General features: G+C 71.5%; 48 protein-coding genes. 29 read left to right on the forward strand and 19 right to left on the reverse strand.

Going from position 1 to position 45792, the window contains the following annotated elements:
* The 8 genes from ACFYUS_RS26660 to ACFYUS_RS26695 form a co-directional block, all read right to left on the reverse strand.
* Positions 1–184, reverse strand: a 184-nt coding sequence (locus ACFYUS_RS26660; RefSeq protein WP_388857028.1) for a DUF3099 domain-containing protein, incomplete at its 3' end; no start/stop codon positions are given.
* Positions 185–319: 135 nt separating this feature from the next.
* Complete coding sequence (locus tag ACFYUS_RS26665) at positions 320–610, reverse strand: DUF1416 domain-containing protein (protein WP_030693674.1); 291 nt, start codon at positions 608–610, stop codon at positions 320–322.
* Positions 611–643: 33 nt separating this feature from the next.
* Positions 644–1489 carry a sulfurtransferase gene (locus ACFYUS_RS26670; protein ID WP_388857031.1) on the reverse strand — a complete coding sequence of 282 codons (846 nt, stop codon included), beginning with the start codon at positions 1487–1489 and terminating at the stop codon, positions 644–646.
* A 183-nt stretch (positions 1490–1672) separates the two neighbouring features.
* Positions 1673–1777 carry a putative leader peptide gene (locus ACFYUS_RS26675; protein WP_359096586.1) on the reverse strand — a complete coding sequence of 35 codons (105 nt, stop codon included), beginning with the start codon at positions 1775–1777 and terminating at the stop codon, positions 1673–1675.
* Positions 1778–1981: 204 nt separating this feature from the next.
* A complete protein-coding gene (locus tag ACFYUS_RS26680) occupies positions 1982–2668 on the reverse strand; it encodes a DUF2993 domain-containing protein (RefSeq protein ID WP_388857034.1) in 687 nt (228 codons plus the stop codon).
* A 105-nt stretch (positions 2669–2773) separates the two neighbouring features.
* Complete coding sequence (locus ACFYUS_RS26685; protein ID WP_388857037.1) at positions 2774–3904, reverse strand: hypothetical protein; 1131 nt, start codon at positions 3902–3904, stop codon at positions 2774–2776.
* 10 nt (positions 3905–3914) lie between these two features.
* Positions 3915–4169, reverse strand: coding sequence for a MoaD/ThiS family protein (locus ACFYUS_RS26690; RefSeq protein WP_388857040.1), 255 nt, complete (start codon positions 4167–4169; stop codon positions 3915–3917).
* 97 nt (positions 4170–4266) lie between these two features.
* Positions 4267–5085, reverse strand: a complete 819-nt coding sequence (locus tag ACFYUS_RS26695) for an alpha/beta hydrolase (RefSeq protein WP_388857043.1) — start codon at positions 5083–5085, stop codon at positions 4267–4269.
* A 236-nt stretch (positions 5086–5321) separates the two neighbouring features.
* Here ACFYUS_RS26695 and ACFYUS_RS26700 point away from each other — a divergent pair, with 236 nt between their 5' ends.
* The 6 genes from ACFYUS_RS26700 (at position 5322) to ACFYUS_RS26725 (ending at position 11363) form a co-directional block, all read left to right on the forward strand.
* The gene (locus ACFYUS_RS26700; protein WP_388857046.1) at positions 5322–6086 is read left to right on the forward strand and encodes a response regulator transcription factor; all 765 of its coding nucleotides are present in this window, start codon (positions 5322–5324) and stop codon (positions 6084–6086) included.
* A gap of 130 nt (positions 6087–6216) precedes the next feature.
* On the forward strand, positions 6217–7242 hold the full coding sequence (locus ACFYUS_RS26705; RefSeq protein WP_388857049.1) for a LacI family DNA-binding transcriptional regulator: 1026 nt from the start codon (positions 6217–6219) through the stop codon (positions 7240–7242).
* 96 nt (positions 7243–7338) lie between these two features.
* The gene (locus ACFYUS_RS26710; RefSeq protein ID WP_388857053.1) at positions 7339–8424 is read left to right on the forward strand and encodes a S1C family serine protease; all 1086 of its coding nucleotides are present in this window, start codon (positions 7339–7341) and stop codon (positions 8422–8424) included.
* A gap of 35 nt (positions 8425–8459) precedes the next feature.
* A complete protein-coding gene (locus tag ACFYUS_RS26715) occupies positions 8460–9185 on the forward strand; it encodes a response regulator transcription factor (protein WP_388857180.1) in 726 nt (241 codons plus the stop codon).
* Positions 9182–10573 (forward strand): sensor histidine kinase, encoded by a 1392-nt coding sequence (locus tag ACFYUS_RS26720; RefSeq protein ID WP_388857056.1) that lies wholly within the window; start codon positions 9182–9184, stop codon positions 10571–10573. Before ACFYUS_RS26715 ends, ACFYUS_RS26720 begins: the two co-directional genes overlap by 4 nt.
* A 4-nt stretch (positions 10574–10577) precedes the next feature.
* The gene (locus tag ACFYUS_RS26725; RefSeq protein WP_388857059.1) at positions 10578–11363 is read left to right on the forward strand and encodes a nucleotidyltransferase; all 786 of its coding nucleotides are present in this window, start codon (positions 10578–10580) and stop codon (positions 11361–11363) included.
* On the opposite strand, the gene ACFYUS_RS26730 is transcribed toward ACFYUS_RS26725, so the two are convergent.
* From ACFYUS_RS26730 to ACFYUS_RS26745, 4 genes are all read right to left on the reverse strand, one after another.
* On the reverse strand, positions 11360–12211 hold the full coding sequence (locus tag ACFYUS_RS26730; RefSeq protein WP_388857062.1) for a phosphatidylinositol-specific phospholipase C: 852 nt from the start codon (positions 12209–12211) through the stop codon (positions 11360–11362). The genes ACFYUS_RS26725 and ACFYUS_RS26730 overlap by 4 nt on opposite strands.
* Positions 12212–12320: 109 nt before the next feature.
* Positions 12321–12800 (reverse strand): hypothetical protein, encoded by a 480-nt coding sequence (locus ACFYUS_RS26735; protein WP_388857065.1) that lies wholly within the window; start codon positions 12798–12800, stop codon positions 12321–12323.
* Positions 12801–12822: 22 nt separating this feature from the next.
* The gene (locus tag ACFYUS_RS26740; protein ID WP_388857068.1) at positions 12823–14448 is read right to left on the reverse strand and encodes a vanadium-dependent haloperoxidase; all 1626 of its coding nucleotides are present in this window, start codon (positions 14446–14448) and stop codon (positions 12823–12825) included.
* Between the two features lie 222 nt (positions 14449–14670).
* Positions 14671–16512: a bifunctional metallophosphatase/5'-nucleotidase gene (locus ACFYUS_RS26745; RefSeq protein WP_388857071.1), complete on the reverse strand. Its 1842-nt coding sequence runs from the start codon at positions 16510–16512 to the stop codon at positions 14671–14673.
* Between the two features lie 152 nt (positions 16513–16664).
* Here ACFYUS_RS26745 and mshD point away from each other — a divergent pair, with 152 nt between their 5' ends.
* From mshD to pstB, 11 genes are all read left to right on the forward strand, one after another.
* Positions 16665–17591: a mycothiol synthase gene (gene mshD / locus ACFYUS_RS26750; RefSeq protein ID WP_388857074.1), complete on the forward strand. Its 927-nt coding sequence runs from the start codon at positions 16665–16667 to the stop codon at positions 17589–17591.
* An 89-nt stretch (positions 17592–17680) separates the two neighbouring features.
* Complete coding sequence (locus tag ACFYUS_RS26755; protein ID WP_388857077.1) at positions 17681–18064, forward strand: GntR family transcriptional regulator; 384 nt, start codon at positions 17681–17683, stop codon at positions 18062–18064.
* Positions 18061–18894 carry an ATP-binding cassette domain-containing protein gene (locus ACFYUS_RS26760; protein ID WP_388857080.1) on the forward strand — a complete coding sequence of 278 codons (834 nt, stop codon included), beginning with the start codon at positions 18061–18063 and terminating at the stop codon, positions 18892–18894. The genes ACFYUS_RS26755 and ACFYUS_RS26760 overlap by 4 nt, the downstream gene beginning before the upstream one ends.
* Complete coding sequence (locus ACFYUS_RS26765; protein ID WP_388857083.1) at positions 18891–19859, forward strand: hypothetical protein; 969 nt, start codon at positions 18891–18893, stop codon at positions 19857–19859. Before ACFYUS_RS26760 ends, ACFYUS_RS26765 begins: the two co-directional genes overlap by 4 nt.
* A 378-nt stretch (positions 19860–20237) precedes the next feature.
* Positions 20238–22409: an RNA degradosome polyphosphate kinase gene (locus ACFYUS_RS26770; protein WP_388857182.1), complete on the forward strand. Its 2172-nt coding sequence runs from the start codon at positions 20238–20240 to the stop codon at positions 22407–22409.
* Positions 22396–23382 (forward strand): CHAD domain-containing protein, encoded by a 987-nt coding sequence (locus tag ACFYUS_RS26775; RefSeq protein WP_388857086.1) that lies wholly within the window; start codon positions 22396–22398, stop codon positions 23380–23382. The genes ACFYUS_RS26770 and ACFYUS_RS26775 overlap by 14 nt, the downstream gene beginning before the upstream one ends.
* A complete protein-coding gene (locus ACFYUS_RS26780; RefSeq protein ID WP_388857089.1) occupies positions 23379–23792 on the forward strand; it encodes an NUDIX hydrolase in 414 nt (137 codons plus the stop codon). Before ACFYUS_RS26775 ends, ACFYUS_RS26780 begins: the two co-directional genes overlap by 4 nt.
* Positions 23793–24065: 273 nt before the next feature.
* Complete coding sequence (gene pstS, locus ACFYUS_RS26785; RefSeq protein WP_388857092.1) at positions 24066–25214, forward strand: phosphate ABC transporter substrate-binding protein PstS; 1149 nt, start codon at positions 24066–24068, stop codon at positions 25212–25214.
* 124 nt (positions 25215–25338) lie between these two features.
* The gene (pstC, locus tag ACFYUS_RS26790; RefSeq protein WP_388857095.1) at positions 25339–26313 is read left to right on the forward strand and encodes a phosphate ABC transporter permease subunit PstC; all 975 of its coding nucleotides are present in this window, start codon (positions 25339–25341) and stop codon (positions 26311–26313) included.
* Entirely contained in the window at positions 26310–27386 is a 1077-nt protein-coding gene (gene pstA / locus ACFYUS_RS26795; RefSeq protein ID WP_388857098.1) for a phosphate ABC transporter permease PstA, read from the forward strand. The genes pstC and pstA overlap by 4 nt, the downstream gene beginning before the upstream one ends.
* Positions 27387–27411: 25 nt before the next feature.
* Complete coding sequence (gene pstB / locus ACFYUS_RS26800) at positions 27412–28188, forward strand: phosphate ABC transporter ATP-binding protein PstB (RefSeq protein ID WP_086831974.1); 777 nt, start codon at positions 27412–27414, stop codon at positions 28186–28188.
* Between the two features lie 248 nt (positions 28189–28436).
* Here the strand turns inward: pstB and ACFYUS_RS26805 are convergent, their stop codons facing one another.
* Both ACFYUS_RS26805 and ACFYUS_RS26810 read right to left on the reverse strand, forming a co-directional pair.
* Positions 28437–29435 carry an anion permease gene (locus ACFYUS_RS26805; protein ID WP_388857102.1) on the reverse strand — a complete coding sequence of 333 codons (999 nt, stop codon included), beginning with the start codon at positions 29433–29435 and terminating at the stop codon, positions 28437–28439.
* Between the two features lie 5 nt (positions 29436–29440).
* Positions 29441–30061: a DUF47 domain-containing protein gene (locus ACFYUS_RS26810; RefSeq protein WP_116159771.1), complete on the reverse strand. Its 621-nt coding sequence runs from the start codon at positions 30059–30061 to the stop codon at positions 29441–29443.
* 192 nt (positions 30062–30253) lie between these two features.
* On the opposite strand from ACFYUS_RS26810, the gene ACFYUS_RS26815 reads away from it, so the two are divergent.
* Positions 30254–30607, forward strand: a complete 354-nt coding sequence (locus ACFYUS_RS26815) for a metal-sensitive transcriptional regulator (protein ID WP_388857105.1) — start codon at positions 30254–30256, stop codon at positions 30605–30607.
* Between the two features lie 24 nt (positions 30608–30631).
* Here the strand turns inward: ACFYUS_RS26815 and ACFYUS_RS26820 are convergent, their stop codons facing one another.
* Positions 30632–30817 (reverse strand): hypothetical protein, encoded by a 186-nt coding sequence (locus tag ACFYUS_RS26820; RefSeq protein ID WP_388857108.1) that lies wholly within the window; start codon positions 30815–30817, stop codon positions 30632–30634.
* 118 nt (positions 30818–30935) lie between these two features.
* On the reverse strand, positions 30936–31778 hold the full coding sequence (locus tag ACFYUS_RS26825) for a hypothetical protein (protein WP_388857111.1): 843 nt from the start codon (positions 31776–31778) through the stop codon (positions 30936–30938).
* A gap of 129 nt (positions 31779–31907) precedes the next feature.
* Here ACFYUS_RS26825 and ACFYUS_RS26830 point away from each other — a divergent pair, with 129 nt between their 5' ends.
* Positions 31908–32063 (forward strand): hypothetical protein, encoded by a 156-nt coding sequence (locus ACFYUS_RS26830; RefSeq protein WP_388857114.1) that lies wholly within the window; start codon positions 31908–31910, stop codon positions 32061–32063.
* Position 32064: 1 nt separating this feature from the next.
* On the opposite strand, the gene ACFYUS_RS26835 is transcribed toward ACFYUS_RS26830, so the two are convergent.
* Both ACFYUS_RS26835 and ACFYUS_RS26840 read right to left on the reverse strand, forming a co-directional pair.
* The gene (locus tag ACFYUS_RS26835; RefSeq protein ID WP_388857116.1) at positions 32065–32787 is read right to left on the reverse strand and encodes a phosphatase PAP2 family protein; all 723 of its coding nucleotides are present in this window, start codon (positions 32785–32787) and stop codon (positions 32065–32067) included.
* Between the two features lie 224 nt (positions 32788–33011).
* Complete coding sequence (locus tag ACFYUS_RS26840) at positions 33012–34043, reverse strand: NlpC/P60 family protein (RefSeq protein ID WP_388857119.1); 1032 nt, start codon at positions 34041–34043, stop codon at positions 33012–33014.
* Positions 34044–34355: 312 nt separating this feature from the next.
* On the opposite strand from ACFYUS_RS26840, the gene ACFYUS_RS26845 reads away from it, so the two are divergent.
* From ACFYUS_RS26845 to ACFYUS_RS26870, 6 genes are all read left to right on the forward strand, one after another.
* The gene (locus ACFYUS_RS26845) at positions 34356–34664 is read left to right on the forward strand and encodes a hypothetical protein (RefSeq protein ID WP_388857185.1); all 309 of its coding nucleotides are present in this window, start codon (positions 34356–34358) and stop codon (positions 34662–34664) included.
* Between the two features lie 102 nt (positions 34665–34766).
* Positions 34767–35612 (forward strand): hypothetical protein, encoded by an 846-nt coding sequence (locus ACFYUS_RS26850; protein WP_388857122.1) that lies wholly within the window; start codon positions 34767–34769, stop codon positions 35610–35612.
* Complete coding sequence (locus ACFYUS_RS26855; RefSeq protein ID WP_388857125.1) at positions 35602–36918, forward strand: hypothetical protein; 1317 nt, start codon at positions 35602–35604, stop codon at positions 36916–36918. Before ACFYUS_RS26850 ends, ACFYUS_RS26855 begins: the two co-directional genes overlap by 11 nt.
* Positions 36915–38468, forward strand: a complete 1554-nt coding sequence (locus tag ACFYUS_RS26860; RefSeq protein ID WP_388857128.1) for an SCO6880 family protein — start codon at positions 36915–36917, stop codon at positions 38466–38468. Before ACFYUS_RS26855 ends, ACFYUS_RS26860 begins: the two co-directional genes overlap by 4 nt.
* 20 nt (positions 38469–38488) lie before the next feature.
* Positions 38489–39883 (forward strand): ATP-binding protein, encoded by a 1395-nt coding sequence (locus ACFYUS_RS26865; RefSeq protein ID WP_388857131.1) that lies wholly within the window; start codon positions 38489–38491, stop codon positions 39881–39883.
* Complete coding sequence (locus ACFYUS_RS26870; RefSeq protein WP_388857135.1) at positions 39884–41380, forward strand: type VI secretion protein; 1497 nt, start codon at positions 39884–39886, stop codon at positions 41378–41380.
* A gap of 10 nt (positions 41381–41390) precedes the next feature.
* Here the strand turns inward: ACFYUS_RS26870 and ACFYUS_RS26875 are convergent, their stop codons facing one another.
* A complete protein-coding gene (locus tag ACFYUS_RS26875; RefSeq protein WP_388857138.1) occupies positions 41391–41957 on the reverse strand; it encodes a GNAT family N-acetyltransferase in 567 nt (188 codons plus the stop codon).
* A gap of 130 nt (positions 41958–42087) precedes the next feature.
* Between ACFYUS_RS26875 and ACFYUS_RS26880 the strand changes: the two genes are divergently transcribed.
* From ACFYUS_RS26880 to ACFYUS_RS26895, 4 genes are read left to right on the forward strand one after another with little or no spacing between them, the layout of a single operon-like run.
* Entirely contained in the window at positions 42088–42990 is a 903-nt protein-coding gene (locus tag ACFYUS_RS26880; protein WP_388857141.1) for an ABC transporter ATP-binding protein, read from the forward strand.
* Complete coding sequence (locus ACFYUS_RS26885) at positions 42987–43760, forward strand: ABC transporter permease (RefSeq protein WP_388857144.1); 774 nt, start codon at positions 42987–42989, stop codon at positions 43758–43760. The genes ACFYUS_RS26880 and ACFYUS_RS26885 overlap by 4 nt, the downstream gene beginning before the upstream one ends.
* A 13-nt stretch (positions 43761–43773) precedes the next feature.
* Entirely contained in the window at positions 43774–44958 is a 1185-nt protein-coding gene (locus ACFYUS_RS26890; RefSeq protein ID WP_388857147.1) for a sensor histidine kinase, read from the forward strand.
* On the forward strand, positions 44955–45626 hold the full coding sequence (locus tag ACFYUS_RS26895; protein WP_388857150.1) for a response regulator: 672 nt from the start codon (positions 44955–44957) through the stop codon (positions 45624–45626). The genes ACFYUS_RS26890 and ACFYUS_RS26895 overlap by 4 nt, the downstream gene beginning before the upstream one ends.
* Positions 45627–45792: the final 166 nt, after the last annotated feature.

Below are 45792 nucleotides of genomic sequence, written 5' to 3' on the forward strand. Positions count from 1 at the left end.
ACCGGTCCTCCGGGCCCCGGCGGTTGGCGACCATCGCGGCGATCGGGGGGATGACCATGGCGACGACGCACATGCCGATGGCGACCGGCATCGAGAAGAGCCGCACGACGGCCCAGGCGCCCACGAAAAGCACCAGGCAGACGCCCATCATCCAGAAGTAGACGTGCCGACGTCGCGCGTACACACCTTCAGCGTACGACCGGGCCCCGGATGCGGACAGACCGGAGGGCCGTGCCTCAGGTCCTGGATTAGGCGTCCAACCCCCCAGGAGGCACGGCCCTCCGGCCGTTCGGGTGCGGTGTGTCACCGCGCTCGCGGATCAGACCGCGATGGCCACGTCCGTCAGGCTGCCGGCCTCGGTGACGACGACCTTGCGGTCGGCCTGGGCGCCCGGAACCAGGGCGCGCAGGGTCCACTCGCCGGTCGCCGCGTAGAAGCGGAACTGGCCGGTGGCCGAGGTCGGGACCTCGGCGGTGAACTCGCCGGAGCCGTCGAGGAGGCGGACGTAACCGGTGACGGGCTCGCCGTCCTTGGTCACCTGGCCCTGGATGGCCGTCTCACCGGGCTTGAGCGTGCTGACGTCGGGACCGCCGACCTGAGCTCCACACATGTTCTCTGTCCTGTCCTGAAGAAGAAGTGGGGGTTACTTGTTGGCGCCGAGCTCGATCGGCACGCCGACGAGGGAGCCGTACTCGGTCCACGAGCCGTCGTAGTTCTTGACGTTCGTGACCTCGAGGAGCTCGTGCAGGACGAACCAGGTCAGCGCGGAGCGCTCGCCGATGCGGCAGTAGGCGATGGTGTCCTTCGCGAGGTCGACCTGCTCGGCCTCGTAGAGGGCCTTGAGCTCGTCGTCCGACTTGAAGGTGCCGTCGTCGTTGGCGTTCTTCGACCAGGGGATGTTGCGGGCGCTCGGCACGTGGCCGGGGCGCTGGGACTGCTCCTGCGGGAGGTGGGCCGGGGCGAGGAGCTTGCCGGAGAACTCGTCGGGCGAGCGCACGTCGACGAGGTTCTGGGAGCCGATCGCGGCCACGACGTCGTCGCGGAAGGCGCGGATCGAGGCGTCCTGGGCCTTGGCCTTGTACTCGGTGGCCGGGCGGGCCGGGACCTCGGAGCCGTCGACCAGGTCGCGGGAGTCGAGCTCCCACTTCTTGCGGCCGCCGTCGAGGAGCTTGACGTCCTGGTGGCCGTAGAGCTTGAAGTACCAGTAGGCGTAGGAGGCGAACCAGTTGTTGTTGCCGCCGTAGAGGACGACCGTGGTGTCGTTGCCGATGCCCTTGGCCGAGAGGAGCTTCTCGAAGCCCTCCTGGTCGATGAAGTCGCGGCGGACCGGGTCCTGCAGGTCCTTCGTCCAGTCGATCCGGATGGCGTTGCGGATGTGGTTCTTCTCGTAGGCCGAGGTGTCCTCGTCGACCTCGACGAGCGCGACCTGCGGGTTGTCGAGGTTGGCCTCGACCCAGTCCGCGTCGACCAGAACGTCGCTGCGAGCCATGCTGTTCTCCTCCGGGGCAGTGTGCGGGGGTGTGCTGCGGTGGTGCGGGGTGTGGCGCGGTACGCGTCGTCGTGTGCGTGCGGACATGCGGATGTACGGACATACGGACGTGCGTACGGCTCTGCACAGGGCGGCCCCGACGTCAGTCGACGGGCCTGAGGGATACGGGAGTCGGCGTCCCGCTCAGACTGAGCGACAGAGCATGGCGGCGACGCGGCACAGGTCTACTGCCCGCCGCTTCGTGAGATCCGCCTGTCGCTTCATGCCCTCGATCGTAGGGACGGACATGCGGCCGTGTCACCGGTGTGTCGTATTTTGAGACGCGATCGTCCGAGATGCGAGACGTGATCGCGGTTCGCGTCGGCTCCGGACGCCTCCGCGCCCAGGTGTCCGCTTCGTCTTCTGCGGATCGGACGGCCGTGTCTCAGCATGTGAAAAACCGGCCCCCGGACGGCCCCCTGGGCGGCCCTCGAAGGCCCCCGCGCGGCCCCGTCAGCCCGCCAGGACGACGTCCTTGCCGGTCACCATGACCGCCAGGCCGTCCGGGCGCGGCTCGACCTTCTCCACCCTCATGCCGGCGATGAGGCCGATCGGGCGCTCGAAGTCGGTGCGCGCGCGGACCAGTTCCTCCACGCCCGGGATGCCGGCGCCCGGCACCTCGTCGGCGCGGACCTTGAGGGTGTCGCCGTGCACGACGGTGACCGTGGAGAGGACCGAACGGGTCAGGCTGCGGCCCAGGATCTTCACGCTGCCGGTGACCTTGACCTTGCCGTTCCCGCCGTAGGCGACGGTGGCCTCGTGGTCGGAGGCGGCGGTGAGGTCCGCGTACGAGATGAGGGCCGTGCCGCTCGCGGAACCGGCCTTCGCGCCCGCCCAGTCGCCGGTCACGGTCACGTCCCGCAGGGCCACGGTCAGCTCGCCGACCCGGACGTCCTTGTCGCCCGCCGTCGCCGTGACGCCGGTCGCCTTCACGTCGACCTCGTCGAACCGCTTGTCCGCGACCTGCGTGAGGAACGGGAAGCCCTTGATGTCGACCTCGATGGAGTCGCTCTTCGCGGCCGAGAGCTTCACCCGGCTCGACGCCTCCGACTCGGCGTACGACACGGCCAGCCGGTCGATCCCGACGAGGATCCCGCCCAGCACGACGGCCACGACCAACAGAATCCGCAGTGCTCGCATGGGCTGAGCATCCCCCCGCATAGTCCCGACATACTTCCGGCCCCCCGACACGAAGATCGACGTGTCGGAGGGCCGGTTGGTTCCCCTGGTGGAAAGGACCGCAGGTCAGACCAGGGCGCGTCCGAGCAGGTAGACGGCGGGCGCGGCGGCGGCGAGCGGCAGCGCGACGCCCGCGGTCATGTGGACGAAGCGCGAGGGGTAGTCGTAGCTGGCGACCCGCAGGCCGATCAGCGCGCAGACCCCGACGCCGAGGCCGAGCAGCGCCCCGGAGGTGCCCAGGTCCGTGAGGCCGCCGGCCGCGATCCCGGCGCCGGCCGAGGCGAGCAGGGCGGCGACCAGGGAGACCGGTCCGGGCAGCGGCAGCGCCCGGGCGAGGACGGCCGCGGCGACCGCGATCCCGCCGACGACCACCGCGTCCGGTTCGGCGCCGAGGTGTCCGGTGGCGACGACGGTGAGGGCGGCGGAGGCGACGGTGGCCATCAGGCCGTACATGCGCTCGTCGGGGTCGGCGTGGCTGCGCAGCTGGAGGACGAGGCAGAGCAGCACCCAGACGCCGAGCGTGCCCAGGATCGCCGGGGCGGCGTGCTCCCGGCCGGTGGCGAGCAGGGCGGCGTCGGCGACGAGGCCGCCGAGGAACGCGAGGGCGATGCCCTGCCGGGCGGGCCACATGCCGTTGAGCCGGAACCAGCCGGCGGCCGTGAGGCCCTGGAGCAGGACGAGCGGGACGAGGAGCCCGTACGAGCCGAGGGAGGCGCCGCCCGCGAGCAGCAGGCCGAGGAGGGCGGTGAGGGCGGCGGGCTGCATGCCGGGCTCGATCACGGGCGAGCGCCCCTCGGCGCGGGCGCGCTGGGCGTCGGTGACGCGGGCGTTCCCGGAGGTGGTGGGCGAGGAGTACGCGGGCCCGTCGTCGACCACCGGGGCCGGCGGGGCCACGGGGGCCGACGGCGCGGGCTCGGCCACGGGCGCGGGCTCCGCGTAGTACGCCGCGGGGGTCCCGTGCGAGGCGTACTGCTGCTCGTACGGCTGCTGCCGGTACGCCTCCTGCGCCCCGTGGCTCACGGAGGGCTGGGCCTGCGCGGCCCGGATCTGCTCGTACGAGACGGCCGGCTGGTACGAGGTGTCCCAGGTCTGGCCCTCCCAGGTCTGGGTGACCTCGGCGGGGTTCTGCGGCCCGTGCGCGTCGGCGGCGGCGTACGGGTCGTGCTGCTGCCCGCCGTAGTACTGGTCGTTGCTCATGCTCTGGGGTTCACCCTCCTGCGAACGGGGGGAGCACCTCGACCGTGCCGCCCTCGGCAAGCCGTACCGTCTCATGGCTCCGGGTCCCGACGGGGTCGCCGTCGACCAGGAACGAGCACCGCCTGAGGACCTGGGCGAGCTCGCCCGGGTGCTTCGCGCGGGCGGCGTCGAGGGCCTCGGACAGGGTCCCGGCGTCGTACGGCTCCTCGGCGACACCGGCGGCGGCCTTGGCCGCGGCCCAGTAGCGGATGGTTCCCGCTGCCATAGCGGCGCTCCCTTCATTCGTGTGCGCGCCGCCCCCCATCATGGGCTATGCGCGCGTGGCCCCCGGACAGGCCCCGCGCGCGCGTGGGCCGGTCCGGCTACGCGCGCGTGAGCCAGTCCCCGAGCCGGGCGAGCAGGTCCTCGTCGGCGGCGTTCTCGGCGTGGCCCATGCCCCGTTCCAGCCAGAGTTCCGCATCGCCCGCGGCGGCCAGCATGCGCGGGTGGTCGAGCGGGAAGTAGGCGTCGCGGTCGCCGTGCACGATCAGGAGCGGCGTCGGGGCGATCAGCGGGACCGCCTCCACGGGGGACAGCGGCACGGGGTCCCAGGCCCTGCTGTCGATCCGGGTGCCGAGCCCGTACCGCCCGACGAGGCGGCCCGCCGGACGGGTGACGACCCAGTGGACGCGGCGCATCGGGGCCGTCCCCCGGTAGTACCAGCGGGCGGGCGCGGAGACGGCCGCGACGGCGTCCGTGCCGGCCTGCGTCCCGCGTTCCAGGGCCGCGTGGCGCAGGACGACGGAGCCGCCCATGGAGAAGCCGACCGTCGCCACGCGCGCGTGGCCGAGCTCACGGGCCCAGCGGACGGCGGCGGACAGGTCGAGGACCTCCCGGTCGCCGACGGTGGAGCGGCCGCCGGAGCGGCCGTGCCCGCGGAAGGAGAAGGTGACGACGGCCGCGCCGCGCTCCGCGAGGGCCAGCGCGGCGCGCCGGACGGCGGGCCGGTCGGCCGACCCGGTGAAGCCGTGGGCGAGGACGACCGCCGTATCGGTGACACTTGCCCGTGAGGGTTCGTAAACCGCCTCGATCCGGACACCGTCATCGGTACGCAGCGTGGACCGCGACGTGTACCGCAAAGGGCGGGAAGTGAGCGAGGAAACATCCAGGATGTGAAATCGGCCCTCTGCCTCGGAACTCATGTGGGCTATTCTGCTTGCCAGAGGATCCGGGCGACGCAGCCCCCGGGTCCTTTTGTGTTTTCCGACCGTTGTTACGGACGGATGAACAAAAGCTCTCAGGGCGCGAGAGCCAACGTGAGCACACATAGACGTCCTCGCAGGGACCGAGGAGGAACCGACGTCATGGACGAGCGAACGACGACGCACGACGGATCGACTACGCACGGCGTACCGACGACCGAAGAAGGTGCGGCGCGATGAGTTCTCTGCTGCTCCTGACCAACGCCCTCCAGCCGTCGACCGAGGTGCTCCCCGCCCTCGGCCTGCTGCTGCACAACGTCCGGGTCGCCCCGGCCGAGGGCCCCGCCCTCGTGGACACCCCCGGCGCGGACGTGATCCTCGTCGACGGCCGGCGCGACCTCCCGCAGGTGCGCTCGCTCTGTCAGCTGCTGCGCTCCACGGGGCCCGGCTGTCCGCTGATCCTCGTCGTCACGGAGGGCGGTCTCGCGGCCGTCACCGCCGACTGGGGCATCGACGACGTCCTCCTCGACACGGCGGGCCCCGCCGAGGTCGAGGCGCGGCTCCGGCTCGCGATGGGCCGGCAGCAGATCGTCTCCGACGACTCCCCGATGGAGATCCGCAACGGCGACCTGTCGGTCGACGAGGCGACGTACAGCGCGAAGCTCAAGGGCCGGGTCCTGGACCTGACCTTCAAGGAGTTCGAGCTGCTCAAGTACCTGGCCCAGCATCCGGGCCGGGTCTTCACGCGCGCGCAGCTCCTCCAGGAGGTGTGGGGGTACGACTACTTCGGCGGCACCCGTACGGTCGACGTCCACGTACGGCGGCTGCGGGCCAAGCTCGGCGTCGAGCACGAGTCGCTCATCGGCACCGTCCGGAACGTCGGCTACCGCTTCGTCACGCCCGAGAAGGTCGAACGGGCGGCGGAGGAGGCCCGCACCAAGGCCGAGGAGGCCCGTGCCAAGGCGGACGACGCCCGTGCCAAGGACGAGGCCCGCGCCTGAGGAGGAGGCCCTCGTGAGCGCCCGCGTCAAGGGAGCCACGAGGGGCATCACCCCCTCGGAGGACAGGAACGTGGCGGATGCCACAGTGCGACCTGCCGGTAGGTAGGTCCCCCCGCGTAGACTTCCGCGCGTGGCCAAGGTGACGCGGGATGACGTAGCGCGACTTGCGGGTACTTCTACCGCCGTCGTGAGCTACGTCATCAACAACGGACCCCGGCCGGTCGCCCCGGCCACGCGCGAGCGTGTCCTCGCCGCCATCAAGGAGCTGGGCTACCGGCCCGACCGGGTGGCCCAGGCGATGGCCTCGCGGCGCACCGACCTCATAGGCATGATCGTCCCCGACGCGCGGCAGCCGTTCTTCGGGGAGATGGCGCACGCGGTCGAGCAGGCCGCCGCCGAGCGCGGAAAGATGGTCCTCGTCGGCAATTCCGACTACCGGACCGAGCGCGAGGTCCACTACCTGCGCGCCTTCCTCGGCATGCGGGTCTCCGGGCTGATCCTGGTCAGCCAGGGCATGAGCGAGCAGGCCGCGAGCGAGATCGAGGCCTGGGACGCGCGCGTGGTCCTGCTGCACGAGCGGCCCGAGGCGATCGACGACGTGGCCGTCGTGACCGACGACATCGGCGGCGCCCAGCTCGCCACCCGGCACCTCCTGGAGCACGGCCACCCGTACGTGGCCTGCCTCGGCGGCGTCCCGAACACCCCGGCCGTCGGCGACCCGGTCGCCGACCACGTCGAGGGCTGGCGCCGCGCCATGCTGGAGGCCGGCCGCTCGACCGAGGGCCGGCTCTTCGAGGCCCCGTACAACCGGTACGACGCCTACCAGGTCGCCCTCAAGCTGCTCGCGGGCCCGGACAGGCCGCCGGCCATCTTCTGCTCCACCGACGACCAGGCCTTCGGCGTCCTGCGGGCCGCCCGCGAGCTGCGCATCGAGGTGCCGACGGAGCTGGCGGTCGCGGGCTTCGACGACGTGAAGGAGGCGGCGCTCACCGATCCGCCGCTGACCACGATCTCCTCGGACCGCCCCGCGATGGCCCGGGCGGCCGTGGACCTGGTCCTCGACGACTCGATCCGGGTGGCGGGCTCCCGCCGCGAGCGGGTGAAGCTCTTCCCGTCGGCGCTGATCGTCCGCCGCTCCTGCGGCTGCCACGCGTAGGACCGCACGCGCCTTTATATAGGGCATACAGGCTTCTGTCGGGCTTCTCAGCCGCTCCTCAGACGACTCTCATGTACGGCACCGAGAGTCATAGCCATGACGGACTTCCAGGAGCAGCAGCCTCAGCAGCCGTACTACCCGCCGCAGCCGCCGAGGCCGCCGTACGAGCCGACGCAGCCGATCAGCACCGAGCCGGGCACCACCATCTGGCCCTCGGGCGGTCACGTGCCGCCGCCGGTGGACCCGCCGCTCGTCGCCTCCGTCCCCGCCCCGGCCCCCTCGCCGCGCCGCCGCGCCAAGCGCGGGGTCGGGCTCATGGCGGCCGTGGCCATCGCGGCCGCGGCGGTCGGCGGCGGCACGGCGACGCTGGTCCAGCAGCTCACCTCCGACAACGCCTCCGTGAGCGCCTCCGCCCCCGTCGTGAGCGGCACCAACGTCTCCGCCGGCAGCAAGGGCACGGTCGCCGGGGTCGCCGAGGCGGTCTCCCCCTCCATCGTGGAGATCTCCGCGACCTCGAACTCCGGCAAGTCCACCGGCTCGGGCGTGATCATCACCTCCGACGGCGAGATCGTCACCAACAACCACGTGATCTCCGGCGCCTCCTCGATCACGGTGCAGCTCAGCGACGGCAAGACGTACGGGGCCCGGGTCGTCGGCACGGACCCCGACAAGGACCTCGCCCTGATCAAGCTCCAGGGCGCCTCCGGGCTCAAGGCCGCCGCCCTCGGCGACTCCTCGAAGCTGCGGGTCGGCGACGAGGTCGTGGCGATCGGCTCCCCCGAGGGCCTGACCGGCACCGTCACCAGCGGCATCGTCTCCGCGCTCGACCGGGACGTGACCGTCGCCAAGGACGAGGGCGGCCAGGACCAGCAGCAGGGCCAGCAGCAGTGGGACCCGCGGCAGGGCTGGCCGTTCGAGTTCGGCGGGCAGCAGTTCAACGGCGACACGGGCTCGTCGAAGACCACGTACAAGGCGATCCAGACCGACGCCTCGCTCAATCCGGGGAATTCCGGCGGCGCGTTGATCAATATGAACGGCGAGATCATCGGAATCAATTCGGCCATGTATTCGCCCAGTTCTTCCGGCGGCTCCACCGCCGGAAGCGTCGGCCTCGGATTCGCGATCCCGGTCGACACCGTGAAGGCCGACCTGGACGCCCTCCGCTCGGGCGGCGCGAACTGAGCACGTGCGAGGCTGAGCCCATGACGGGACAGCCCATGACCGGACAGCACAGCGAAGCCGAGCGCATCCTCGTCGTCGACGACGAACCCGCCGTCCGCGAGGCCCTGCGCCGCAGCCTCGCCTTCGAGGGGTACGGGACCGAGGTCGCCGTCGACGGCCTCGACGCGCTCGCGCGGATGGAGTCGTACGCCCCCGATCTCGTCGTCCTCGACATCCAGATGCCCCGCATGGACGGGCTGACGGCGGCCCGCCGGATCCGGGCCGCCGGCTCGACCGTGCCGATCCTGATGCTCACCGCCCGCGACACCGTCGGCGACCGGGTCACCGGCCTCGACGCCGGCGCGGACGACTACCTGGTGAAGCCCTTCGAGCTGGACGAGCTGTTCGCCCGCATCCGGGCCCTGCTCCGCCGCAGCTCCTACGCCTCCGCGTCCGCCGCCCCCGCCGAGGAGGACGTCCTGGCCTTCGAGGACCTGCGGATGAACCTGGCCACGCGCGAGGTGACCCGGGGCGGGCGGACCGTGGAGCTGACGCGGACCGAGTTCACGCTCCTGGAGCTGTTCCTCGCGCACCCGCGCCAGGTCCTGACCCGGGAGCAGATCCTCAAGGCCGTGTGGGGCTTCGACTTCGAGCCCAGTTCGAACTCGCTGGACGTGTACGTGATGTATCTGCGGCGCAAGACCGAGGCCGGCGGCGAGCCGCGCCTCGTCCACACCGTACGGGGCGTGGGCTACGCGCTGCGCGGAGGAGGCGGCGAATGACGGGACCCGTGGCCTGGTTCCGCTCCCGCCCGCTGCGGTCGCGGCTCGCGCTGCTCACCGCGTTCGCCGTGGCGGTGGCGGTGGCGGCGGTGTCGGCGGCCTGCTGGTTCGTGACGCGGGTGCAGCTGGAGGCGGAGCTGGACTCCTCGCTGCGCAACACGCGCCTGGACCCGAACGGAGTGGAGCAACTGCTCACGATGTGCCGCCAGGGCACGACGCCGCCGCCGGTGGCGGGCTCGTACACGGTGCAGGTCGTCCTCGGCGACGGCAGCGCCTGCACCTCGGGAGAGGCCGCGATCCCGGTCGGCGCCACCGACCTCGCGGTGGCCCGGAAGCAGCTGGACGACACCCTGCACACGGTGAAGGACGGCGCCGGCCGCGAGATGCGGGTCTACACGTACCAGCAGGACAGCCCGCTCCAGATCGCCGTCTCCGTCGCCCGCCCCCTCTCCGAGATCGACAACTCGATGTCCACGCTCCGCTGGGTGCTGCTCCTGGTCTCCGGGATCGGCGTCGTCGGCGCGGGCGCGGCCGGCCTGTGGGTCGCGCGGACCGGTCTGGAGCCGGTGAACCGGCTGACCGACGCGGTCGAGCACGTCGCCGCGACCGAGGACCTGACCGTCCGCATCCCGGTGGAGGGCGAGGACGAGATCGCCCGGCTGTCCCGCTCCTTCAACGCGATGACGGCGGCGCTGGCCAGCTCCCGGGACCGGCAGGCGCAGCTCATCGCGGACGCGGGCCACGAGCTCCGCACGCCGCTGACCTCCCTCCGCACGAACGTCGAACTGCTCGCGCGCAGCGAGGAGACCGGCCGGGCGATCCCGCCGGACGACCGGCGGGCCCTGATGGCCTCGGTGAAGGCGCAGATGACGGAGCTGGCCGCGCTGATCGGCGACCTCCAGGAGCTGGCCCGCCCGGACGCGGTCCAGCCGGGCCGGCTCGAAGTGGTCCCGCTGCACGCGGTCCTGCGGACGGCCCTGGACCGGGCACGCCTTCGCGGCCCCGAGCTGACCTTCGTCACGGACCTCGCGCCCTGGTACGTGCGGGCGGAGCCGCCGGCGCTCGAACGGGCCCTGGTGAACGTCCTGGACAACGCGGTGAAGTTCTCGCCGCCCCGGGGCACGGTCGAGGTGACCCTGATGCGGGGCGAGCTGACCGTCCGCGACCAGGGCCCCGGCATCGCCCCGGACGAACTCCCGCACGTCTTCGACCGCTTCTGGCGCTCCCCGTCGGCCCGCAGCCTGCCGGGCTCGGGCCTGGGCCTGTCGATCGTGGCGCGGACGGTGCAGCAGGCGGGCGGCACGGTGGCACTGGCCCCGGCGGAGGGCGGCGGCACGGTGGCGACGCTCCGGCTGCCGGGTGCGCCGACGCCGCCGCCGGAGCTCTGAGCGCATGGACGGCGCCCACGGCCTGAACCCCGACGGGACGATCGCGCGCGAGGGCTCCCTGGACCGCGTGGCGGCGGAGTTCGCGCCGGTCGTGGAGGCGGCGCGCGCCCGGATCCCGGAGGCGTTCGGCCCGGACCGGCTGCACAGCGCGTACCTGTACGGGAGCGTGCCCCGGGGCACGGCGGTCGTCGGCGTCTCCGACCTGGACGTGCAGCTGGCCCTGCACGGGGAGGTCACGGAGGCGGACCGCGCCGCCGCCCGGGAGCTGGAGGCGGCCCTCGACCGGGAGCTGCCGCAGATCGACGGCGCCGGGATCCTGCTGAGCGGCACCGGAACGCTCCTCAGCGAGCTGGAACGCCACGACCTGGGCTTCTTCGTCGCCTGCCTGTGCACCCCGCTCCTGGGCCCGGACCTGGCCGCCGAGCTGCCCCCGTACCGCCCCACGTCCCTCCTCGCGCGCGAGACGAACGGCGACCTGGCGCTGCTCCTGCCGGGCTGGCGCGCCCAGCCCGCCGGCCGCGCCCTGGGCCGCCGGGTCGGCCGCCGTCTCGTCCGTACGGGCTTCACGCTGGTCATGCCGAGGTGGGGCGGCTGGACCAGCGACCTGGACCGGCAGGCGGCGGTCTTCGGCGCGTACCACCCGGAGCGCGCGGAACAGATGCGCCTGGCGGTGGACGCGGGCAGGTCGCCGTCCCCGGATCCGTCGGTCCTGCGGCTGCTGATCGGGGACCTGGCCCCGTGGCTCGCGGCCGAGTACACGGCGGTCCACGGGGCGAAGACCCCGCGCTAGTTGTGCCTCAGCAGGGCCTCGACGAGCCCGGCCCGCGTGTTGGGGAAGTCCATGGGCACGATCCCGAGCCCGACCTGCCCGGCGAGCTCGGCGCTGTCCAGGAAGCCGTGCACCCACGGGTTGAGCCGGTCGGAGTTCCAGCGGGGCGGCAGGTAGGCGGAGGTGCTGACGAAGTTCACGTACAGCCGGCCGGGCTGGGCGACGGCGGCGCGGAACTGGGCCTGGATCTTCGGGTACTTGGCGTCGGGCAGGGCGTTCCAGTCGTCCTGGATCGCGAAGGCCGAGCCGCCCCACCTCAGCCCGGGAAGCCCCCCGTTGTCGGCGAGCAGCACGACCCGCCCGCGCGCCTCGCCGAGCAGCGGCAGCGTGTCCCCGATCAGGAAGAGGGACCGCCACCCCCGCCGGTCGAGGTAGTCGTCGAAGACGGCGCGGAAGGTGGCGTCGGACTCCTCGGAGTACTCCTGCTTGACCCGCATGAGAACGGTCTCGGAGGGGTGTGCGGCGAGGAAGTCCCGGCAGGCGACGAGCACGTCCCCGAACATCATGTTCTGGTACGAGGCCCCGTGGTGGATGGCGAACGACCCCCCGGTCACCCGGCACCGCACGTCCAGGAACCGGACCCCGCTGTCCAGCTGCTGGGCGACGGTCGTGTTCTGGCACTCGCTCCACGCCCCGCCGAACCGCGCCCCGGAGTCATGCGTCCCGGGGATCGTGAGCCGCTGCAACGGCGTCCCGTCCCCCTTCTCCCCCATCCACGCGCGCACGTCCACGGCCGAGGCGGCGGGGGCACCCACGAGCAGGGCCGCCCCGGCGGCCGCGGCCCCCACGAGGAATCGTCGTCGGTCCATGGACCGGGACTATGGCAGGTCCACAACAACACCACCAGAGTGCGTCCCGAACGGAGACGGAGGGGAAGGCCGGTTCCCGACGGGGAACCGGCCTCCCTGATCCTTCAGGTCACTTGGTGACGGTGAACGCGCACCAGGACGTCCAGTCCGAGGCCTGGTTGCCGCCGATCGTGCGCAGCCGGAACCGGTATCCACCCGGCTTCAGCTCGCCGGCGCCGAGGGCGAGGTTGAAGACCATGCCGTTCGGCCAGATCTTCTCGGTCCTGGTGAGGAGCGCGGCCCCGCCCGGCTCGGCCACCTCGAAGGTGGCCTTCAGGGCGTGGTAGCTCCTGTTCTTGCCCGCGTCCTTGCCGAACTTCACGGGCGAGGCGGCGAGCGCGCCGCCGTTCGCTCCGGAGATCACCGGGGTCGGGCCGCCCTCGCAGAACTGCGCCTGCTCGTACGGTCCGGCGAAGACCCGGAGGGTTCCCGGCACGGTGGGCTCGACCTGCGATCCCGTCGCGTTCGTCGCGCTGACGACCGCGACGGTGACGAGCGCGGCGGCCGCGACGGCGGTCGCGCCGATGCGTCGGAGATGCTTTCTGTTCACGGGAGGACCATCCTTTCCGGGACTAGCGCGGGGTGTAGTAGAGGTGCGTGAGGCCGTCGTAGCCGTTCGCGCAGCCGTAGGAGTTCCAGATGAGCTGGTTGTAGACGTTGTCCGCCCCGTAGTCGTCGCAGTAGTACCAGGACGCGTGGGCGCCGTCGTAGAAGTTCCCGACGGACGTGGCACCCATGGGCTTGATCAGCCATCCCTTGCCCACGGTGGCGAGATAGGGGCTGCCGTACACGGGGGTCTTGTCACTGGCACTCGTCGGGCCGTACCCGTTGTTGAGGATCTGGCCGGCGGCCTTCCGGCCCGTCGCGACGCCGAGGTCGCCGTCCCACTGGTAGTGCACCCCGAGGTAGACCCGGCTCCGGGCGTCCTCGGTGGCCGCCGCGCTGAAGCTGGTGAAGGTGCGGGTGACCCCGACCGCGTGCGGATCCTCGGTGGTGCCGGTGAAGGTGACGTTGTCCGTGCCGAAGAACTGCTTCATCGACTCGGCCCAGGCTCCGGCGAAGGTCGCGTGTCCGGAGACGTACGCGGGGAACGGCGGGCTGAAGTGGTTCCCGGCCGCGTCGGCCGAGAGCGGCTGCCAGGAGCTGTTCTGCACGGTGTCCGGGTTGCCGTCCGAATCGGCCAGCTTGATGGCGCTCTCGGGCCGCCACAGATCGATGGAGGTCTGGTACTTCTGGTCCCAGGCGGAGATGCCCGCGTCCGCCATCGAGCCCGCGACCAGCGCGAAGAGCTGGACGTTGGCGATCTCGTCGAGTCCGCGCTGCGTGGAGACGATCCGGGTGTGGGTGAAGAGCTGGCCCGGCGGCTTGTAGGTGCCGTTCAGGTCGTTGGCCCAGAACCAGGCGATCTGGGTCTGCTCGGGGGTCCGCGTCGTGCTGTTGGCCGCGCCGAGCTCGGCGACCTCCTTGAACTGGGCGGTGTAGGCCGGGCTCTTCAGCAGCTCGGGCATCGTCGCGATCCCGGCGGGCGGCTGCGGACGCAGGTCGGCCGCCGTGGTCTTGCTGTGCGTCCACGGGTAGTCGCCGTAGTCGACGAACTTCTTGACCTTGCCCCAGTTCGGGTCCGCCGCCGGACCGGAGCCCGTCGGCCGCCACTGGCCGGGTGCGGTGCTCGGGGTGTACGGCGTGGTGTCCTGCGATCCGTCGTTGGTACGACGGGCGATCATCGCCGCGGCGGCCTTCTCGCCGACGCTCTTGCCCTCCGTGGTGGTGGCGTCGACAGGCTCGCCCGTGCGGGCCGCCGTGAGGTAGGGGGCGAAGTCGAGCGCGGGGAAGGTGGACTTGAGGACGTTGTAGGCGGCGTGGTCGATCGCCGCGTCGACGTTGGGAGCGACGCCGGCCTTCACGCCGATGCCGGGGGTGTAGAGCGCCCCGATGCAGTTCTCCGGCTTGAAAGCGCCGCTGCTGTGGCAGCGACTGGCGTTCGCGGCGTCGTACATGGCCAGATGCATCATGGCCCCGGCCCGTGCCAGGGGGCCCGGAGAGCCCCCCACCGCCACGTAGGCGTCGAGCAGCGCGTCGTTCCAGTAGAGGGCTCTGTCGCCCACGGTCGAGCTGGCGTGCGCGGGCGCCGATGTGCCCGCACAGGCCAGTAACAGCGCCAGGACGACGGTGATGGAGCGTCTGACGGGATGTTTCACGGTCCTGCCCCTCCAGAGATCGCAGAAGTTGATCGTGCACTGACAAGATCACGAGCAGCATAGGGGCGCCCTCCGCCCGGGTCCCGGGTTCGGAATGAAATGCGCGTGAACCGTGCGACCTGCACCGGGATCCGGATTCCGCGCAGAACGCAGCAGGACGCACGGGACCCCGCCGGGCCGTGACGGCCCGGCGGGGTCCCTGTGTTGTGCTCCGGAGGCCGGTTACGGCTTCGGGGGGTACACCACGTTGATGCGGTTCGCGGCCGGGACCGGCAGCGGGTTGGCCGCCGAGGTGCGGGACGCCAGGTAGGCGTTGAAGACGTCGAGGTCCGAGGCGCCGACCAGCTTGTTGGTGCCGGTGGCCAGGGCGCCGAAGCCGTCGCCGCCGCCCGCGAGGAACTCGTTCATCGCGACGCGGTAGGTCTTGGCCGGGTCGATCGCCTCGCCGTTCAGCTTGATCGTGCCGTCGACGACGCGGTCCGCGCCGGTCTTGGTCATGTCGAGCGTGTAGGTGAGGCCCTTCGAGACCTGGAGGATCTTGATGGAGTTCAGGTTCGAGCCGCTGACCTGCTGCTTCAGCGCGGTGATGAGGTTCGCGCCGGTCAGGTCGACCACGTTCATCATGTTGGTGAAGGGCTGCACGTTGAAGGCCTCGCCGTACGTCACCACGCCGTCGCCCTCGGCGCCGGACGCCTTGTAGACGAGGTCGGAGCGGATGCCGCCCGGGTTCATCAGGGCCAGCTGCGCGCCGCCCTTGTCCGCCGGGGCCAGGCCCTCCAGCTGCGCGTCGGCGATCACGTCGCCGAGCGGCTTCTCGTACGCCGTGGAGCCGCGGCCGTCGATGGTGGCGGCGATGAAGCCCTGCGGCCGGTTGGAGATCGGGGCGGCGAGCGGGCGCCAGTCCTCGATCAGCTTCGTCATGTCCGCGTCCTTCGGCACGTCGCGGGTGACGATGTGGTTGGCGGAGGCGACGGCCGTGCGCACGATGTCCTTGGTGGCGCGGTCGTACGTCAGCGTCGTGTCCGTGTACACCTTGCCGAACGAGGACGCCGAGGTAACCAGGCGCGGGTTGCCCGCCGGGTCCGGGATGGAGCACACGTACGCCTGGTGCGTGTGGCCGGTGACCAGCGCGTCGACCTGCGGCGAGACGTTCTTGGCGATGTCGACGATCGCGCCGGAGACACCCTCGCCCTCGCCGTCGCCGTCGCCGTCGCAGTTGTAGTTCACCGACGCCGAGGCCGGCATGCCGCCCTCGTGGACCAGGGCGACGATGGACTTGACGCCCTTGCGCTCCAGGATCTTCGTGTACTTGTTGATCGTCTCGACCTCGTCGCCGAACTTGAGGCCCTTGACGCCCTCGGCGGTGACGACGTTCGGGGTGCCCTCCAGGGTCACGCCGATGAAGCCGATCTTGATGCCGTCCTTCTCCCAGATGTAGTACGGGTCGAGGATCGGCTTGCCGGTCTTCTCGTCCGTCACGTTGGCCGCGAGGTACGGGAAGTCGGCACCCTGGAAGGTCTTGCCCTCGACGAAGCAGCCGGCGGTCGGGTGACAGCCGCCGTTCTGCATGCGGGCCAGCTCGCGCGCGCCCTCGTCGAACTCGTGGTTGCCGACCGAGGTGACGTCCAGGTCCAGCTGGTTCATGGCCTCGACGGTCGGCTCGTCGTGGAAGAGCGCCGACAGCAGCGGGGAAGCGCCGATCAGGTCACCGGCCGCGGCCGTGATGGAGTAACGGTTCCCCTCACGGGCCTGGCGCAGGTGCGTCGCCAGGTACTCGACACCACCGGCGTCGATCTTCTCCGTCGCCCCGTCCGGCTTGGTCCGGATGACCTGCCCGGACGTACCGGCCGGCGGCTCCAGGTTGCCGTGCAGGTCGTTGAAGGACAGCAGCTGGACGTCGACCATCCGGCCCCAGCCCTTGCCGTTCGTCCCGCCCGCGGCGTACTCGTCCCCGGCCGCACCGGCCGACGGCATCGCGGCGAAGAGCGCCCCGACCGTCGCAAGCCCCGCACCGGCGGCGAGAATTCGCCGCCCCGTCTTGTTCTTCCTTGGCGTCGCTGCCATCTCTCCCCTAGTCCCCTTGCCCCGATTCGCGGCCTTGATCTACTCCCCCGTTGCGCGTGAAGCCTAGAGTCAACGCGCGTAGCGCAACAGGGGGGAGTGGGTTACAAGACAGTTGCCGATGGCTGACGGGGTGTCGCCGTAGGCTCGTAGCCATGACTTCCGACGCGGCACCGGCCCTCGAACCGGGACGGCAGATCCACACGTATGACGAGCTCACGCCCGAGCAGATCCAGGACGTACTGGACCTCCTCGCGGCCGCCGACCACGCCGACGGCCTGCACGCCGTGTCCGAGCAGGGGCGGCTCTACCTGCGGCACGGCAGGCGCGAGGGCGTGCGCCACTTCCTCCTCACCGTCGGCTCCCACCTGTACGGATACGCCCAGCTGGAGGAGACCGACCCGATCGAGGCCCCGGCCGCCGAGCTGGTCGTCCACCCCTCCCACCGGGGCCGCGGCCACGGCCGGGCGCTCGGCACCGCCCTGCTCAACGCCTCCGGCAAGCGGCTGCGGGTCTGGGCGCACGGCGGCAAGTCGGCGGCCCGGCACCTCGCCCAGGTCCTCGGCCTGACGCTCTTCCGCGAGCTGCGCCAGCTGCGCCGCCCCCTCGTGCCGCTCGACATCCCGGAGCCGGTCCTGCCCGAGGGCGTCACCGTGCGGACCTTCACGCCCGGCGTCGACGACGCGGCCTGGCTCGCCGTCAACGCCGCCGCCTTCGCCCACCACCCGGAGCAGGGCTCGCTCACCCAGCGGGACCTGGACGACCGGATGGCCGAGCCGTGGTTCGACCCGAAGGGCTTCTTCCTCGCGGAGAAGGACGGGAAGCCGATCGGCTTCCACTGGACGAAGACGCACGCCGAGGAGCAGCTCGGCGAGGTGTACGTGGTCGGCATCCTGCCGGAGGCCCAGGGCGGCGGCCTCGGCAAGGCGCTGACCGCGATCGGCCTGCGGCACCTGGCGGCGCAGGGGCTGCCGACGGCGATGCTGTACGTGGACGCGGACAACACGGCGGCGGTGCGGGTCTACGAGGGGATCGGCTTCACCACGCACGAGGTGGACCTGATGTACCGCACCGAGTCGTAACACCCGTTGCCCAGGGGGCGGTTGACACCGCCCCCTTCTTTCCACCACCCTTTCACTACTTGATTAGTGAAAGGGTGGTGGAAGGGACCGTGCTCGAGTACCGCATCGACCGGCGCAGCGGCGTCGCCACCTACCTCCAGATCGTCCAGCAGACGAAGCAGGCCCTCCGCATGGGCCTCCTGGAGCCGGGCGACCGGCTGCCCACCGCACGCGAGGTCGTCGAAGCGACGGCCATCAACCCCAACACGGTCCTCAAGGCCTACCGCGAACTCGAACGCGAAGGCCTCGTCGAGGCCCGCCGCGGCCTCGGCACCTTCGTCCGCGCCACCCTCGGCACCGGCCCCGCCGACTCGCCGCTGCGCGGCGAACTCACCGACTGGGCCCGCCGGGCACGCGCCGCGGGACTCGATCGGGAGGACGTGGCCGCGCTCTTCACCGCCGCACTGAAGGAACACTTCGAGGGGGACGAATGACCGATCCAGTCATCGAGGCCGACGGCCTCGGCATGCGGTACCGACGGCGCGGCGGGGGCTGGGCCCTGAAGGACTGCACCTTAGCCCTGCCGGTCGGCCGCGTCGTCGCCGTCGTCGGCCCCAACGGGGCGGGGAAGTCGACCCTCCTCGGCCTGGCCGCGGGCCTGCTGCGCCCCACGGAGGGCAGGATCACGGCCCCCGCGCGGGACCGCCTCGCGTACGTCGCCCAGGACAAGCCCCTGTACGGGCAGCTCACCGTCACCGAGACGCTGCGCCTGGGCCGCGAGCTCAACCCGGACCGCTGGGACCCGGCCGCCGCCGAGCGCATCGCCGGCCCGCTGCCCGGGAACGCCCGGGTCCGCGCCCTCTCCGGCGGACAGCGCACCCGGCTCGCGCTCGCCCTCGCCCTCGGCAAGCGGCCCGAACTGCTGCTCCTGGACGAGCCGATGGCGGACCTCGACCCGCTCGCCCGGCGCGAACTCATGGGCGCGCTCCTGGCCGACGCCGCGGAACGCGGCACGACCGTCGTCATGTCCTCGCACATCCTCACCGAGCTGGAGGGCTCCTGCGACCACCTGCTCCTCGTGCAGGGCGGCCGCATCCGTCTCGACGGCGCCATCGACGACCTGCTCGCCGCGCACACCCTGCTGACCGGTCCGGTCGCCGACCTCGCCCCGCACACGGTCGTCGAGTCCCGGACGACGGGCCGTCAGCTCACCGCGCTGGTCCGCCGCGAGGGCCCCGTCGAAGGCCCCTGGGAGACCGACGAACCCTCCCTGGAGGAACTCCTCCTCGCCCACCTCCGCACCACCGAAGGAGCCCCGGCATGAGCACCCTCGCCCTGAAGGGCCCGCAATGGGTGACGTTCCGGCAGCACCGGCGGGCGCTGTGGTGGTCGCTCGCCCTCGCGGCCTGCGCGATGGCGGTCCTGGTCGCCTCGCGGTGGTGGTCGGACGGCGCGGTGGACGCGCTGCGAGCGGCGGGCTGCCCGGCCGACGAGCCGACCAGCTCCTGTTTCCAGCTTCAGAACGACTACATCGACGACCGGTGGTTCGCCCGGCATCTCGTCGAGTACACCGCCCTGGCCATGCTCGTCCTGCCCGCCCTGCTCGGGGCGTTCGTCGCGGGCCCGATGCTCGCCCGCGAGATGGAGTCCGGCACGTACAAGCTGGCGTGGACGCAGTCCGTCAGCCCGGCACGCTGGCTCGCGGCCAAGGTCGCGGTCCCCGTCGCGCTGACCCTCACGGTCGTCCCCCTGCTGAGCCTGGTCTTCCACTGGTCGTGGTCGACGGGCCCGGCCGACGACTTCCCCACGTACTGGTACGAGCCGACGGTGTTCGTCTCGTTCGGCATCGTGCCGGTGGCGCACGCCCTCCTGGGGCTCGCCCTGGGCACGGCCGTCGGCATCCTCGTCCGGCGCACCGTCGTCGCGATGGGGCTCGCCGCCGTCGTCATCGGGGCGGCCCTGGCGGTCCTCTCCCGGCTGCGCGAGGACCTCTGGCCGGTCCAGACCCTGACCGGCGCCGGGCTGTCGGCCGAGAACCACGCCTGGCCGCTGGACCGGGGCATGCTCACGGCATCCGGTGAGCGCGTCCTCCGGCAGGACTGCTTCACCGCCCAGCCGGACACCGTCGAGCGGTGCATGACCGACCGGGGCGGGGTCACCGGGTTCCTCGACGTCCACCCCGCCTCGCACTACTGGCCCCTCCAGCTCGTCGAGACCGGCATCTGCCTCGCCCTCGCCGCCCTCGCGGTCCTCGCCGCCTTCCGCGTCCTGCGCGCCCGCCACCCGTAACCCTCCGTGAAGGGAAGGGGGCAGGGCCCTGACAAGGGCCCCGCCCCCGATCCCCGTACGACACGTCCTCGTTACCAGCCATTCAGACGCGCTTGCGACGCTCACGCAATGAAGCGCTCCGTGTCCGCTCTCCCCAAGGGGAGACTTCCCTCCCCCACCACGGCCCGCTCCGACGCGCCCGACCACCCCTTCGCGCGGAAGAATGGGGCCATGAGCCAGAAGCCCGCCGAGGTCCCGGTCCAGTCCCCCGCCGCGTCGTCCGCCCCGTCGTCCGGAAAGTCCTCCGGGAAGTCCTCGGGGAAGTCCTCCGGGAAGCCGGACGCGAAGACGGCCGAGAAGCCGGCCGGGGCGCCGTCCGCCGCGCCGTCCCTCGGTTCCATGACCGCGCACCGCGCGCACATCGTGAACGGCGCCGTCGTCACCGACCTGGACTCCGACCTGGACGCGGACCCCGATGCGTACGAGGACGACGGCGCGCTCGGCGACGAGCTGCCGCAGGGGCGTTTCCTCGACCGGGAGCGCAGCTGGCTCGCGTTCAACGAGCGGGTGCTGGAGCTCGCCGAGGACCCGACGACCCCCCTCCTCGAACGGGCGAACTTCCTCGCGATCTTCGCCTCGAACCTCGACGAGTTCTTCATGGTCCGGGTCGCCGGCCTCAAGCGCCGCATCGCCACCGGCGTCGCCACCCGCTCCGCCTCCGGCCTCCAGCCGCGCGAGGTCCTGGACCTGATCTGGACGCGTTCGCGCGAGCTCATGGCCCGGCACGCCGCCTGCTACCAGCAGGACGTCGCCCCGGCGCTCGCCGACGAGGGCATCCACCTGATCCGCTGGCCCGAGCTCACGGAGAAGGAGCAGGCCCGGCTCTTCACCCTGTTCCGGCAGCAGATCTTCCCGGTCCTCACCCCGCTGGCCGTGGACCCGGCACACCCCTTCCCGTACATCTCGGGCCTCTCCCTCAACCTCGCCGTCGTCGTGCGCAACCCGGTCAGCGGGCACCGCCACTTCGCCCGCGTGAAGGTGCCGCCGCTGCTGTCCCGCTTCCTGGAGGCCTCCCCGCAGCGGTACGTCCCCCTGGAGGACGTCATCGCGGCGCACCTGGAGGAGCTCTTCCCCGGCATGGAGGTGCTCGCGCACCACATGTTCCGGGTGACCAGGAACGAGGACCTGGAGGTCGAGGAGGACGACGCGGAGAACCTGCTCCAGGCCCTGGAGAAGGAGCTCATGCGGCGCCGCTTCGGGCCGCCGGTGCGCCTGGAGGTCGAGGAGTCCATCGACCCGTACGTCCTCGACCTGCTGGTCCGCGAGCTGAAGATCTCCGACGCCGAGGTCTACCCGCTGCCCGGCCCGCTCGACCTCACCGGCCTCTTCGGGGTCGCCGGGCAGGACCGGCCGGAGCTGAAGTACCCGAAGTTCGTCGCCGGCACCCACCGCGACCTCGCCGAGGTCGAGTCCGCCTCCGCGCCCGACATCTTCGCGGCGCTGCGCGAGCGGGACGTGCTCCTGCACCACCCGTACGACTCCTTCTCCACCTCCGTCCAGGCCTTCCTGGAGCAGGCGGCGGCCGACCCGGACGTCCTCGCGATCAAGCAGACGCTGTACCGCACCTCCGGCGACTCCCCGATAGTCGACGCCCTCATCGACGCCGCCGAGTCCGGCAAGCAGGTCCTCGTCCTCGTCGAGATCAAGGCCCGCTTCGACGAGCAGGCCAACATCAAGTGGGCGCGGAAGCTGGAGGAGGCCGGCTGCCACGTCGTCTACGGCCTGGTGGGCCTCAAGACCCACTGCAAGCTCTCCCTGGTGGTACGCCAGGAAGGCGACACGCTGCGCCGGTACTCGCACGTCGGCACCGGCAACTACCACCCGAAGACGGCCCGGCTCTACGAGGACCTGGGCCTGCTGACCGCCGACCCGCAGGTCGGCGCGGACCTGTCCGACCTGTTCAACCGGCTCTCCGGCTACTCGCGCCGCGAGACGTACCGGCGCCTGCTCACCGCCCCGAAGTCGCTGCGCGACGGTCTGGTCTCCCGGATCAACAAGGAGATCGCGCACCACCGCGCGGGACGCCCGGCGTACGTCCGCATCAAGGTCAACTCGATGGTCGACGAAGCCGTCATCGACGCCTGCTACCAGGCCTCGCGCGCCGGCGTCCCCGTCGACATCTGGGTCCGCGGCATCTGCGCCGTACGCCCCGGGGTCACCGGCCTCTCGGAGAACATCCGGGTCCGCTCGATCCTCGGCCGCTTCCTGGAACACTCCCGGGTCTTCGCCTTCGGCAACGGCGGCGAACCCGAGGTCTGGCTCGGCAGCGCCGACATGATGCACCGCAACCTGGACCGCCGGATCGAGGCCCTCGTACGGGTCTCCGACCCGGCGCACCGGGCGGCGCTCACCCGGCTCCTGGAGACCGGGATGTCCGACACCACCTCCTCCTGGCACCTCGGCCCCGACGGGAACTGGACGCGGCACGCGACCGATCCCGAGGGCCGGCCGCTGCGGCACGTCCAGGAGATGCTCATCGACGCGCGGAGGCGCCGGCGTGCACAACCCTGACCACTCGCAGGACGTCACGGCGGGCGAGGTCCTGGCCCCCTACCTGCACGCGCGGGCCGCGGACTTCCTCCGCGGCCTGCGCCTGCACGGCGAGAGCGGCTCCGACACGGCCGGAGCGGAGGAGGCCTCCCGCACGCTGCGGGGCGCGGCCCGCCGGATCGGCGGCACCCTCCACACCTTCCGGCCGCTGCTCGACACGGCCTGGGCGGACCAGCTGCGCACGGAGCTCGCCTGGCTCTCCGGCACCCTCGCCCTCGAACAGGCCTGCACCTCGCGGCTCGTCCGCCTGGTGGACGCGCTGTCCCGCTTGTCGAACGGCACCGGGCCGGTCCCGGCCGCCAGGGGCACGGCGGGCGGCACGGGCCTCACGGTGGGCGCCGCCCGGGCGGGCGCCCTCCTGGAACGCCAGCTGACCCTGGCCCGTACGCGCGCCCACTCGGCCTCCCTCCAGGCGCTCGGCTCCGCCCGCTTCCACGCGGTCGCGGACGCCGTCGCGCTCCTCGCCTCCGAGGTCCCGCTCGGCCCGGCGGGCTCGGCCCCGGCCGTCGAGGTCATCGACGCCCCCGCCGAGCTCGCCGAGCGGCGCCTCCAGGACGCGGTCGCCGCCCTGCCCCTGACCCGGGCGGCCCACCCGTACAACGCGGACGCCCTCGCCCTCGCCGCCGGCGAGGCCCAGGACGCGCCCTGGCACCACACCCGGGCCCTGCTGCGGCTGCACCGGTACGCCACCGAGGCCCTGCACACCGGCGGCGAGCCCGAGTCCGTCCTGTACGAGGCGGCCCGCGCCCTGGACCGGCACCGCGACGCGGCGGAGGCGGCTTCGGCGGCGGCCGCGGCGGCCCGCACCCCCCGCATCGCCCCGGCGACGGCGTACGCGCTCGGGGTCCTCCACGCCGACCAGCGCCACGAGGTGGAGGCGGCCCGCTTCGCCTTCCAGCACGCCTGGCGCCGCACGACGGCCCCGGTCCCATGACCGCCCCGACCCCGATCCTGGCGGCGGGCTGCGTCCTGTGGCGTCCGGCTGTTTCCGGCCAGGGCATCGAGATCGCCCTCGTCCACCGGCCGAAGTGGGACGACTGGTCGCACCCCAAGGGCAAGCGGAAGCGCGGCGAGAGCGCGGAGGCCTGCGCGATGCGGGAGGTCCTGGAGGAGACGGGCCGCCGCTGCGAGCTCGGCCCCCGCCTGCCGACGGCCCACTACACGGTGGACGGCCGCCCCAAGGAGGTCGTGTACTGGTCGGCCCGGGCGCTGGACGGCGGCTTCGTCCCCACGAAGGAGATCGACGCCCTCGTCTGGCTCCCCCCGTCCTCGGCCCGCCCGCGCCTCACCCAGCCCAGAGACCGTGACCTCCTGGACGTGGCCATGGCGACCACCCACCCCTGACGGGCCCCGCCCGGGGCGCGGGCCCGGCGCAGCACGGACGGCGCCCCGGCCCGCGACGGCCGCCGCCCGCCCGGGGGCACCGCACCCGCACTTCCGGCACGGTTCACTTCCCGTTCACCCTCCCCCGTCGACGGCTTCACCTGTTCTGCCTAATTTCGGCCTTACACGGTGCACGGAGCACAAGACGCACCGACCAACCGACACACGCCGCCGTAGAACGGTCAGGACACATACGGTCCGCGACAAGGCGGCTTCTGGAAGGAACACCCGAAAGTGAAGCTTTCGCGCAAGAACGGGCTTCGCGCCTCCGCGATCGGTGCCCTCGTCGTCTCCGGTGCGCTCGTCCTCTCGGCGTGTGGCTCGGACAACAACACGGAGACCCCGACGAAGGACGGCGGCACCAAGTCCTCCGCCGCCGCGGCCGCGTCGAACATCGCGTGTGACGGCGCCAAGGGCCAGATCCTCGCCGCGGGCTCCAGCGCGCAGAAGAACGCCATGGACCTGTGGGTCAAGAACTTCCAGGCCGCGTGCTCCGGCGTCGAGGTCAACTACCAGGCCATCGGCTCCGGCGGCGGCATCACCAAGTTCAACCAGGGCCAGGTCACCTTCGCCGGCTCCGACTCCGCCCTGAAGCCCGAAGAGGTCGCCGCGTCGCAGAAGATCTGCAAGGGCGGCAAGGGCATCAACCTCCCCATGGTGGGCGGCCCCATCGCCATCGGCTATAAGCTGGACGGTGTGGACAACCTGGTCCTGGACGCGCCCACCCTGGCCAAGATCTTCGACACGAAGATCACCAAGTGGAACGCCCCGGAGATCGCCAAGCTGAACCCGGGCGCCAAGCTCCCCGACACCACCATCCAGGCCTTCCACCGCTCGGACGAGTCGGGCACCACCCAGAACCTGGGCAAGTACCTCTCCGCCACGGCCCCGGCCGACTGGAAGTACGACCCGAAGACGAAGTCGTGGCCCGCCCCGAACGGCCAGGCCGCCAACGGCTCCTCCGGTGTCGCCACCGCGGTCAAGGACGCCGAGGGCTCCATCGGCTACTTCGAGCTCTCCTACGCGACGGCCAACAAGATCTCCACGGTCAGCATCAACACCGGCGCCTCCGCCCCGGTCGCCGCCTCCACGGAGAACGCCTCGAAGGCCATCGCCGCCGCCAAGATCAAGGGCACCGGCAGCGACCTGGCCCTCTCCCTCGACTACACCACCAAGGCCGAGGGCGCCTACCCGATCACCCTGGTCACGTACGAGATCGCCTGCGACAAGGGCAACAAGGCAGACACCCTGTCGACCCTGAAGGCGTTCCTCGCCTACACCGCCAGCGAGGAGGGCCAGAAGGTCCTGCCCGACGCCGGCTACGCCCCGCTCCCGGCCGAGATCGCGGCCAAGGTCCGCGCGATCGTCCCCACCCTGTCCTGACCCCCGGCCGGGCCCGGCCCCTCACCTCCCGTGGAGGGGCCGGCCCCGGCATCCGGTGCACCGCCGCCAGGGACCCCGTCACCCCGCGAGGGACGTACGGGACCCGCAGACCGGAGAAGAACAGATGGCTACCACCACACCCGACATACAGAGGAGCCGGCGCGCCAAGAGCGCGACCCGCGCCGGAGACCGCATCTTCAGCGGTCTGTCCCGCGGATCCGGCATCACCCTCCTCGTGATCATGGCCGCGATCGCGGTCTTCCTGACCTACCGTGCCGCCCTCGCCATCTCGAAGGACAGCACGAACTTCTTCACCACCTTCGAGTGGAACCCGGCGAACACCCCGCCGGTCTTCGGCATCGCCGTCCTCGCCTTCGGCACCCTCGTCTCCTCGGTCATCGCGATGCTCATCGCCGTGCCCGTCGCGATCGGGATCGCCCTCTTCATCTCGCACTACGCCCCGCGCAAGCTGGCCAAGCCGCTCGCGTACGTCGTCGACCTGCTCGCCGCCGTGCCCAGCATCATCTACGGCCTCTGGGGCGCGATCTTCCTCGTCCCGTACCTGGACGGCCTCAACAAGTGGCTCGACCAGTACCTGGGCTGGACGTACATCTTCGACAAGTCCCAGGACGGCGTCGCCCGCAACCTCTTCACCGTGGGCATCCTCCTGGCGATCATGATCCTTCCGATCATCACCAACGTGACCCGCGAGGTCTTCCTCCAGGTCCCGAAGATGCACGAGGAAGCCGCCCTCGCCCTCGGCGCCACGCGCTGGGAGGTCATCCGCATGTCGGTGCTGCCCTTCGGCCGCTCCGGCATCATCTCCGCCTCCATGCTGGGCCTCGGCCGCGCACTCGGCGAGACCATGGCCGTCGCCGTGGTCCTCTCCCCCAGCTTCGTCCTCTCGGGCCACCTGCTCGACCCGGGCGGCGGCACCTTCGCGCAGAACATCGCCGCCAAGTTCAACGAGGCCGACGGGTTCGGCCGGGACGCGCTGATCGCCTCCGGTCTCGTCCTCTTCGTCATCACCCTGCTGGTCAACGGCGCCGCCCGCTGGATCATCGGCCGCCGCAAGGAGTACTCGGGGGCCGCGGCATGAGCCACGCCATACAGGAACGTCCGGTCGCGGCCGCCCCGCGCCGCCAGCCCCTCTCCCACGCCCGGCTCCCCCGCTGGACCCCGGCCGCCGTCGCCGCCGGCTCCATCGCCGCGGCCATCGGCATCGGCCTCGGCGCCGGCTGGCACAGCAAGGTCCAGTGGGGCCTGATCGCCGCGCTGCTCTTCGTCATCGTCACCTTCGGGCTGACCACCAAGGTCGAGGGCCGCCGCCAGGCCAAGGACCGCGTCGCCACCAGCCTCGTCTGGGTCTGCTTCGTCCTCGCCGTCGTCCCGCTGCTCTCCCTCGCCTGGGTCACGATCAGCAAGGGCCTCGAAGCCCTCAGCCCGTACTTCCTGACCCACTCGATGAACGGCGTCCTCGACGCCGAGGAGGGCGGCGGCGTCTACCACGCGCTGCTCGGCACCATCGAGCAGGTCGCCATCGCGACCCTGATCGCCGCGCCCATCGGCCTGCTGACCGCCGTCTACCTCGTCGAGTACGGCGGCGGCGGCAAGCTCTCCAAGGCCGTCACCTTCTTCGTCGACGTCATGACGGGCATCCCGTCGATCGTCGCCGGCCTCTTCATCCTCGCCACCTGGAACCTGATCCTGGGCTTCGGCCCCTCCGGTTTCGCCGGCGCGATGGCCCTCGCCATCCTGATGATGCCGGTCGTGGTCCGCTCCACCGAGGAGATGCTCAAGCTCGTCCCGAACGAGCTCCGCGAGGCCTCCCTCGCCCTCGGCATCCCCAAGTGGCGCACCATCCTGAAGGTGGTCCTGCCCACCGCGATCGGCGGCATCACCACGGGCGTCATGCTCGCGGTCGCCCGCATCACCGGTGAGACGGCCCCGGTCCTCCTCCTCGTGTTCGGCACGAAGCTCATCAACCCGAACCCCTTCGAAGGCGCCCAGTCCTCCCTGCCGCTCTACGTGTACGAGCAGTACGCGGTCGGCACCGACGCCGCCGTGGCCCGCGCCTGGGCCGCCGCGCTCGTCCTGATCGCCTTCGTCATGATCCTCAATCTGGTGGCCCGCGGCATCGCCCGCTGGAAGGCCCCGAAGACCGGCCGCTGACGCGGCACTCTGGAAGTGAATTGATATGGCCAAGCGAATCGACGTCAGCGGCCTCTCCGCCTACTACGGCGCCCACAAGGCGATCGACGACATCTCGATGACCGTCGAGCCCCGCTCCGTGACGGCCTTCATCGGCCCGTCCGGCTGCGGCAAGTCCACCTTCCTGCGCACCCTGAACCGGATGCACGAGGTCACCCCCGGCGGCCGCGTCGAGGGCAAGGTGATGCTCGACGACGAGAACCTGTACGGGGCCGGTGTCGACCCCGTCGCCGTGCGCCGCACGGTCGGCATGGTCTTCCAGCGCCCGAACCCCTTTCCCACCATGTCGATCTTCGACAACGTGGCGGCGGGCCTGCGCCTCAACGGCTCCTACAAGAAGTCCCAGCTGAACGACATCGTCGAGAGGTCCCTCAAGGGCGCCAACCTCTGGAACGAGGTCAAGGACCGCCTCAACAAGCCGGGCTCCGGCCTCTCCGGCGGCCAGCAGCAGCGCCTGTGCATCGCCCGCGCCATCGCCGTCGAGCCCGACGTCCTGCTCATGGACGAGCCCTGCTCGGCCCTCGACCCGATCTCCACGCTCGCCATCGAGGACCTCATCGGCGAGCTGAAGGAGCGCTTCACGATCGTCATCGTGACGCACAACATGCAGCAGGCCGCCCGCGTCTCGGACCGCACGGCCTTCTTCAACCTGGCGGGCGTCGGCCAGCCCGGCAAGCTGATCGAGCTCGACGACACCGAGCGCATCTTCTCCAACCCGAGCGTCCAGGCGACCGAGGACTACATCTCCGGCCGCTTCGGATAACCCATACCCCATGCGGCTCCGCCGCGTGGCCGTCTTACGGTGCTGCATGGCGGTGCCACCGTAATGACGAAGGGCCCGGCTCCCCCACAGGGGAGCCGGGCCCGACTACGTTCGGCGGGTCCTACCCGAAGAGCAGCCGCACCACGTAGTAGCTCGCGGCAGCGACCACCGCCGCCGCCGGCATCGTGATACCGCATCCCCCGGGGGACGACCCCCGGACCCCCAGCAGTACCAGCCGGCGCCGCGCGTCAGCCGAAGAGCAGCTGCACCACGTAGTAGCTCGCGGCAGCGACCACCGCCGCCGCCGGCATCGTGATGAACCAGCCCATGACGATGTTCTTGGCGACGCCCCAGCGGACCGCGTTGACCCGCTTCGTGGCGCCCACGCCCATGATCGCCGAGGTGATGACGTGCGTCGTGGAGATCGGCGCGCCGAACATCAGGCCCGCGCCGAACATGATCGACGCGCCCGTGGTCTCGGCCGCGAAGCCCTGCGGCGGGTCCAGCTCGATGATCTTGCGGCCGAGGGTCCGCATGATCCGCCAGCCGCCCGCGTACGTGCCGAGGGAGAGCATCACGGCGCAGACGATCTTCACCCACACCGGGATCGGGTCGTCGGCACCCTGGACGTCCGCGATGACCAGCGCCATCACCACGATGCCCATCGTCTTCTGCGCGTCCTGGAGACCGTGGCCCAGGGCCATGCCGGCCGCCGACACGGTCTGCGCGATGCGGAAGCCGCGCTTGGCCTTGTGCGGGTTGGCCCGCCGGAACAGCCACAGGATCGCGGTCATCACCAGGTAACCGACGACCAGACCGATCACCGGCGAGACGAACATCGGGATGACGACCTTGTCCAGGACGCCCGACCAGATGACCTCCGTGCCACCCGCGAGCGCCGCGCCCACCATGCCGCCGAACAGCGCGTGCGAGGAGGACGAGGGAAGACCGAAGTACCAGGTGACCAGGTTCCAGACGATCGCGCCGAGCAGCGCGGCGAAGAGGATGCCCATCCCCTTGTCGCCGGTGGGCGTCTCGATGAGGCCCTTGCTGACGGTGTGCGCGACCCCCTGCCCCAGGAAGGCACCGGCGAGGTTCATGACCGCCGCCATCGCGAGCGCCGCCCGGGGCGTCAGCGCCCGGGTCGACACCGAGGTGGCGATGGCGTTGGCGGAATCGTGGAAGCCGTTCGTATACGTGAAGCCGAGCGCGACACCGATGGTCACGATCAGAGCGAAGGTGTCCACGAAGCTCAGGACTCCTTGACCGCGATGGTCTCCACCGTGTTGGCCACGTGCTCGAAGGCGTCGGCCGCCTCCTCCAGCACATCCACGACCTGCTTGAGCTTCAGCACCTCGATGGCGTCGTACTTGCCGTTGAAGAGGTGGGCGAGCAGCTTGCGGTGGATCTGGTCGGCCTGGTTCTCGAGGCGGTTGACCTCGATCCAGTACTCGGTGAGGTTCGCCATCGTCCGCAGGTTCGGCATGGCCTCGGCGGTCAGCTCGGCCGCCCGGGCAAGGACCTCGATCTGCTGCTCGACACCCTTGGGGAGCTCTTCGATGTTGTAGAGGACGACCAGGTCGACGGCCTCTTCCATGAAGTCCATGATGTCGTCGAGGGACGAAGCGAGGGAGTAGATGTCCTCGCGGTCGAACGGCGTGATGAAGGAGGAGTTCAGCTGGTGGAAGATCGCGTGGGTGGCGTCGTCACCGGCGTGCTCCGCTGCCCGCATCCGCTCCGCGATCTCGGCCCGGGCGGAAGGCTCCGCTCCGAGCAGTTCCATCAGGAGCTTGGAGCCCGTGACGATGTTGTCCGCGGACGCGGCGAACATGTCGTAGAAGCTCGTCTCCCTGGGGGTCAGACGAAATCGCACGTGAGGTCCTCGGGGTGCTGGGTTTCGGTCAGGCTGATGCTAGGCGCATCATCCGGCCACGGCTAACCGGCGTCTCTCAGTGTCGCCCATCAGGCACAGTGAACTGCACGGGCCCCCGTCCGGATCGGCGGGGATCGGTACCATATACCCACGAGGGGTATACACCCCCTTTTCTGGACAACGGAGGACGCGATGACGACCACCGAGACGGACCAGGCCACCCCCGAGACCGTCGAGGCCGTCGAGCCGGCCGACCACGGACACGGTGTGCACGGCTACCACAAGCAGAAGGACGAGCACCTCAAGCGGCTCCGCCGGATCGAGGGCCAGATCCGCGGCCTCCAGCGGATGGTCGACGAGGACGTCTACTGCATCGACATACTCACGCAGGTCTCCGCCTCGACGAAGGCGCTCCAGTCCTTCGCCCTCCAGCTCCTGGAGGAGCACCTGCGGCACTGCGTCGCGGACGCGGCGGCCACCGGCTCGGGCATCGACGAGAAGGTCGAGGAGGCCACGAAGGCCATCGCCCGCATGCTGCGCACCTGAGGCGGGCGGGGCGGGACCGCGCCCTCAGCGTTCCTCCGCGGCCCGCTCCGCCGCCACCCGCAGCACCTCGTCGATCCGGTCGGCGCTGAGCCGCTCCCCGTCCGCGGCCGATGCCGCGATGATCAGCTCGCCGCAGAGCTCGATCTCGGCGAGGGCGACGGAGTCCGGGTCCGCGGACGCGGTTGCTGTACCGGGCGGGGCCACGCGCATCCACCTCTTCCTGCCGGCGTCGGTCTCCCAGCGGTCTCCCAGCGTAGGGACGGGGACACGCGCCGCGCATGACACGTCTGGGCCATGTGACGATGGTCCGCGCCGCCACCGGGCCGGGTCAGGTCTCGATCTTCCCGGCGTAGATGTCGCGGGGGTCCGGCAGCGTCACCTCGACGGGGACCCCGAAGCCGTACAGCAGGGTCGTCGAGGCGACCGCGACCGTCCGTCCCTGGTTGCGGAAGCTGAACTGGTGGCGCACCTTCCGCAGCCGTCCCTCCGCGTCGAGGTACGCGTCGAAGGGGACCGTGTCCTTGGCGAACCCTTTCGCCGCCGCGGCGAGCGCCCCGCGCAGCCGCGGCGAGGCGACCCGGGCGGCGTGCGCGATGTCGGCGACCCCCCGGTAGTGGCTGACTTTCACCCCTGCCAGATCGACCTCGCCGAGGTACGTGACCTCCCGGGCGCCCCGCAGCAGCTCGGCCGCGGCGGCCGGGTCGGTGGCCCCGCCGGTGACGAGGTTGCCGTCGTCGAGGGCCGTGGTGTCGACCCGTACCCACTTGTCGGCGGGCACCCCGGCGCCCCGGTTCTTCATGTAGAGCGCACCGGGGACGAGGAGCTCGGTGATCGGACGGTGCTCGCTCGTCCCGGTGGGGTCCTTCGGCAACAGCACCTGGAGGCGGCCGGTGCCGCGCCGGAAGTCGTAGCCGCCCTCGCCCCGGATGGTCACCCGGGTCCCGCCGGCGGCCATCTCCATGGAGGTGCTCGCCTTGGAGGTGCCGGCCCTCGCGAGGGCGTCCGCCGCGTTCCGTACGGCGAGGGCGGGGTCGGCCGCCGGCTTCGGGTCCTCGGGGGCGGCGCAGCCCGTGACCGCCACGGTCCCGACGAGGGAGCCGACCAGGACGGCGGTGGCGGCGAACGCCCCGCGACCGAGACCGTGCGGACGCCCGAACCGCTGCACCACCATCGCCGCCAACCCCCAACGCCTCACCGCTGTTTGCCCGGGACCCGCCCTTCCCCGGGACCTCGGGCCCGGGGACACCCGATCCGCATAACGACGGTCCGGGCGTGCCGTCACGCGCAGTACGGTGGTGGGGTGCACGCGCAGGCCTCCCCCCACACGACCACCACCACGGAGCGCGGCTCGTTCGCGCTGGCACGCTGCAGCTGCGGCTGGACGGGCCCGGCCCGCAGATCCCGCGACAAGGCCCGTACGGACGCGGCGGAACACCTCCGGGCGAACGCCTCCTGAACTACGCGGCGAGGCCGTTCTGTCCGGTGTTCGGGGCGGAGCCGCCGAGCCGGGGCTCGGGGATGTCGACGGCCTCGGTGCGGGGCACCGCGTCGGCCCGGCGTGAGCGGACGAGGCGGGCGCCGCGGCCCGAGCGGGCGACGGCGGAGACGACGGGCGTGAGCAGGGCGAGCGCGACCGGGGCGAGCAGCAGCGCCACCGCCGTGCCGAGGGCGAAGCCGCCGATCACGTCGGTCGGGTAGTGGACGCCCATGTAGACCCGCGCGAAGCCCTCGACGAGCGCGAGGCCGATGGCGGCGAGGCCGAACCGGCGGTTCGCGACGAAGAGACCGACGCCGAGCGCCATCGTGAGGGTGGCGTGGTCGCTCACGAACGAGAAGTCGGTCTTCCCGTCGACGAGGACCTCGAGCCCCTGATGGTCCTTGAAGGGCCTGGGGCGCTCCACGAACCCGCGAATGGGGATGTTGACGAGGAGGGCGATGCCGGCGGCCAGCGGGGCCCAGACGAGCCCGGCGACGGCCGAGACGGAGTCGCCGGGCGTACCGCGCCGGCGGACGCTCCACCAGCACCAGAGCACGACGAGGACCATCGCGAGGACGATCCCGTACTCGCCGGCGAACTCCATGACGCGGTCGAACCACGGCGGAGCGGCCTTGGCCAGTCCGTTGATGTCGTAGAGCAGGCCGACATCGGGGTTCACTGCGTCCGATGCGAGTTCAGCCATCTGCTGCGGCCCCTTGCTCTCGTGTCTGGTTTCCAACCCCCGTGGTCAGAGCGGTCGGATCGGGGAACGAACCGCCTGAGGCGCACGTTCCGCTCTCTCCGGTGGATCATGACGACGTTATCGAAGAGTGACGGTTCACCGCAGCTCAGGGCCTGTGCATGACGGAGAGTTCCAGCCATGCCCGATAAGCCCGGGAAGGCGAACCGACGGACCGTCTCCCGCCCTCACGCCCGCGGAAGATGGGTGGGCAGCGCCGCCGCACCCTCCTTGGTGACCCGGGTGGCGCCGAAGTAGTCCGGGGTGTCGATCCGGTCGAAGCGGATCACCGCCCCGGTGCGCGGGGCGTCGATCATGTAGCCGCCGCCGACGTAGATGCCGACGTGCCGGATGGCCCGGGAGTTGGTCAGGTCGTCCGAGAAGAAGACGAGGTCGCCCGGCAGCAGCTCGCCCCGGCTCGGGTGCGGACCGGCGTTGTACTGGTCGTTGGCGACGCGCGGCAGGGTCACGCCGACGCTGCCGTACGCGGCCTGGGTGAGCCCGGAGCAGTCGAACCGCCCGCCCTCCGCGGCCGTGCCCGTACCGCCCCAGAGATACGGGGTGCCGAGCTTCCCCTGCGCGTAGGTGATCGCGGCCGCGGCCTGCTGCGAGGGCGCGACACGGCCCAGCGGCCGGGCGAAGCTCTTCTCCAGCGACCGGATGATGCGGACGTAGTTCTGCGTCTCGCTGATGGGCGGCACCCCGCCGTGCTTGATCACCCGGTACGCGCCCGCGTTGTACGCGGCCAGCATGTTGTCCGCCGGGTCCCCGGGCACGTCCTTCACGTAACCGGCGAGCTCGCAGTCGTACGAGGCGGCCGACGGAATGGCGTCCTTCGGGTCCCAGATGTCCCGGTCCCCGTCCCCGTCCCCGTCGATGCCGTGCCCGGCCCAGGTGCCGGGGATGAACTGGGCGATGCCGCGCGCGTCGGCCGGCGAGACGGCCTGCGGGTTCCAGCCGCTCTCCTGGTACAGCTGGGCGGCCAGCAGGGCCGGATTGATCGCGGGGCACAGATTCCCCCACCGCTGCACGAGCCCCTGGTAGAGGGCGGGGACGGCCCCCTTCGCGAGGCCCACCGAGCCGTTCTTCCCGGCCGTACCGCCCGCGATCCCGGCCGCCGCGGAGTACGTACCGACGACGAGCATGGCGACGAACCCGAGACAGACTCCCAGGGCCCCGCCGGCCACCAGCCACGCCTTGCCCGCCCTACGCACCGTCAACCACCCCTCGGTTCATGGCAGTACGCCAGGGCCGCCAGTCTAGGCGGCACCCGACGCGGCCCCAAGAGTGCAACAACGACAATCATTGCCCAAAGTCACTCTCCGTGATACACAGAGTGACCATACGCTTCTTCGCATGGAAACCGGCCACACCACCGCAGGTCAAGACGGTCAGATCGGTCAAGTGTGCGGGGATCGGGTAAAGAGAGCCGCCAAGCCGTCACACGTGAGCGGTTTCATCAGCGAAGATAGGGCGATGACCCATGCCGTCCGGCAGGGGCGACCAAGTACCCAACAGGGGCGGTGAGTTATATGTACCTGGCGGCCGACAAGGGCGACATCACCACCATCATCGGTGGAATCGCCCCGAACTGGGGCCCCTTCGGGAGCCTGGGCAACGAGGCCAAGGTGATGATCGAGGTCGTGATGGCCGTGGCCATCCTGCTCTGCCTCGGCATCGCCATCTGGGGAGCAGCCAAGCAGCGCATCGGCGCGACCGCCCTCCGCGACACGTTCAGCGCGGAACAGGGCAAGGGCCTGATCGTCGCCGGCCTGACCGGCGTCTTCATCATCGGCTCCCTGGGGACGCTCTTCACCATCGTGTACGGGATGGCCGTCTGATCTCCCCTCGGACCCGACCCTCCTGCTGAGAATGCGTTCCCTGATGCCCAGTCATGTTGAAGCACGGCCGTACCCGCGAACGAGTGAGGGGGCGTACCCGGCATGAGTCCCGGCGACGAGCACGACAGCTTCGGCCGCGCGGGCGGCTCGGGCCAGACCCGCACCCGCCTGCCCGAGGGCAACAGCGGCGACGTCTACGGCGGCGCCCGCCGCCCCGTCCGCAGCTCCCGGTCCCTCATCACGGTCGTCGGCGTGGTGGTCCTCCTCGTCGCCGCCATCGCCTTCGCCAACCGCGGCAACACCGACCCCGCCGACGCCTCCACCCCCCGCTCCACCACCCCCGCCCACCCCGCCCCCGCCCCCACCGCCGCCACCGGCACCCGCCCCGTCACCGCCAAAACCGGCACCATCCCCACGGGCTACACCCACGACGACCAGGGGGCCCAGAGCGCGGCGACGAACTACGCGGTGGCACTGGGCTCGGCGGAGATGTTCTCGAACTCGACACGGGCCGAGATCGTCCACACCGTCTACGCACCCGCCGTCGCCGCCGCACGCCAGGGCGACCTCGACAAGGTCTACGCCGACCAGGGCTTCCTCAGCCGGATCGGTCTCAAGGAGGACGGCACCGCCCCCTCGGGCATGACGTTCATCTCCCGCACCATCCCCGTGGGCTCGAAGGTCGAGAGCTACACGGACGACAGAGCCACGGTGTCGGTCTGGTACTCGTCCCTCTTCGGCATGGCCGGGGAAGGCTCCAAGAACCCCGTCTCCGAGGCCTGGTACACCGGCTCATACGAACTGCAGTGGGCCGACGGCGACTGGAAGGTCACCGGGTTCAGCCAGAAGGACGGCCCGGTGCCCGTCGGCCGGGATCAGCGGGCCTCCACGGCGGAGGAGATGAGCGACGCGGTCGGTCAGTTCGGAGGCTTCACCTATGCCCGGTAAGCGCCTCGCACGCGGCACCAGGATCGTCGCAGCACTCGGCGCGGCTCACACAGCCGTCGTGCTCTTCGCCGGCCGCGCCCTCGCCGCACCCACGCCCACACCGAGCCCAAGCAGCGGCAACAACCCCTGCGACCTGATCCGCGGCCCCGCCCGGGACTACTGCGAGAGCGGCCGTGCCGGAGGCGGCGCCGACAAGGCTCCCGTCACCGACCCCACCTCCGCCCTGGACCCCCTCTCCTCCCTCTCCCGCGGCTTCGCCGACGCCGCCATCAAAGTCATCGACGTCCTCTCCAAGGCCGTCAAAGAAACCGCCGACGTCGACTTCACCAACATGCAGTTCCTCGGCCGCTACGCCATCGTCTTCGCCGCCGCCACCTTCCTCACCCTCCTCCTCTGGCTCCTCGCCGTCGCCAAGCGGGCCGTCCGCGGCGTCCCCCTCACCACGGCCCTCTCCGAAGCCATCGGCTTCCTCTGGCTGACGGTCCTCGCCTCCGCCTTCACCCCCCTGATCCTCTACACCGTCGTCAACGCCACCGACGCCATCACCGAGGTCATCGCCTCCGGCACCGGCCAGCAGACCGACATCTTCTTCGGCAGCTTCAAACAGGCCCTCCAGAAGGGCGACAGCATCGGTGGCGGCCCCATCATGCTGATCATCGTGTCCCTGGTGACCGTCCTCGCCGCCGGCGTCCTCTACCTGGAGCTGTTCCTCCGCGCCGTCCTGCTGTACGTCGGCGCACTCCTCGGCGTCGTCGTCTACTCCGGCCTCGTCGACAAGAACATGTGGGGCCACGTCCGCCGCTGGGCCGGCATCATGATCGCGATCATCCTGGTCAAACCGGTCATCGTGATCGTCCTCGGCCTCGCCGGCGCCCTCTCCTCCGGCTCCGGCCCCGACTCCGTCTCCGCCGTCGTCTCCGGCCTCTCGATCATCCTGCTCGCCATCTTCGCCTCCGCGATGATCTACCGCTTCGTCCCCGGCTTCGGCGACGAGATCGCCGCCTCCCGCAACAACCGCCTCCACCGCGCCGGCGAGAACGCGGCCGCCGCCGTCATCTCCTCCCCCGCCTCCCTCGTCTCCCAGGGCATCAAGACCCACAGCACCCGCGACAGCGGCGGAGGCGGCGGCACCCAGTCCTCCGCCCCCCGCCCCGCCAACCCCGTCTCCGGCGGCATGGCCGCCCACAGCAGCCGCGGCGGCAGCGGCGGCGGCACCGGCGGCTCCACACCCCCGCCCCGCAGCAGCAGTCCCACCGCGGGCACCCCGCACAGCAACCGCAAGAACTCTGGAGGTGCAGGGCGTTGACGACCCAGTCCCAGCCGGTCGCGCCCCGCCGCACGTATCTCGTCGGCCGCGCCCGGCCCAACGCGATCGTCGGCAAGAACCGCGAGACCGGCGAGATCGCCCTGATCATCGTCGGCGCCTTCCTCGGCATGATGAGCGGACTCCTCGTCCCCGCCCTCCCCCTGCGGATCGCCCTCCTCGCGGGCCTGCCCATGCTCGCGATCGCCGCCGTCTACCTCCCGTACAAGCACCGCACCTTCTACAAGTGGTTCGAGATCAACCGCAGCTACAAGCGGATGCTCAAGCGCGGCCCCTCCTACCGCTCCGTCGCCCACGAGGCCGGCACCCGCCTCGACGGCCGCGAGGTCGAGGTCGGCCCGCCCCCCGGCATCGGCCACGTCGGCTGGCTCTCCGCCCCCTTCGGCCCCGACGAGATCGCCGTCCTCCTCCACGCCGACCGCCGCACCGTCACCGCCGCCATCGAGATCGAGGGCCCCGGCGTCGGCCTCCGCGACAGCGAGGACCAGGAAGCCCTCGTCGACCGCTTCGGCACCCTCCTCAAGCACGTCGCCAACGGAGACGGCTTCGTCACCCGCCTCCAGATGCTCGCCCGCACCCTCCCCGCCGACCCCGACGCCCACGCCAAGGACGTCGGCCAGCGCGGCGACCCGAACGCGCCCGCGTGGCTCCAGGAGTCCTACGACCAGCTCCAGTCCATGGTCTCCACCTCCAGCGAGCAGCACCGCGCCTACCTCGTCGCCTGCATGCCCTACACCCGCGAGCTCGCCGCCGAGGCCAACGCCATGGCCCGCGCCGCCCGCCACGCCTCCGGCGCCCGCAAACTCGACCGCGACGCCGGCATCGCCGTCGTCATGGCCCGCGAGCTCACCGACATCTGCGCCCGCCTCGCCGAGGCCGACATCCGCGTCCGCCAGCCCCTCGGCCAGTCCCGGCTGTCCTCCCTCGTGCACTCCATGTACGACCCGGACCACCCCATCGACCACATCCAGGCCATGACGAAACGAAACGCTTGGCCCGCCGAACTCGACGCGATGGAACCGACGTACCTCCAGGCCAAGACCCGCGAGTCCTCCACCCGCGCCCCCTGGTGCCACGCCACCGCCTGGGTCAAGGAGTGGCCGATGACCCCCGTCGGCGTCAACTTCCTCGCCCCGCTCCTCGTCCACACCCCCGACGTCATCCGCACGGTCGCCGTCACCATGGACCTGGAACCCACCGAGGTCGCCATCGAGCGCATGCTCACCGAGAAGACCAACGACGAGGCCGACGCCAGCCGCGCCGCCAAGATGAACCGCACCGTCGACCCCCGCGACATCGCCGCCCACGGCCGGCTCGACCAGCGGGGTGAAGATCTCGCCAGCGGCGCGGCAGGAGTGAACCTCGTCGGGTACATCACGGTGTCGTCGCGTTCGCCCGAGGCCCTCGCCCGGGACAAGCGCACGATCAGGGCCTCCGCCGGCAAGTCGTATCTGAAGCTGGAGTGGTGCGACCGCGAGCACCACCGGGCCTTTGTGAACACCCTGCCGTTCGCGACCGGCATCCGCCGCTAAGGCCGAAGGGGCACAGACCCATGCGAGATCCGCTGTCCGTCCTCACCGACGCCTTCACCTCCTTCCTCTTCGGGAAGGTGGAGACGACCCGCCTGCCCGTCCGCACCTCCACCGGGCAGGCCCAGGCCGTCTACCTGCCGACCGCCGCGCCCGGCCTCGGCGACTCCGGCGTCATCATCGGCCGCGAGGTCTACAGCGGCAAGGGCTACATCTACGACCCCTTCCAGTTGTACGGGCAGCAGCTCCCCGCCCCCCACTGGCTGGTCCTGGGCGAATCCGGAAACGGCAAGTCGGCCCTGGAGAAGACGTACGTGCTCCGCCAGCTCCGCTTCCGCGACCGTCAGGTCGTCGTCCTCGACGCCCAGGGCGAGGACGGCGTCGGCGAATGGAACCTCATCGCCCAGGAGCTGGGGATAACCCCCATCCGCCTGGACCCGATGGTCGCCAACGACTCCGGGATCCGCCTCAACCCCCTCGACCCGTCCATCACCACCACGGGCCAGCTCGCCCTCCTCCGCACCATCATCGAAGTCGCGATGGGCCACGGCCTCGACGAACGCTCCGGCTTCGCCCTCAAGGTCGCCCACGCGTACGTCACCGAGCACACCACCGACCGGCAGCCGATCCTCACCGACATCGTCGAGCGCCTCCGCCACCCGGAGGCCGAATCGGCGGAGGCGATGAACGTCGACATAGACGACGTACGGGCCTGGGGCCTGGACGTCGCCCTCGTACTCGACCGCCTCGTCGACGGCGACCTCCGCGGCATGTTCGACGGCCCGACCACGGTCGGCATCGACCTCGACGCCCCCCTCATCGTCTTCGACCTGTCCCACATCGACCGCAACTCCATCGCCATGCCCATCCTCATGGCGATCGTCGGCGTCTGGCTGGAACACACCTGGATCCGCCCCGACCGGAAGAAGCGCATCTTCCTCGTCGAGGAGGCCTGGCACATCATCAACAGCCCCTTCGTGGCCCAGCTGTTCCAGCGCCTCCTGAAGTTCGGCCGCCGCCTCGGCCTGTCCTTCGTCGCCGTCGTCCACCACCTCTCCGACGTCGTCGACGGAGCGGCGGCCAAGGAAGCCGCGGCCATCCTCAAGATGGCCTCCACCCGGACCATCTACGCCCAGAAGGCCGACGAGGCACGCAACACCGGCCGGGTCCTCGGCCTGCCCCGCTGGGCGGTCGAGATCATCCCCACCCTCACCCCCGGCATCGCCGTCTGGGACGTCAACGGCAACGTCCAGGTGGTCAAACACCTCATCACCGAGAAGGAACGCCCGCTCGTCTACACCGACCGCGCCATGACGGAGTCCTCCGTCACGGACCCGGAACTGGAGTGGGAGACCGAACAGCGCGCGATCCTCATCGAGCAGCAGATGAACGGCACTTCGCAGTCGACGGTGGCGTAGATGGAACCGGCACGGAAGGGAGGCGGAGGGATCTCCGACGGGCTGCTCCTCAGCCTGTTCGCCCTCCTCCTCTGCCTCACGGTCCTGGTCTGGACGGCGACCGGCCTGGCCGGCCTCTTCTCCCACGGCGCCTGGCCGCAGCACGTCACCTTCACGAGCACCCCGTCGGCCCTGCGCTCCCTCGCGACGGCCCCCACGGACCTCCCGGCGGCCTGGCCGTCCACCCCGCCGACCCAGCTGTCGGGCTACGGCCTCTTCTGGGGCCTGCTCATCGGCGAGGCGATGATCCTCACCGTCCTCGCCGTCTTCGTCCTCGGCACGGTCACCCGCTGGCGCGCGGTCCGCGCGAACCGCAAGGCGGGCAAGTACGCCCCGGCTCCCGTACGCGAGGACACGGGCGTACGCGAACACACGGAGGCACGGGAGCCCGCGGAGGCACGGAAGCCCACGGAGGCACGGGACGAGCCAGAGGTACGGGACGAGCCCACCGCACCCCCGGCCCCGCGCCGCCCGGCGGAAGAGCACCCCCCGGCACCGACCCCGGCTCCCGCTCCCGCGCCGACCCCCATAACCACCCCCCGCACCCTCTACGGCCCCCCGGACACCCGCCGCCCCGCCGCCGTGCAGGCCGTCCTGGACGCGGAGGGCCCCGCCCTGGTCGTCACCTCCGACCCCGCCGTCTGGTCCTCGACGAAGGACGCGCGCGGCAAACTCGGCCCGGTCCTCGTCCACGACCCCGGCCACCTCTGCGACACCCCCGCCCGGCTCCACTGGTCACCGTCCGAGCACTGCGAGGACCCCGCGGTGGCACAGGAGCGCGCGGCCGCCCTGCTCGCCCCCGTACGCCCGCACTCCCGCCTGGACGCGGCCACCGCCGACACCGCGGAGACCCTCCTGCGCTGCTGGCTGCACGCCGCCGCCATCGACGGCCGCCCCTTCCGGCAGGTCCACCGCTGGGCGCAGGGCACGGGCGCCCACGAGCCCGTACGCATCCTCCGCAGCCACCCGAAGGCCGCCTCGGGAATGGCGGGCCTCCTGGAGTCGGCGCTCACCGCACACCCGGAAAGCCGCTGCCTGGCCCAGGAACTGACGGCCCGTGCCCTCGCCTCCCTCTCCTCGATCCACATCAGGGAGGCATGCGTACCGAATCGAACTGATTCGCTGGCGCTCGCATCTTTCATCGCCGAAGGGGGCACCCTCTACGTGGTGGGCGAGGCGATCGAGGATCCCCGCACCCACCCCGGCGCGATGCCGCTCCTCACGGCTCTCGCCGCAAGCGTGGTCGAGCACGGCCGCCGCATGGCCGCACGGTCATCCGACGGTCGGCTCGACCCACCACTGGCCCTCGTCCTCGACGACGTCGCCGCGGTCGCCCCGCTCCCCCAGCTCCCGGACCTCCTCGCCACGGGCCACCCCCAGGGCCTCCCGACCCTGGCCCTGATGCGCTCCGAGGAACAGGCGAGGTCCCGCTGGCCGGAGGCCTCCCTCAGCCGCTGAGCCCGCGGGTTCAGCCCGCGACGGGCCGCACGAACTCGTACTCCAGCTCCCGCGCCGAGTCGTCCCCCGGCACCGCCACCACGTCCCCCGTCGCCACGAACCCGAACCGCCGGTAGAACGCCGCGGCCCGCGCGTTCTCCTCGTGCACGTACAGCCGCACCCGCTCGATCGCCGGCTCCGGCAGCGTCCAGGACCACTCCACACCCGCCCGGAACAGCGCGTCGATCACACCGGTCCCGCGCGCCTCGGGACGCACGTACACGCCCACGATGTGCGTCTGGTCGACCTTCGCCGCCTCACCGAACCGCACCTCGTCCGACGGCCGCTCCACGAGCAGCGAGATCGTGCCCGCCCAACCGCCGTCCGGGCCCTCGGCGACGAACTGCCGCACCTTCCCGTCACCGCTCTCGGAGGCACCCTCCGCCCGGTCCTTCCAGAAGGCGTCGGGCCGCTCGACGGCCGCCTCGTACGTGTCGAGGAACGCCAGGTGCGCGATCGGGTCCTGCAGGGCGGCCAGCCGGATCTCGCGGGTCTTCTCCCACTCGTCGGCGCGGATGGTGCGTATCGAATAGTCCATGCCGCTGATCCTGACGAGCCCCGCACCCCCCTGACAAGCCTTTTCCGTCGTACCCGGGTACGACGCCCGCTCCCGCGCACCCGCCCGCGGTCCGACGCCCCGCCCCCGCCGGCTCCCTAACGTCGAAGGCATGATCCGAGCAGAGAACCTCACCAAGAAATACGGCGACGCCACCGTCGTCGAGGACCTCAGCTTCACCGTCCGCCCCGGCTCCGTCACCGGCTTCCTCGGCCCCAACGGCGCCGGAAAGTCCACCACCCTCCGCATGATCCTCGGCCTCGACGCCCCCACCCGCGGCCACGCCACCGTCGACGGCCGCCCCTACGCCGCCCACCCTGCCCCGCTCACCCGCGTCGGCGCACTCCTCGAAGCCCGCTCGGTGCACCCCGGCCGCTCCGCCCACCACCACCTCATGGCACTGGCCCACACCCACGGCATCCCACGCGCGCGCGTGGAACGCGTCCTCGCCCTCGCCGGCCTCACCCACGTCGCCCACAAACGCGTCAAGGGCTTCTCCCTCGGCATGGGCCAGCGCCTCGGCATCGCCGCCGCGCTCCTCGGCGACCCGGCCACCGTCGTCCTCGACGAACCGGTCAACGGCCTCGACCCGGAGGGCGTCCTCTGGATCCGTACGCTCCTCAGGAACCTGGCGGCCGAGGGCCGTACCGTCCTCGTCTCCTCCCACCTCATGAGCGAGATGGCACTCACCGCCGACCACCTGATCGTCATCGGCAAGGGCCGGCTCCTCGCCGACACCACCGTCGACGAGCTCGTACGGGCCTCCGGCGGCGCGAGCGTCAAGGTCGTCACCCCCGAGGCGGACCGCCTGCGCACACTCCTGGCCGGCGCCCGGATCACCACGGAAGCCCCGGACACCCTCCTCGTCACCGGCCTGGAGGCCCCGGAGATCGGCCGCACGGCCGCCGCCCACGCCGTCCCCCTCCACGAACTCACCCCCCAGGCACCCTCCCTGGAGCAGGCGTTCATGGACCTCACCCGCGACTCCGTCGAATACCAGGGAGCCCCCGCATGACCACCACGACCGCGATCACCCCGTCCCGCGTGCTCCGCTCGGAATGGCACAAACTCCGCACGGTCCGCTCCACCTGGACCACCCTCCTCGCCTCCGCCGCACTCCTCCTCGGCGTCGGCATCCTCATGGGCGCCACCTACACCCCCGGCGGCGGCGACTCCGACATCGACACCGTCGTCCTCACCCTGTACGGCTCCCAGCTCGGCGTCCTCGCCCTCGCCGTCCTCGGCATCCTCGTCACCGCCGGCGAGTACGCGACGGGCATGATCCGCGCCACCCTCACAGCGGTCCCCCGCCGCCTCCCCGTCCTCTGGGCGAAAGCAACGGTCTACACGACCACGATCTTCACGACCTCCCTCCTCACGGCCCTCCTGACCTTCCTCACCGCCCAGATCTTCCTCTCCGACACCGACCAGGCCGCCTCCCTCACCGACGACGGCGTCCTCACCGCCATCGCGGGCAACGCCGCCGGCGTCACCCTCCTCGGCCTGATCGCCCTCGGCCTCGGCGCCGCCCTCCGCTCGGTGCCGGGCGCGATCGGAGCCTTCGTCGGCGGAGTCCTGATCGTCCCGGAGATCCTCGGGATGCTCCCGTACGACGCGATGGACACGGCCGTGAGGTACTTCCCCACCCAGGCGGCCGGCGCCCTCGGCTCCGCGACCCCGCTCCCGGGCGCCGCCTCGCCCGGCGCGGCCCTCCTCGCCCTGCTCCTGTGGGCGGCAGCGGCACTCGCGGTCCCCGCACTGTTGCTCAAGTGCCGCGACGTATGAGGATGATGACGGAGTGACGACGGAGACGACGACCGCCCCGAGCCGGTACGCCCGACAGCTCATGACCCGGATCCGGGCCTTCGACGCCCGACACCCCTGGGTCTGGGACACGGCCGTCACCGCCTCCTGGACGGCGGCGGCCCTCGTGGACGCGGCCGGCGGCTGGCGCACCACCGCCCGGGACCCGTCCGTCCCGGTCTGGCTCGTGGCCACGGTGACCCTGGCCCTCACCCTCCCCCTGTACGGGCGCCGCCGCCGACCCCTGGCCGTCCTGGCGGTGATGGCCTGCGCGGCGATGGTCGGCGACGTCTCGGGAGCCTTCCTCCAGGCCGACTACCTCCAGGCACTCCCGCTCTTCCACATCGCGCTCAGCCGCCCGCCCCGCGCACTCCTCTGGGCCCTGGCCCTGATCGCCCCGCCCCTGGTCACCGGCACCCTCCGCTTCCCCCAGGAGCCCTGGGACCAACCGGTCGTCCCGACCCTGTGGGCGTACGCGCTCGTCGCCCTCCTCGGCATCGCGGTCCGCTCCCGCCGGGACGAACGCGCCCACGAGGTCCGCCTCGCCGCCACCGCCGAACGCGCCCGGATCGCCCGGGAGATGCACGACATCATCGGCCACAACCTCTCCGTCATCACCGGCCTCGCCGACGGCGGCCGTTACGCGGCCGCCAAGAACCCCGAGCGCGCCGCCCAGGCCCTCGACGCCATCGGCACCACGAGCCGCCAGGCCCTCGCCGAACTCCGCCGCCTCCTCGGCGTCCTGCACGAGGACGACGAGACGGCGACCCGCACCCCCCAGCCGACCCTGACCGACCTGGAACCCCTCATCGAAGGCGTACGGAAAGCGGGCCTGCCGATCCAGGCCGACCTGCCCCCCACCGACCCCACGCTCTCGACCCTCCCGGCAGGCGCCCAACTGACGGTCTACCGGGTGCTCCAGGAAGCCCTGACGAACACCCTGAAACACGCGGGCGCCGGCGCGACGGCGACCGTCCGCCTCTCCCACACCCCCGAGGCCCTGGAACTGCTCGTCACCGACACGGGAACACCGTCCCCCACCCCCGCCCAGGGCAACGGCATCACCGGAATGCGCGAGCGCACGGCCCGCTACGACGGCACACTCGAAACCGGCCCGCTCCCGACCGGCGACGGCTGGCGCGTGCGACTCCGACTGCCCCTGGAGGACTCCCCCTCATGACGACCGTTCTCATCGCGGACGACCAGCCGATGCAGCGCTTCGGCTTCCGCATGCTGCTGGAGAGCCAGGACGACATGACGGTCGTCGGCGAGGCCCCCCACGGCGCCGAGGCGATCCGCCTGGTCGACCGTCACCACCCCGACGTCGTCCTGATGGACATCCGCATGCCCGGCCTCGACGGCATCGAGGCCACCCGCCGCATCGTCGCCACAGGCGCCCGGACCCGCATCCTCATCGTCACCACCTTCGACCTCGACGAGTACGCGTACGACGGCCTCCGCGCCGGCGCGAGCGGCTTCCTCGTCAAGGACGCCCACCCGGAGGAACTCCTCGCCGGCATCCGCGCGGTGGCCGCCGGCGACGCGGTCGTCGCCCCCAGCCTCACTCGCCGCCTCCTCGACGCCTACATCCACCACCTCCCGCCCGCAGCCACCCCTCCCCCATCCCCGGCAGCAGACCCCCGCCTGGCCACCCTCACCGACCGGGAACGCGAAATCCTCACCGTCATCGGCAAAGGCTGGAGCAACACGGAAATCGCGGAACGCCTCCACCTCGCGGAATCCACGGTCAAAACCCACGTAGGCCGCATCCTCGCCAAGACCGGCACCCGAGACCGGGTCCAGGCCGTGATCCTGGCCTACGACACCCACCTGGTCACCCCGGCCTGACAAGGGATCCGCTCTGAGAAAAGGATCCACCCTGAAAAGGGCCCCTGAACGCAGAAAAGCCCCGCACCAGGAGGTGCGGGGCTTTCCCACAATGATTGTTCGGCGGCGTCCTACTCTCCCACAGGGTCCCCCCTGCAGTACCATCGGCGCTGAAAGGCTTAGCTTC

The sequence above is a fragment of the Streptomyces sp. NPDC004284 genome (assembly GCF_042874035.1).
GTDB lineage: Bacteria > Actinomycetota > Actinomycetes > Streptomycetales > Streptomycetaceae > Streptomyces.

Coding starts and splice junctions, on each gene's coding strand:
- ACFYUS_RS26665 (WP_030693674.1), bottom strand. CDS start 610: ATGTGTGGAGCTCAGGTCGGCGGTCCCGACGTCAGCACGCTCAAGCCC.
- ACFYUS_RS26670 (WP_388857031.1), bottom strand. CDS start 1,489: ATGGCTCGCAGCGACGTTCTGGTCGACGCGGACTGGGTCGAGGCCAAC.
- ACFYUS_RS26675 (WP_359096586.1), bottom strand. CDS start 1,777: ATGTCCGTCCCTACGATCGAGGGCATGAAGCGACAGGCGGATCTCACG.
- ACFYUS_RS26680 (WP_388857034.1), bottom strand. CDS start 2,668: ATGCGAGCACTGCGGATTCTGTTGGTCGTGGCCGTCGTGCTGGGCGGG.
- ACFYUS_RS26685 (WP_388857037.1), bottom strand. CDS start 3,904: ATGAGCAACGACCAGTACTACGGCGGGCAGCAGCACGACCCGTACGCC.
- ACFYUS_RS26690 (WP_388857040.1), bottom strand. CDS start 4,169: ATGGCAGCGGGAACCATCCGCTACTGGGCCGCGGCCAAGGCCGCCGCC.
- ACFYUS_RS26695 (WP_388857043.1), bottom strand. CDS start 5,085: ATGAGTTCCGAGGCAGAGGGCCGATTTCACATCCTGGATGTTTCCTCG.
- ACFYUS_RS26700 (WP_388857046.1), top strand. CDS start 5,322: ATGAGTTCTCTGCTGCTCCTGACCAACGCCCTCCAGCCGTCGACCGAG.
- ACFYUS_RS26710 (WP_388857053.1), top strand. CDS start 7,339: ATGACGGACTTCCAGGAGCAGCAGCCTCAGCAGCCGTACTACCCGCCG.
- ACFYUS_RS26715 (WP_388857180.1), top strand. CDS start 8,460: ATGACCGGACAGCACAGCGAAGCCGAGCGCATCCTCGTCGTCGACGAC.
- ACFYUS_RS26720 (WP_388857056.1), top strand. CDS start 9,182: ATGACGGGACCCGTGGCCTGGTTCCGCTCCCGCCCGCTGCGGTCGCGG.
- ACFYUS_RS26725 (WP_388857059.1), top strand. CDS start 10,578: ATGGACGGCGCCCACGGCCTGAACCCCGACGGGACGATCGCGCGCGAG.
- ACFYUS_RS26730 (WP_388857062.1), bottom strand. CDS start 12,211: ATGGACCGACGACGATTCCTCGTGGGGGCCGCGGCCGCCGGGGCGGCC.
- ACFYUS_RS26745 (WP_388857071.1), bottom strand. CDS start 16,512: ATGGCAGCGACGCCAAGGAAGAACAAGACGGGGCGGCGAATTCTCGCC.
- mshD (WP_388857074.1), top strand. CDS start 16,665: ATGACTTCCGACGCGGCACCGGCCCTCGAACCGGGACGGCAGATCCAC.
- ACFYUS_RS26760 (WP_388857080.1), top strand. CDS start 18,061: ATGACCGATCCAGTCATCGAGGCCGACGGCCTCGGCATGCGGTACCGA.
- ACFYUS_RS26765 (WP_388857083.1), top strand. CDS start 18,891: ATGAGCACCCTCGCCCTGAAGGGCCCGCAATGGGTGACGTTCCGGCAG.
- ACFYUS_RS26770 (WP_388857182.1), top strand. CDS start 20,238: ATGACCGCGCACCGCGCGCACATCGTGAACGGCGCCGTCGTCACCGAC.
- ACFYUS_RS26780 (WP_388857089.1), top strand. CDS start 23,379: ATGACCGCCCCGACCCCGATCCTGGCGGCGGGCTGCGTCCTGTGGCGT.
- pstC (WP_388857095.1), top strand. CDS start 25,339: ATGGCTACCACCACACCCGACATACAGAGGAGCCGGCGCGCCAAGAGC.
- pstA (WP_388857098.1), top strand. CDS start 26,310: ATGAGCCACGCCATACAGGAACGTCCGGTCGCGGCCGCCCCGCGCCGC.
- pstB (WP_086831974.1), top strand. CDS start 27,412: ATGGCCAAGCGAATCGACGTCAGCGGCCTCTCCGCCTACTACGGCGCC.
- ACFYUS_RS26815 (WP_388857105.1), top strand. CDS start 30,254: ATGACGACCACCGAGACGGACCAGGCCACCCCCGAGACCGTCGAGGCC.
- ACFYUS_RS26820 (WP_388857108.1), bottom strand. CDS start 30,817: ATGCGCGTGGCCCCGCCCGGTACAGCAACCGCGTCCGCGGACCCGGAC.
- ACFYUS_RS26825 (WP_388857111.1), bottom strand. CDS start 31,778: ATGGTGGTGCAGCGGTTCGGGCGTCCGCACGGTCTCGGTCGCGGGGCG.
- ACFYUS_RS26835 (WP_388857116.1), bottom strand. CDS start 32,787: ATGGCTGAACTCGCATCGGACGCAGTGAACCCCGATGTCGGCCTGCTC.
- ACFYUS_RS26845 (WP_388857185.1), top strand. CDS start 34,356: ATGTACCTGGCGGCCGACAAGGGCGACATCACCACCATCATCGGTGGA.
- ACFYUS_RS26850 (WP_388857122.1), top strand. CDS start 34,767: ATGAGTCCCGGCGACGAGCACGACAGCTTCGGCCGCGCGGGCGGCTCG.
- ACFYUS_RS26855 (WP_388857125.1), top strand. CDS start 35,602: ATGCCCGGTAAGCGCCTCGCACGCGGCACCAGGATCGTCGCAGCACTC.
- ACFYUS_RS26865 (WP_388857131.1), top strand. CDS start 38,489: ATGCGAGATCCGCTGTCCGTCCTCACCGACGCCTTCACCTCCTTCCTC.
- ACFYUS_RS26870 (WP_388857135.1), top strand. CDS start 39,884: ATGGAACCGGCACGGAAGGGAGGCGGAGGGATCTCCGACGGGCTGCTC.
- ACFYUS_RS26875 (WP_388857138.1), bottom strand. CDS start 41,957: ATGGACTATTCGATACGCACCATCCGCGCCGACGAGTGGGAGAAGACC.
- ACFYUS_RS26880 (WP_388857141.1), top strand. CDS start 42,088: ATGATCCGAGCAGAGAACCTCACCAAGAAATACGGCGACGCCACCGTC.
- ACFYUS_RS26885 (WP_388857144.1), top strand. CDS start 42,987: ATGACCACCACGACCGCGATCACCCCGTCCCGCGTGCTCCGCTCGGAA.
- ACFYUS_RS26895 (WP_388857150.1), top strand. CDS start 44,955: ATGACGACCGTTCTCATCGCGGACGACCAGCCGATGCAGCGCTTCGGC.